Origin of the sequence: Streptomyces sp. AK08-02 (assembly GCF_033795085.1) — a bacterium.
In the GTDB taxonomy this organism is placed as follows: Bacteria; Actinomycetota; Actinomycetes; order Streptomycetales; family Streptomycetaceae; genus Streptomyces; species Streptomyces echiniscabiei.
In genome coordinates this window covers 111,922-166,804 of sequence record NZ_JARAZV010000015.1, presented here as the reverse complement: position 1 = coordinate 166,804, position 54,883 = coordinate 111,922, and the positions used below count along the sequence as shown (strand labels likewise).

Annotated in this window: 55 protein-coding genes, 1 tRNA gene, 2 pseudogenes and 1 riboswitch (2 of these 59 running past the window's edge); of the genes and pseudogenes, 23 read left to right on the top strand and 35 right to left on the bottom strand. The window is 69.4% G+C overall.

The window, feature by feature from the left end; genetic code table 11:
- The 6 genes from PV734_RS30300 to thrC form a co-directional block, all read right to left on the bottom strand.
- Positions 1-879, bottom strand: partial view of a DUF4157 domain-containing protein gene (locus PV734_RS30300; protein WP_319292833.1) — the 5' portion only. Its footprint begins 300 nt before the window's first position; the window shows 879 of its 1,179 coding nt (coding positions 1-879); the start codon lies at positions 877-879; its stop codon lies beyond the left edge, outside the window.
- A 353-nt stretch (positions 880-1,232) separates the two neighbouring features.
- Positions 1,233-2,357 (bottom strand): NADH:flavin oxidoreductase, encoded by a 1,125-nt coding sequence (locus tag PV734_RS30295; RefSeq protein WP_319292831.1) that lies wholly within the window; start codon positions 2,355-2,357, stop codon positions 1,233-1,235.
- Between the two features lie 266 nt (positions 2,358-2,623).
- The gene (gene groL, locus PV734_RS30290) at positions 2,624-4,252 is read right to left on the bottom strand and encodes a chaperonin GroEL (protein ID WP_319097211.1); all 1,629 of its coding nucleotides are present in this window, start codon (positions 4,250-4,252) and stop codon (positions 2,624-2,626) included.
- A gap of 391 nt (positions 4,253-4,643) precedes the next feature.
- A complete protein-coding gene (locus PV734_RS30285) occupies positions 4,644-4,850 on the bottom strand; it encodes a cold-shock protein (RefSeq protein ID WP_319292829.1) in 207 nt (68 codons plus the stop codon).
- Positions 4,851-5,292: 442 nt separating this feature from the next.
- Positions 5,293-5,568, bottom strand: a complete 276-nt coding sequence (locus PV734_RS30280) for a MoaD/ThiS family protein (protein ID WP_319097210.1) — start codon at positions 5,566-5,568, stop codon at positions 5,293-5,295.
- Between the two features lie 116 nt (positions 5,569-5,684).
- Complete coding sequence (gene thrC / locus PV734_RS30275; RefSeq protein WP_319097208.1) at positions 5,685-6,998, bottom strand: threonine synthase; 1,314 nt, start codon at positions 6,996-6,998, stop codon at positions 5,685-5,687.
- Between the two features lie 15 nt (positions 6,999-7,013).
- Positions 7,014-7,161: riboswitch (SAM riboswitch) on the bottom strand.
- Between the two features lie 161 nt (positions 7,162-7,322).
- Here thrC and PV734_RS30270 point away from each other — a divergent pair.
- Together PV734_RS30270 and PV734_RS30265 are read left to right on the top strand one after the other, a co-directional pair.
- On the top strand, positions 7,323-8,267 hold the full coding sequence (locus PV734_RS30270; RefSeq protein ID WP_319097207.1) for a glucosyl-3-phosphoglycerate synthase: 945 nt from the start codon (positions 7,323-7,325) through the stop codon (positions 8,265-8,267).
- A gap of 109 nt (positions 8,268-8,376) precedes the next feature.
- Complete coding sequence (locus PV734_RS30265) at positions 8,377-9,798, top strand: trehalose-6-phosphate synthase (protein ID WP_319292827.1); 1,422 nt, start codon at positions 8,377-8,379, stop codon at positions 9,796-9,798.
- A gap of 3 nt (positions 9,799-9,801) precedes the next feature.
- On the opposite strand, the gene otsB is transcribed toward PV734_RS30265, so the two are convergent.
- The 3 genes from otsB to PV734_RS30250 form a co-directional block, all read right to left on the bottom strand.
- Positions 9,802-10,659, bottom strand: a complete 858-nt coding sequence (gene otsB, locus PV734_RS30260; protein WP_319292826.1) for a trehalose-phosphatase — start codon at positions 10,657-10,659, stop codon at positions 9,802-9,804.
- A 150-nt stretch (positions 10,660-10,809) separates the two neighbouring features.
- Positions 10,810-11,049: a DUF3263 domain-containing protein gene (locus PV734_RS30255; RefSeq protein WP_319097204.1), complete on the bottom strand. Its 240-nt coding sequence runs from the start codon at positions 11,047-11,049 to the stop codon at positions 10,810-10,812.
- A 90-nt stretch (positions 11,050-11,139) separates the two neighbouring features.
- Complete coding sequence (locus PV734_RS30250) at positions 11,140-12,393, bottom strand: extracellular solute-binding protein (RefSeq protein ID WP_319292825.1); 1,254 nt, start codon at positions 12,391-12,393, stop codon at positions 11,140-11,142.
- Positions 12,394-12,537: 144 nt separating this feature from the next.
- Here PV734_RS30250 and PV734_RS30245 point away from each other — a divergent pair, with 144 nt between their 5' ends.
- From PV734_RS30245 to PV734_RS30235, 3 genes are all read left to right on the top strand, one after another.
- A complete protein-coding gene (locus PV734_RS30245; RefSeq protein ID WP_319292823.1) occupies positions 12,538-13,485 on the top strand; it encodes an ROK family protein in 948 nt (315 codons plus the stop codon).
- A 71-nt stretch (positions 13,486-13,556) separates the two neighbouring features.
- The gene (gene nagA / locus PV734_RS30240) at positions 13,557-14,687 is read left to right on the top strand and encodes an N-acetylglucosamine-6-phosphate deacetylase (RefSeq protein ID WP_319292821.1); all 1,131 of its coding nucleotides are present in this window, start codon (positions 13,557-13,559) and stop codon (positions 14,685-14,687) included.
- 39 nt (positions 14,688-14,726) lie between these two features.
- Positions 14,727-15,698 (top strand): 1-phosphofructokinase family hexose kinase, encoded by a 972-nt coding sequence (locus PV734_RS30235; RefSeq protein ID WP_319292819.1) that lies wholly within the window; start codon positions 14,727-14,729, stop codon positions 15,696-15,698.
- A gap of 103 nt (positions 15,699-15,801) precedes the next feature.
- Here PV734_RS30235 and PV734_RS30230 read toward each other — a convergent pair whose 3' ends face one another.
- The 3 genes from PV734_RS30230 to PV734_RS30220 form a co-directional block, all read right to left on the bottom strand.
- Positions 15,802-16,221, bottom strand: a complete 420-nt coding sequence (locus tag PV734_RS30230) for an arsenate reductase ArsC (protein ID WP_319292817.1) — start codon at positions 16,219-16,221, stop codon at positions 15,802-15,804.
- 150 nt (positions 16,222-16,371) lie between these two features.
- Positions 16,372-17,130, bottom strand: a complete 759-nt coding sequence (locus PV734_RS30225) for an MIP/aquaporin family protein (RefSeq protein ID WP_319292815.1) — start codon at positions 17,128-17,130, stop codon at positions 16,372-16,374.
- On the bottom strand, positions 17,127-17,543 hold the full coding sequence (locus tag PV734_RS30220; RefSeq protein WP_319097196.1) for a metalloregulator ArsR/SmtB family transcription factor: 417 nt from the start codon (positions 17,541-17,543) through the stop codon (positions 17,127-17,129). Before PV734_RS30220 ends, PV734_RS30225 begins: the two co-directional genes overlap by 4 nt.
- A gap of 89 nt (positions 17,544-17,632) precedes the next feature.
- Between PV734_RS30220 and PV734_RS30215 the strand changes: the two genes are divergently transcribed.
- The gene (locus tag PV734_RS30215) at positions 17,633-18,109 is read left to right on the top strand and encodes an ArsI/CadI family heavy metal resistance metalloenzyme (protein ID WP_319292812.1); all 477 of its coding nucleotides are present in this window, start codon (positions 17,633-17,635) and stop codon (positions 18,107-18,109) included.
- A gap of 107 nt (positions 18,110-18,216) precedes the next feature.
- Here PV734_RS30215 and PV734_RS30210 read toward each other — a convergent pair whose 3' ends face one another.
- Complete coding sequence (locus PV734_RS30210) at positions 18,217-19,209, bottom strand: CBM35 domain-containing protein (RefSeq protein ID WP_319292810.1); 993 nt, start codon at positions 19,207-19,209, stop codon at positions 18,217-18,219.
- A 168-nt stretch (positions 19,210-19,377) separates the two neighbouring features.
- Positions 19,378-21,126: a diguanylate cyclase CdgB gene (cdgB, locus tag PV734_RS30205; protein WP_319292808.1), complete on the bottom strand. Its 1,749-nt coding sequence runs from the start codon at positions 21,124-21,126 to the stop codon at positions 19,378-19,380.
- Positions 21,127-21,565: 439 nt separating this feature from the next.
- Here cdgB and PV734_RS30200 point away from each other — a divergent pair, with 439 nt between their 5' ends.
- Together PV734_RS30200 and PV734_RS30195 are read left to right on the top strand one after the other, a co-directional pair.
- The gene (locus PV734_RS30200) at positions 21,566-22,084 is read left to right on the top strand and encodes a flavin reductase family protein (protein ID WP_319097192.1); all 519 of its coding nucleotides are present in this window, start codon (positions 21,566-21,568) and stop codon (positions 22,082-22,084) included.
- A 48-nt stretch (positions 22,085-22,132) separates the two neighbouring features.
- Complete coding sequence (locus PV734_RS30195) at positions 22,133-22,600, top strand: GNAT family N-acetyltransferase (protein ID WP_319097191.1); 468 nt, start codon at positions 22,133-22,135, stop codon at positions 22,598-22,600.
- Positions 22,601-22,980: 380 nt separating this feature from the next.
- On the opposite strand, the gene arfB is transcribed toward PV734_RS30195, so the two are convergent.
- Complete coding sequence (gene arfB, locus PV734_RS30190) at positions 22,981-23,409, bottom strand: alternative ribosome rescue aminoacyl-tRNA hydrolase ArfB (RefSeq protein WP_319292806.1); 429 nt, start codon at positions 23,407-23,409, stop codon at positions 22,981-22,983.
- A gap of 197 nt (positions 23,410-23,606) precedes the next feature.
- Between arfB and PV734_RS30185 the strand changes: the two genes are divergently transcribed.
- The gene (locus tag PV734_RS30185; RefSeq protein WP_006382336.1) at positions 23,607-24,182 is read left to right on the top strand and encodes a TerD family protein; all 576 of its coding nucleotides are present in this window, start codon (positions 23,607-23,609) and stop codon (positions 24,180-24,182) included.
- A 145-nt stretch (positions 24,183-24,327) separates the two neighbouring features.
- Positions 24,328-24,828 (top strand): hypothetical protein, encoded by a 501-nt coding sequence (locus PV734_RS30180; RefSeq protein WP_319097189.1) that lies wholly within the window; start codon positions 24,328-24,330, stop codon positions 24,826-24,828.
- Between the two features lie 53 nt (positions 24,829-24,881).
- Here the strand turns inward: PV734_RS30180 and PV734_RS30175 are convergent, their stop codons facing one another.
- The gene (locus PV734_RS30175) at positions 24,882-25,589 is read right to left on the bottom strand and encodes a pentapeptide repeat-containing protein (RefSeq protein WP_319292804.1); all 708 of its coding nucleotides are present in this window, start codon (positions 25,587-25,589) and stop codon (positions 24,882-24,884) included.
- A gap of 143 nt (positions 25,590-25,732) precedes the next feature.
- Between PV734_RS30175 and PV734_RS30170 the strand changes: the two genes are divergently transcribed.
- Positions 25,733-26,953, top strand: a complete 1,221-nt coding sequence (locus PV734_RS30170) for an NAD(P)-binding protein (RefSeq protein WP_319292802.1) — start codon at positions 25,733-25,735, stop codon at positions 26,951-26,953.
- Positions 26,954-26,995: 42 nt separating this feature from the next.
- Here the strand turns inward: PV734_RS30170 and PV734_RS30165 are convergent, their stop codons facing one another.
- Together PV734_RS30165 and PV734_RS30160 are read right to left on the bottom strand one after the other, a co-directional pair.
- Positions 26,996-28,417, bottom strand: a complete 1,422-nt coding sequence (locus tag PV734_RS30165) for an FAD-dependent oxidoreductase (protein WP_319292800.1) — start codon at positions 28,415-28,417, stop codon at positions 26,996-26,998.
- 11 nt (positions 28,418-28,428) lie between these two features.
- The gene (locus PV734_RS30160; protein ID WP_319292798.1) at positions 28,429-29,118 is read right to left on the bottom strand and encodes a rhomboid-like protein; all 690 of its coding nucleotides are present in this window, start codon (positions 29,116-29,118) and stop codon (positions 28,429-28,431) included.
- Positions 29,119-29,151: 33 nt separating this feature from the next.
- Here PV734_RS30160 and PV734_RS30155 point away from each other — a divergent pair, with 33 nt between their 5' ends.
- Positions 29,152-30,039 carry an aminoglycoside phosphotransferase family protein gene (locus PV734_RS30155; protein ID WP_319292796.1) on the top strand — a complete coding sequence of 296 codons (888 nt, stop codon included), beginning with the start codon at positions 29,152-29,154 and terminating at the stop codon, positions 30,037-30,039.
- A 100-nt stretch (positions 30,040-30,139) separates the two neighbouring features.
- Here PV734_RS30155 and PV734_RS30150 read toward each other — a convergent pair.
- The 4 genes and pseudogenes from PV734_RS30150 to PV734_RS30135 form a co-directional block, all read right to left on the bottom strand.
- Positions 30,140-30,943: pseudogene (locus PV734_RS30150) on the bottom strand (catalase); the annotation flags it as partial.
- Positions 30,944-31,065: 122 nt separating this feature from the next.
- On the bottom strand, positions 31,066-32,262 hold the full coding sequence (locus PV734_RS30145; protein WP_319097183.1) for a PLP-dependent aminotransferase family protein: 1,197 nt from the start codon (positions 32,260-32,262) through the stop codon (positions 31,066-31,068).
- Positions 32,263-32,300: 38 nt separating this feature from the next.
- Positions 32,301-32,636, bottom strand: a complete 336-nt coding sequence (locus PV734_RS30140) for a branched-chain amino acid transporter permease (protein ID WP_319292794.1) — start codon at positions 32,634-32,636, stop codon at positions 32,301-32,303.
- Positions 32,629-33,294 carry an AzlC family ABC transporter permease gene (locus tag PV734_RS30135; RefSeq protein ID WP_319292792.1) on the bottom strand — a complete coding sequence of 222 codons (666 nt, stop codon included), beginning with the start codon at positions 33,292-33,294 and terminating at the stop codon, positions 32,629-32,631. The genes PV734_RS30140 and PV734_RS30135 overlap by 8 nt, the downstream gene beginning before the upstream one ends.
- A 14-nt stretch (positions 33,295-33,308) precedes the next feature.
- On the opposite strand from PV734_RS30135, the pseudogene PV734_RS30130 reads away from it, so the two are divergent.
- Positions 33,309-33,479, top strand: a pseudogene (locus tag PV734_RS30130) (Lrp/AsnC ligand binding domain-containing protein); the annotation flags it as partial.
- A gap of 95 nt (positions 33,480-33,574) precedes the next feature.
- On the opposite strand, the gene PV734_RS30125 reads toward PV734_RS30130, so the two are convergent.
- Positions 33,575-33,650: transfer RNA gene (locus PV734_RS30125), tRNA-Thr, on the bottom strand.
- Positions 33,651-33,826: 176 nt separating this feature from the next.
- Between PV734_RS30125 and PV734_RS30120 the strand changes: the two genes are divergently transcribed.
- The 4 genes from PV734_RS30120 (at position 33,827) to PV734_RS30105 (ending at position 38,288) form a co-directional block, all read left to right on the top strand.
- A complete protein-coding gene (locus PV734_RS30120; protein ID WP_319097178.1) occupies positions 33,827-35,242 on the top strand; it encodes an RNA-guided endonuclease TnpB family protein in 1,416 nt (471 codons plus the stop codon).
- A gap of 326 nt (positions 35,243-35,568) precedes the next feature.
- Positions 35,569-36,705 carry a sn-glycerol-3-phosphate ABC transporter ATP-binding protein UgpC gene (locus PV734_RS30115; protein ID WP_319097177.1) on the top strand — a complete coding sequence of 379 codons (1,137 nt, stop codon included), beginning with the start codon at positions 35,569-35,571 and terminating at the stop codon, positions 36,703-36,705.
- 225 nt (positions 36,706-36,930) lie between these two features.
- On the top strand, positions 36,931-37,380 hold the full coding sequence (locus tag PV734_RS30110; RefSeq protein WP_319097176.1) for a hypothetical protein: 450 nt from the start codon (positions 36,931-36,933) through the stop codon (positions 37,378-37,380).
- Positions 37,381-37,556: 176 nt separating this feature from the next.
- Positions 37,557-38,288: a nucleotidyltransferase family protein gene (locus PV734_RS30105; RefSeq protein WP_319097175.1), complete on the top strand. Its 732-nt coding sequence runs from the start codon at positions 37,557-37,559 to the stop codon at positions 38,286-38,288.
- A gap of 145 nt (positions 38,289-38,433) precedes the next feature.
- Here the strand turns inward: PV734_RS30105 and PV734_RS30100 are convergent, their stop codons facing one another.
- The 6 genes from PV734_RS30100 to PV734_RS30075 all read right to left on the bottom strand — a co-directional run bounded on the left by PV734_RS30100 (position 38,434) and on the right by PV734_RS30075 (position 45,034).
- On the bottom strand, positions 38,434-40,161 hold the full coding sequence (locus tag PV734_RS30100) for a DoxX family membrane protein (protein WP_415924288.1): 1,728 nt from the start codon (positions 40,159-40,161) through the stop codon (positions 38,434-38,436).
- Between the two features lie 118 nt (positions 40,162-40,279).
- Positions 40,280-41,221: a 23S rRNA (guanosine(2251)-2'-O)-methyltransferase RlmB gene (gene rlmB, locus PV734_RS30095; RefSeq protein WP_319097173.1), complete on the bottom strand. Its 942-nt coding sequence runs from the start codon at positions 41,219-41,221 to the stop codon at positions 40,280-40,282.
- 131 nt (positions 41,222-41,352) lie between these two features.
- Positions 41,353-42,756, bottom strand: a complete 1,404-nt coding sequence (gene cysS, locus PV734_RS30090) for a cysteine--tRNA ligase (protein ID WP_319292790.1) — start codon at positions 42,754-42,756, stop codon at positions 41,353-41,355.
- 100 nt (positions 42,757-42,856) lie between these two features.
- Positions 42,857-43,375 carry a 2-C-methyl-D-erythritol 2,4-cyclodiphosphate synthase gene (gene ispF / locus PV734_RS30085; RefSeq protein WP_319097171.1) on the bottom strand — a complete coding sequence of 173 codons (519 nt, stop codon included), beginning with the start codon at positions 43,373-43,375 and terminating at the stop codon, positions 42,857-42,859.
- The gene (gene ispD, locus PV734_RS30080) at positions 43,365-44,117 is read right to left on the bottom strand and encodes a 2-C-methyl-D-erythritol 4-phosphate cytidylyltransferase (RefSeq protein ID WP_319097170.1); all 753 of its coding nucleotides are present in this window, start codon (positions 44,115-44,117) and stop codon (positions 43,365-43,367) included. The genes ispF and ispD overlap by 11 nt, the downstream gene beginning before the upstream one ends.
- A gap of 434 nt (positions 44,118-44,551) precedes the next feature.
- Positions 44,552-45,034, bottom strand: a complete 483-nt coding sequence (locus PV734_RS30075) for a CarD family transcriptional regulator (RefSeq protein ID WP_003953493.1) — start codon at positions 45,032-45,034, stop codon at positions 44,552-44,554.
- A gap of 647 nt (positions 45,035-45,681) precedes the next feature.
- Here PV734_RS30075 and PV734_RS30070 point away from each other — a divergent pair.
- Positions 45,682-46,338, top strand: a complete 657-nt coding sequence (locus PV734_RS30070; protein WP_319097169.1) for a DUF461 domain-containing protein — start codon at positions 45,682-45,684, stop codon at positions 46,336-46,338.
- A gap of 83 nt (positions 46,339-46,421) precedes the next feature.
- On the opposite strand, the gene PV734_RS30065 is transcribed toward PV734_RS30070, so the two are convergent.
- Positions 46,422-47,102: a response regulator transcription factor gene (locus tag PV734_RS30065; RefSeq protein ID WP_006377546.1), complete on the bottom strand. Its 681-nt coding sequence runs from the start codon at positions 47,100-47,102 to the stop codon at positions 46,422-46,424.
- Positions 47,099-48,424, bottom strand: coding sequence for a sensor histidine kinase (locus PV734_RS30060; RefSeq protein ID WP_319097168.1), 1,326 nt, complete (start codon positions 48,422-48,424; stop codon positions 47,099-47,101). The genes PV734_RS30065 and PV734_RS30060 overlap by 4 nt, the downstream gene beginning before the upstream one ends.
- Positions 48,425-48,627: 203 nt before the next feature.
- Here PV734_RS30060 and phoU point away from each other — a divergent pair, with 203 nt between their 5' ends.
- From phoU to PV734_RS30040, 4 genes are all read left to right on the top strand, one after another.
- On the top strand, positions 48,628-49,317 hold the full coding sequence (phoU, locus tag PV734_RS30055; RefSeq protein WP_319097166.1) for a phosphate signaling complex protein PhoU: 690 nt from the start codon (positions 48,628-48,630) through the stop codon (positions 49,315-49,317).
- Positions 49,318-49,453: 136 nt separating this feature from the next.
- Positions 49,454-49,606: a hypothetical protein gene (locus tag PV734_RS30050; RefSeq protein ID WP_319097165.1), complete on the top strand. Its 153-nt coding sequence runs from the start codon at positions 49,454-49,456 to the stop codon at positions 49,604-49,606.
- Between the two features lie 309 nt (positions 49,607-49,915).
- The gene (locus PV734_RS30045) at positions 49,916-51,052 is read left to right on the top strand and encodes a sugar ABC transporter substrate-binding protein (RefSeq protein WP_319097164.1); all 1,137 of its coding nucleotides are present in this window, start codon (positions 49,916-49,918) and stop codon (positions 51,050-51,052) included.
- A gap of 98 nt (positions 51,053-51,150) precedes the next feature.
- Positions 51,151-51,399, top strand: a complete 249-nt coding sequence (locus PV734_RS30040) for an SCO4226 family nickel-binding protein (protein ID WP_319097163.1) — start codon at positions 51,151-51,153, stop codon at positions 51,397-51,399.
- Positions 51,400-51,421: 22 nt separating this feature from the next.
- On the opposite strand, the gene PV734_RS30035 is transcribed toward PV734_RS30040, so the two are convergent.
- The 4 genes from PV734_RS30035 to PV734_RS30020 all read right to left on the bottom strand — a co-directional run bounded on the left by PV734_RS30035 (position 51,422) and on the right by PV734_RS30020 (position 54,346).
- Positions 51,422-51,922: a hypothetical protein gene (locus tag PV734_RS30035; RefSeq protein WP_319097162.1), complete on the bottom strand. Its 501-nt coding sequence runs from the start codon at positions 51,920-51,922 to the stop codon at positions 51,422-51,424.
- Positions 51,923-52,109: 187 nt separating this feature from the next.
- Positions 52,110-52,907 carry a hypothetical protein gene (locus PV734_RS30030; RefSeq protein ID WP_319097161.1) on the bottom strand — a complete coding sequence of 266 codons (798 nt, stop codon included), beginning with the start codon at positions 52,905-52,907 and terminating at the stop codon, positions 52,110-52,112.
- 126 nt (positions 52,908-53,033) lie between these two features.
- Entirely contained in the window at positions 53,034-53,441 is a 408-nt protein-coding gene (locus PV734_RS30025) for an NUDIX domain-containing protein (RefSeq protein ID WP_319097160.1), read from the bottom strand.
- A gap of 143 nt (positions 53,442-53,584) precedes the next feature.
- Positions 53,585-54,346: a phosphoglyceromutase gene (locus tag PV734_RS30020; protein ID WP_006377543.1), complete on the bottom strand. Its 762-nt coding sequence runs from the start codon at positions 54,344-54,346 to the stop codon at positions 53,585-53,587.
- A gap of 183 nt (positions 54,347-54,529) precedes the next feature.
- Between PV734_RS30020 and PV734_RS30015 the strand changes: the two genes are divergently transcribed.
- On the top strand, positions 54,530-54,883 hold the beginning of the coding sequence (locus PV734_RS30015) for an MFS transporter (protein ID WP_319292788.1). The gene runs 1,095 nt beyond the window's last position; 354 of the gene's 1,449 nt are visible here — the first part of the coding sequence; the start codon lies at positions 54,530-54,532; its stop codon lies beyond the right edge, outside the window.

Sequence of the window (54,883 nt, the reverse complement as noted above, 5' to 3'; positions counted from 1 at the left end):
CAGTGACGGTGCCCCGTACGTCTTGCGGTCCGCGCGAAGTGCCACGGAGTACAGCATCGTCGAGAGATCCAGGGTGAGCTTGTAACGGCCGCCACTGCGCTCCTGGACCGTCATGTCGTTGGCGAACGCGACCGTCCCCTGCATAGGCACGGGAAGCGATACCTCCAGCTGGTTCTCCAGCTTGGCGGCCATGTCGTCCTTGCCCTGCGACCGCAGCAGCCGGGCGGTCCGTGTCAGGGCCGAAGCCGACCGGGCCGCCTCCACGTCCTCCGGGGTCACCCGCCGGGTGCGCTGGACCGCGACACCACCGGTCGCGACACCACCGGTCGCGACCCGCTGCACGTCATGCCCGCAGGCATGCCCGTGCTGGTGCTGCTCGCCATCGTTCGTCCTGGCGCCGCCATCGTTCGTCCGGCCGTCGGAGGCGATCCGCTGGACGGGCGCGGGCCCCTGCATGACCCGTTCCGCCGTGTCGACAGCGTGACGCTCGCCGCTGTCCGCCTCCTCCGAGATGCTCAGACCGGCGCCGTTGTCCACGCCCGGGACGGGCCCCTTCTGCTGGTCGAGCGTGTGTGCCAGCTCGTGCGCCCAGTCCTTCTGGCTCATCCCGCCACCGTCGACGATGTCCTGACCCGTGGTGAACGCCCTGGCCTCGACGGCCGCCGCCGCCTCCCGCGCGGCGGCTCCGTCGTGCACCCTGACCCCGCTGAAGTCGGCGCCGTCGAAACGTGCCTGCATCTCGTTCTTAAGGCCGGGCTCCAGCGGGCGCCACGGCGACTGCAGGGCGTTGTCCACGGCGACGCGCTGCACCTGGGCGTGGTCCGCGACCTCTTCCTCACGGTCGCCGCGTCCACTCCCGTTGGCCGCGACACGCTGCAAGTGGGTCAGCCAGGCGCTCGACAGTCCCGCGCGAGGCGTGCCGACACGCGACGCGGTCGAGGGCTGTCCGCTCCTGCGAGCGTGTCCATGTCCTAGGTGATGCACGCGAGTCCTCTTCCGAAGCGAGGGAGTTTGCTTCCCGTTCTACGACAGCGCAGAGGTCGCGGCAAGATCCGCACGGGCAGACCTGCTGCCCTTCTGGTGCGCGTTCACGACGACAGCGGGCCGGGGACCGGCACGGAAGCCGATGCTCCGTTTCCAGTCCCCGGCCCTACTCCCTACTCCCTGCTCCCTGCTCCCTGCTCCCTGCTCCCTGCTCCCTGCTCCCTGCTCAGCCCGGCTTGGCCGCAGGCTCAGCTCAACGACTCCAGCGCGGACGCGTCGTACGCCGTCAGCTCGCCCGTCCTGCCCTCCAGGACCTTCGCCGCCCACTCCGGGTCCTGGAGCAGCGCGCGGCCGACCGCGACGAGGTCGAACTCCTCGTTCTCCAGGCGGTCCAGGAGGTCGTCGATGCTCTTGACCGGGGAGCCCTCGCCCGCGAACCCGCGGATGAAGTCGCCGTCGAGGCCGACCGAGCCGACGGTGATCGTCGGCTTGCCGGTGAGCTTCTTCGTCCAGCCGGCCAGGTTGAGGTCCGAGCCGTCGAACTCCGGGAGCCAGTAGCGGCGCGTGGAGGCGTGGAAGGCGTCGACGCCGGCCGCCGCGAGCGGGGTCAGGATCGACTCCAGCTCCTCTGGGGTCTCGCCGAGGCGCGCGTCGAAGGCGCCCGACTTCCACTGCGAGTACCGGAAGATGATCGGGAAGGACGCGGACACGGCCTCGCGTACGGCGGCCACGATCTCCGTCGCGAACTTCGTACGGGCGACCAGGTCACCTCCGTACGCGTCCGTGCGGCGGTTGGTGGTGGACCACAGGAACTGGTCGATCAGGTAGCCGTGGGCGCCGTGCAGCTCGACCCCGTCGAAGCCGATGCGCTCGGCGGCCACCGCGGCGGCGACGAACGCGTCGATGACGTCGTCCAGGTCCTCCTGCGTCATCTCCTTGCCGGCGCCGGCGGTGCCGTCCAGCCGCAGACCCGACGGGCCGACCGGCGGGGCGTCGACGAACGGGGGCTGCCCGGCCGCCCTGTCCATGCCGATGTGCCACAGCTGCGGCACGATCTTCCCGCCGGCCGCGTGCACGGCGTCGGCGACCTTCGCCCAGCCCGCGAGCTGCTCCTCGCCGTGGAACCGGGGTACGCGGTCGCTGTCACCGGCGGAGTCGTGTCCGACGTACGTCCCCTCGGTGACGATCAGACCGACCCCGGCGCCCGCGCGGCGCGAGTAGTACGAGACCACGTCCTCACCGGGGACACCACCGGGCGAGAACTTGCGCGTCATCGGCGCCATCACGATCCGGTTCGGCACGGTCAGGCCGTTGAGCGTGACGGGCCGCGACAGGATCTGGGCCGCGCGGGAGGTCTGGGCGGGGGCTGTCACGTGGGGGCTCCTGGAAACGGGACGGGTGGAAAGGGAACGGGAAACGAGCGGGAGATGCGGTTACGCACAACTGCTTGCATGTGCATCAACTACAGCCCTCCGGCCCTCCATTCCTCCCGCCCGGGACGCCTGCTGTGATCCCGGCCACTACGGGCGACACCTCGGGGGCTGACTCAGGGCCCCGCAAACGCCCGAGGGCGGCACCCTCCCCGCGTGGGGAAGGGTGCCGCCCTCGGTACGAAGGACGGTGATCAACCAGAGGTCGATCAGAAGTCCATGTCACCGCCCGGCATGCCGCCACCGGCACCGGCGCCGGCGCCCGCCTTCTCCGGCTTGTCGGCGATGACGGCCTCGGTGGTGAGGAACAGCGCGGCGATCGACGCGGCGTTCTGCAGCGCGGAGCGCGTCACCTTCGCCGGGTCGATGATGCCCTCGGCGATCATGTCGACGTACTCACCGGTCGCGGCGTTGAGGCCGTGGCCGACGGGAAGGTTGCGCACCTTCTCGACGATGACGCCGCCCTCAAGGCCACCGTTGACGGCGATCTGCTTGAGCGGGGCCTCCAGGGCGAGACGTACGGCGTTCGCGCCGGTCGCCTCGTCACCCGTCAGCTCCAGCTTCTCGAAGACCGAGGAGGCCTGCAGCAGGGCCACGCCACCACCGGCGACGATGCCCTCCTCGACGGCCGCCTTCGCGTTGCGAACGGCGTCCTCGATGCGGTGCTTGCGCTCCTTGAGCTCGACCTCGGTCGCGGCACCGGCCTTGATGACCGCAACACCGCCGGCGAGCTTCGCCAGGCGCTCCTGCAGCTTCTCGCGGTCGTAGTCGCTGTCCGAGTTCTCGATCTCGGCGCGGATCTGGTTGACCCGGCCGGCGACCTGGTCGGCGGAGCCGCCGCCGTCGACGATCGTGGTCTCGTCCTTGGTGATGACGACCTTGCGCGCACGGCCCAGGAGGTCCAGGGAGGTGTTCTCGAGCTTGAGACCGACCTCCTCGGAGATGACCTCGCCACCCGTGAGGATCGCGATGTCGTTCAGCATCGCCTTGCGGCGGTCACCGAAGCCTGGGGCCTTGACCGCGACGGACTTGAAGGTCCCGCGGATCTTGTTGACGACCAGGGTCGAGAGGGCCTCGCCCTCCACGTCCTCGGCGATGATCAGCAGCGGCTTGCCCGACTGCATGACCTTCTCCAGGAGCGGGAGCAGGTCCTTGACCGAGGAGATCTTGGAGTTGGCGATGAGGATGTAGGGGTCCTCGAGCGACGCCTCCATGCGCTCCATGTCGGTCGCGAAGTACGCCGAGATGTAGCCCTTGTCGAAGCGCATGCCCTCGGTGAGTTCCAGCTCCAGACCGAAGGTCTGGGACTCCTCGACGGTGATGACGCCTTCCTTGCCGACCTTGTCCATCGCCTCGGCGATGAGCTCGCCGATCTGCGTGTCGGCGGCGGAGATGGAGGCGGTCGAAGCGATCTGCTCCTTCGTCTCGACCTCCTTCGCCTGGTCGAGCAGCGCACCGGAGACGGCCTCGACGGCCTTCTCGATACCGCGCTTCAGGGCCATCGGGTTCGCACCCGCGGCCACGTTGCGCAGGCCTTCGCGGACCAGCGCCTGGGCCAGGACGGTCGCGGTCGTCGTGCCGTCACCGGCTACGTCGTCCGTCTTCTTCGCGACTTCCTTGACCAGCTCGGCGCCGATCTTCTCGTAAGGGTCCTCGAGCTCGATCTCCTTGGCGATGGAAACACCATCGTTGGTGATCGTGGGGGCGCCCCACTTCTTCTCGAGGACGACGTTGCGGCCCTTGGGGCCGAGGGTGACCTTGACGGCGTCGGCGAGCTGGTTCATCCCGCGCTCGAGACCGCGCCGTGCCTCCTCGTCGAACGCGATGATCTTGGCCATGTGAAGTGGTCCTCCCGGACTGGGGTGGATTGCTCCGGACCGCGCTGGCGCCCGCGACGGACGGCCTGCCTGCCCTGGTGATTCCTTGCACCACCTGGCCTGCGGGCCTCACCCACCCGGTCCTTCGTTATCACTCTCACCTTCAGAGTGCTAACGCCAATGATTAGCACTCGCCCCTGCCGAGTGCAAGCGGCTCTCGAAGATCCGCAGGTGAACAGGGGGGTGGCTACGGCCCGGTAGCAACACCGAAGCGGCATCGGACATCACCTGCGGACATCACCTGCGGACATGCCGATGGGCCCGCACCCCGTGAGGTCCCACGAGGTACGAGCCCATCGAAATCCTTCGATGAAGGAAGAAGAACGTCGCTGCGCGTGCTCCGGCGCGTGCTTCAGGTGATCGCCAGACGGACCATGTCCGCCTGCGGCCCCTTCTGGCCCTGCGAGATCTCGAAATCGACCCGCTGACCTTCCTCGAGGGTGCGGTAGCCGTCCATCTGAATCGCGCTGTAGTGGACGAAAACATCCGCACCACCGTCGACCGCGATGAAGCCGTACCCCTTCTCCGCGTTGAACCACTTGACGGTGCCCTGAGCCATGCCTAACTCCCCTATTACTGGCCCTTGCACGGATCCGCACTTCGCGGATCCGGGTCAGACCTCACCCCCCCAACCGGTGGAGGTGTGCGCCGGAACGCGTCGACCGCGGCCGAATGTATCTGTCCAACTGCCCTCTGCAACAGGTCAATTGGACGAGAAATCCGGGCACGCCAGGTCAGGAAATATGCGGAGAATTCACGCGGATTCAGGGCAAGCCGGGCCCCACAAAGAGAACAAAGAACGCAAAATGCCTGCACACTTTGGCTACTTCTCGTTGGGTGCGCGGCAGGAATCAATACGCGTGCGGCGAGCGAGATGGTGCGGCTTCCCCAACTGTACCGCGCTCAACCATACAGAATTGCCCCCTCCGCTTCTCTCACGGAGGGGGCAATTCGATGAACTCTCGGTAATCGATGTTACCGACGGTTACTACTCGCGGGTATCAGCCGCCGGCGACCGCGGGAATGATCGACACCCCGGCACCGTCCGGCGTCGCCGTCTCCAGCCCCTGCTCGAAGCGGACGTCGTCGTCGTTGACGTACACGTTGACGAAGCGACGCAGCTTGCCCTGGTCGTCGAGCACCCGGGCGGCGATCCCGGTGTGGTTCTTCTCCAGATCGGCGATGACCTCGGCCAGGTTCCCCCCTTCGGCGGTCACCTCGGCCTGTCCACCGGTGTAGGTGCGGAGGATGGTAGGGATGCGGACAGAAACGCTCACGGTGAAAACCTCCGGTCAGGTGACATACCTAGGGGCGCGGGGCTGCGCTGGATCTGCGGCTACCGCCGCGTGGGCGCGACCAGCCCCCACGAGCCCGCAGACGAACGAAACACCTCTTACGCGAGTCCGGCCGCGTGGAACGACTCAAGGCTGGGCCGAATGGTCGCGGTCAGGCCGACGTCCGCCACCGCGTCCAACGTCTTCAGACCGTCCCCGGTGTTCAGCACAACAGTGGTGAGGGTCGGGTCCAGCAACCCGTTCTCGATCAGCTTCTTCGTGACACCCACGGTCACCCCACCGGCGGTCTCCGCGAAGATCCCCTCCGTACGCGCGAGCAGCCGAATCGCGTCAACGACCTGCTCATCGTTGACGTCCTCAACCGCTCCCCCCGTCCGCCGCGCGATGTCCAGCACGTACGGCCCGTCCGCCGGGTTGCCGATCGCCAGCGACTTGGCGATGGTGTTGGGCTTCTGCGGCCGTACGACGTCCTGCCCGGCCTTGTAGGCCACGGACACCGGCGAGCAGCCCTCCGCCTGGGCGCCGAAGATCTTGTACGGCTTGTCCTCGACGAGCCCGAGCTTGATCAGCTCCTGCAGCCCCTTGTCGATCTTCGTGAGCTGCGACCCGGAGGCGATGGGCACGACGAGCTGGTCCGGCAGCCGCCAGCCGAGCTGCTCGCAGATCTCGTACGCCAGGGTCTTGCTGCCCTCCGCGTAGTACGGGCGCAGGTTGACGTTGACGAAGCCCCAGCCCTCGCCGGCCGGGTCGCCGATCAGCTCGGAGCAGAAGCGGTTCACGTCGTCGTAGTTGCCCTCGATGCCGACGAGCTCGCCGCCGTACACCGCGGCCATGACGACCTTGCCCTGCTCCAGGTCGTGCGGGATGAACACGCAGGAGCGCAGGCCCGCCCGGGCGGCGGCGGCGCCGACGGCACCGGCCAGGTTGCCCGTGGAGGAGCAGGAGAGGGTGGTGAAGCCGAAGGCGCGGGCGGCCTCCAGGGCCTGGGCGACGACCCGGTCCTTGAAGGAGTGCGTCGGGTTGCCTGAGTCGTCCTTCACGAAGAGCTTGCCGGCGTCGACACCCAGCTCGCGGGCGAGGTTGTCGGCCTGGACGAGCTTGGTCCAGCCGGGGTTGATGTTCGGCTTCTCGGCGACGTTCGCGGGAACTGGCAGCAGGGGCGCGTAACGCCAGATGTTCGCGGGTCCCGCTTCGATGCGCTTGCGGAGTTCCTCGGTGTCGGCCGCCGAGTGGACGGCGAAGTCGTAGGCGATCTCCAGCGGGCCGAAACACTCCTCGCAGGCGAACACCGGACCGAGGGGGACCCGGTGACCGCATTCACGACAGGAGAGTGCGGCGGCGGGGCCGAGATCAACAGGGGTGACGGAGCCGGAAGTGGTGCTCTCGGTGCTCTCGACAGTTTGCGCAGCCATGGAGGCGAAGCCCTTTCCTCATCTTCCTCACGACGCGTTTCGCCATGAGACGGATTTGGCACCTTCCCGAGCCGGGAGCCTCGCCACATGAGATGCGACAGGATCGGCTGGAGGGTTGCCGGGGCTTCATCGGGCCGTATCCCTCTGCCCCTCTGGATGAGCGGTATGAAGTTGTGAGGTTGTGAACAGAGGTGACCTCGGACATGCGATGGTCACCCGCGTTGTTCAAGACTGTAACCGAAGGCTTGGATGGTGGTGGGAGCCGTCCGAACCGCGAGATACAAGATCGCGCTTCCCCCCATGCAACGTAAGGGAGAGCCGCACGTGCTGGAAGACGTCGAACGCTGGCTGAGCACGCGCTCCTGGTCCGCCCGCGACCGCCCGCTGAAGAAGCTGATCGCCGCGAAGCGTTCCTCGAACGCCACGGTGAGTGTCGTACTGCCCGCGCTCAACGAGGAGGAGACCGTCGGTGAGATCGTCGCCGTCATCCGCCGTGACCTGATGCTGAAGGTCCCGCTCGTCGACGAGATCGTGGTCATCGACTCGGGATCGACCGACCGTACCTCCGAGGTGGCCGCCGCGGCGGGCGCCCGGGTCGTCCACCGCGACGACATCCTGCCGCGCATCCCGGCCGTACCGGGCAAGGGCGAGGTCCTGTGGCGCTCGCTCCTGGTCACCAGCGGCGACATCGTCTGCTTCGTCGACGCGGACCTCAAGGAGTTCTCGTCGGACTTCGTCTCGGGGATCGTGGGCCCCCTGCTCACGGACCCCGGTGTGGACCTCGTCAAGGCGATGTACGACCGCCCGCTCGGTCAGGCGGCCGGCCAGGGCGGCCGGGTGACGGAACTCATGGCCCGCCCCCTCCTCAACATGCACTGGCCGCAGCTGGCCGGCTTCGTCCAGCCGCTCGGCGGCGAGTACGCGGCCCGCCGCTCACTCCTCGAACAGCTCCCGTTCCCCGTCGGCTACGGCGTCGAGCTGGGCATGCTGATCGACGCCCTGCACCTGGTGGGCCTGGACGCGCTGGCGCAGGTCGACGTGGGTGTGCGCAAGCACCGCCACCAGGACGGCCAGGCCCTCGGCCGGATGTCCGCCGCGATCTACCGCACCGCGCAGCTCCGGCTGGCCCGGGGCCATCTGATCCGCCCCTCGCTCACCCAGTTCGAGCGCGGAGAGGACGGTTTCGAGCCCCGGACGTACTCGGTGGACACGGAGGAACGCCCGCCGATGGCGGAGATCGCGGAGTACGCGAGGCGAAAGGCCGCCTAGCCCGCGCCTGGCCCCGCCCGGGCCGGTGCACCGGCCCGGGCGGCTTGTATACGGCTGAGGCGTACGTGTGTACGTTTGAGTGTTTCCGGGCCGGGCTAGGTTGTGGCGTATGGCTTCCACGGCTTCCATGCAGGTACTGGTCGCGTCCAACCGCGGCCCGGTCTCGTACGAGGTGCAGGAGGACGGCTCGCTGGCCGCCAGGCGCGGTGGCGGCGGGCTGGTCTCCGGCCTGTCCGCGATCGGCACCGACACAGGCTCCCTGTGGGTGTGCTCGGCGCTGTCCGACGGCGACCGTGAGGCGGTGCGACGCTCTCACGGCGGCCGGCGGCTGTCCGTGGACGCGACCGGCGGGCAGCACGTACGGATGCTGGACATCGACGAGACGGTGCACTCCGACGCCTACAACGGCATCGCCAACTCGGTGCTGTGGTTCGTGAACCACATGCTGTACCAGACCCCGCTGGAGCCGGTCTTCGACGCGGAGTTCCGGCGTCAGTGGGCGTCGTACGAGGCCTACAACCGGGCGTTCGCCGAGGCACTGGCGGCGGAGGCGGCCGAGGGCGCGTCGGTGGTGGTCCAGGACTACCACCTGTGCCTGGTCCCGGGCATGCTGCGCTCGCTCCGCCCGGATCTGCGCATCGGCCACTTCTCACACACACCGTGGGCACCGGCGGACTACTTCCGGATGCTGCCGTACGACATCTCCGAGCAGCTCCTTCGCGGCATGCTCGGCGCGGACCGCCTCGGCTTCCTCACCCGGCGGTGGGCGGACGCGTTCACCGCCTGCTGTACGGACCTGGTCGGCGGCATCGGCGACACACGGATCGGCGTGCACGGTCTGGGCGCGGACGCGGACTTCCTGCGCAGGCGCGCGCACGAGCCGGACGTCGAGGAGCGGATGACCGCCCTGCGCGAGGAGATCGGCGGCGACGGTGACCGAAGGACAATCGTGCGGGTGGACCGTACGGAGCTGTCGAAGAACATCGTGCGGGGCCTGCTGGCGTACCGGCAGCTACTGGAAGACCACCCGGAGTGGCGCGAGCGGGTCGTGCACGTGGCTTTCGCGTACCCCTCCCGCCAGGACCTGGCGGTCTACCGTGACTACACGGCCGAGGTGCAGCGGGTGGCGGACGACATCAACTCGACCTACGGAACACCGACTTGGACTCCGGTGGTCCTCCACGTCAAGGACGACTTCGCCCGCTCACTGGCCGCCTACCGCCTCGCCGACGTGGCCCTCGTCAACCCCATCCGCGACGGCATGAACCTCGTCGCCAAGGAGATCCCGGTGGTCTCCGACGAGGGGTGCGCGCTGGTGCTGTCGCGGGAGGCGGGAGCGTACGAGGAGCTGGGCGAGGACGCGATCGTGGTGAACCCGTACGACGTCGTCCAGACGGCACGGGCACTGGAGGAGGCCCTGACGATGGGCGCAGCCGAACGCGCGGAACGCACGAAACGACTGGCCGCAGCGGCGACCGCGCTGCCGCCGGCCCAGTGGTTCCTGGACCAGTTGAACGCGCTCAGCGACTAACGACTAACGACCGACGACGGCCTGTCCGAGGGTGGTCAGCAGCCGTACGACACCCTCGGGACCGTCGACAACCAGGTCGGCGCGTTCCGCCAGCTCCGTCACGGCCTCGGTGCTGTTGCCGCTGCAGACGAGCAGACCGGGGATGCCGCCGGGCAGGCCGTTCTGGCGGAGCTTCTCCACCGCCGCGAACGCCGGGAGGTCGCCGAGGTCGTCGCCGGCGTAGAGGACCGAGGTGGCGCCGGTCTCGCGGACGTACTCCTCCAGGGCGACGCCCTTGTCCATGCCGGGTGGGCGCAGCTCCAGGACGAGGCGGCCGGGTTCGACGATCAGTCCGTGGCGGGTCGCCAGGTCGGCGAGGGGTTCGCGCAGGGCCTCGAACGCGGCCTGCGGATCGGCCGCGCGCCGCGTGTGCACGGCGACGGCCCGGCCCTTCTCCTCGATCCAGGTGCCCTGCCAGGCACCGAGCTCTTCCAGGAACCCGGGCAGTTCGGCACGGACGGCGGCGACGCCGGGGTGCGGGGCGGGGGCGGTGACGGTGCCGGTCACGGCGTCCCAGCGTTCGGTGCCGTAGTGACCGAGGACGACGAGATGTTCGAGCCCCGGCACACCCGCGAACCCACCGTGCCGAACCGCGACCCCGGCGGGACGCCCGGTGAGAACGGCCACGGAGGCGACCCTGGGGGCGAGCGTGGACAGGGCGGGGAGGACACCGGGGTGAGCACGGGCCTGCTCGGGATCGGCCACGATCGGAGCGAGCGTGCCATCGAAATCGAGGGCGACAACGGCACCACCGGGCTCGGCAAGAATGGCGTCCAGCCCGTCACGGCCGGCCTGCGTCAGGGGCGTGGGAAGCGAGTCCATGGGTCCAGCATCCCAGCCCCGCCCGGGCCCTTCAGCCCGTCCGGCGTTTGAGGACGAGCGCTTTCGGCGCGAAGGGGGGTCCGGGGGCGCAGCCCCCGGGAACGGGATGGGACGGGTAGGGGCGGCGGGGGCGAGAAAACCCGGCCTCACCTACCGCTCACCCCGCCGGGCCTCCCGCACCCTCCGCAACCTGTTCACCGTCACCGGATCACACTCCAACGCCCGCCGATCATCCAGCAGCGCGTTCAGCAGCTGGTAGTACCGCACCGGCACCAACCCCAGCTCCTCACGAATCGCCCGCTCCTTCGCCCCCGGCCCCGCGAACCCCCGGCGCTCCAGCGCGAGAATGTCCTGCTCCCGTCGCCCCAACTGCTCCCCGTCCACGCCCATGGAAAGCACCGTAACCCCCGCCACTGACACCCGGCCCGGCGCCGACCCGACAACGGCCCGACAACGGCCCGGCGACGGCCCACCGGTGCCCTACTGGGCGTTCTCCTCCTCGGTCTCCGCCGCGTTGGCCCGCGTCTGCAGCTCGGCGAGAACCGTGGCCGGATCGCCGTTCGCCGAGAACGCCGTACCGATCCGCTGCTTGATGTCCGCGTTGACCTGCGCCCACGACGTCTTGCCGACCGGGTAGAGCTGGGCGGTCGGGAGTTCCCTCAGGAAGGGGGCGAGATCCCTGTCCTCGGCGGCGGCGGACATCGTCCTGGAGGCGGAGCTGGTGACCGGGAGGAGGTCGTACTCGCGGGAGAAGGCGAGCACGTTCTTCTTCTCGTAGACGAAGTCGAGGAATCCGCCGATCTCGTTGCGGTGGCCGTTCTTCTTGAAGGCCATCATCCAGTCGGCGACACCCATCGCGGACCGCGTCGAGCGTTCCCGTCCCGGCATCGGCACCATCCCGAACTCGACCCCCTTGGCCGCCGCGATCTTCATCAGCGAGGGGTGGCCGTTGAGCATGCCGACCTCGCCGCGCGCGAAGGCGGCGAAGGCCGCGGCCCGGTTGAGGCTGCCGGGGGCGACGGAGCCGGTGAGGCCCTTGTCGACGAGTTCGTCCTTGAGCCAGGTGAACGTCCTGATGTTCTGCGGGGAGTCGATGCCGTAGGTGCCGACCTCGCTGGTGTAGCCCTCGCCGCCGCTGAGCAGCCACTGCATGGTCTCGGCCTGCGCCTCCTCGGGCCCCAGCGGGAGGGCATACGGGTACTTCACGCCCTTCTCCTTGAGCGTGGCGGCGTCGGCGGCCAGCTCGCTCCAGGTGGTGGGCGGGGTGAGGCCGGCCTCGGTGAAGAGCTTCTTGTTGTAGAAGAGGAGGCGGGTGGAGGCGGCGAAGGGCATGCCGTACTGGGTGCGCCTGATCTCTCCGGCGTCGGCCAACTGGGCGACGAAGTCGGCCTGCGTCGGGATGGAGAGCAGGTCGTCGGCCTGGTACAGCTCGCCCTTGGCCGCGTAGTCGGCGTAGGCGCCGATCTGTGCCAGGTCGGGCGTGTCACCGGCGGCGACCATCTCCTTGACCTTGCGGTCGACGTCGTTCCAGGAGTAGACGCTGACGTCGACCTTCACACCGGGGTGGGCGTCCTCGTACTCGCCGACCAGCTTGTCCCAGTACTTCTGGGAGCTGTTGGCGTCGGAGTCGCCGTAGTCCGCGGCGACCAGCTTCAGTGTGACGTCACCCGAGCCGACGGCTCCGCAACCGCCGAGGGCCGCCGTCATCCCGAGTGCGGACACCGCCGCGATCATGCCTGTCCTGCGCCGTTGCACTGCAAAATCCCCACTGGTCGTTCACATATGTATTCATTGGTACGTTCAATTTCTTGACTCCATAAGGTCTACACCACGTGAGTGGACTAGACCTCTTCCGGGTCTACGGGCCACACTGTCCCCGTGAGACATGTCATCGCCCTCGACGTGGGCGGCACCGCGATGAAAGCCGCCCTCATCGGGCCGGACGGCGCTCTGCTCCACCAGGCGCGCCGGGCGACCGGCCGCGAGCGCGGCCCCGACGCCGTGGTCGAGGCGATCCTCGGCTTCGCCGCCGACCTGCGCGCGCACGGGATCGCCCACCTGGGCGAGAGCGCCGCCGCCGCCGGAGTCTCGGTGCCCGGCATCGTCGACGCCGAGCGCGGCCTCGCCGTCTACGCGGCCAACCTCGGCTGGCGTGACGTACCGCTGCGCGAGCTGCTCGGCGAACGGCTCGGCCTGCCGGTCGCCCTGGGCCACGACGTCCGGACGGGCGGTCTCGCGGAGGGGCGCATCGGGGCAGGTCAGGGAGCCGACCGGTTCTTCTTCATCGCCCTCGGCACCGGCATCGCGGGCGCGATCGGCGTCGACGGCCGGGTGGAGGCGGGCGCGCACGGCTTCGCCGGCGAGGTCGGCCACATCGTCGTGCGGCCCGGCGGCACCCTGTGCCCGTGCGGCCAGCGCGGCTGTCTGGAACGGTACGCGTCGGCGTCGGCGGTGAGCGAGGCGTGGGCCGAGGCAACCGGAACCCCGGGCGCGGACGCGGCGGACTGCGCCAGAGCCGTCGACTCCGGCGACCCGCGCGCCCGCGAGATCTGGCAGCAAGCTGTTGACGCCCTCGCCGACGGCCTGGTCACCGCCCTCACCCTCCTCGACCCCCGCACCCTGATCATCGGCGGCGGCCTGGCGGAGGCGGGCGACACGTTGTTCACACCGCTGCGCACAGCCGTACAGGAACGGATCACCTTCCAGAAGCTCCCGGCCATCGCTCCCGCGGCCCTGGGAGACAGGGCAGGCTGCCTGGGAGCGGGCCTCCTCGCCTGGGACCTCCTGACCATCACCGACCCCGACCTCACGGAGGCAACGCCCTGATGGCAACCCACCCAGGGGCGCGGGGAACTGCGCGACCAGCCCCAACGGACCCGCGCCCACCTCACGGCCTCGTGCTCACCGGCGCCCGAGTAGTACTCCCCACAGGAATCACCGACGGCGGTCAACTGACCGTCGAGGGCACCAAACTCGCCGCACACCCCCACGAGAACGCCCAGCGGATCGACGTCCGCGACCACTGGGTGGTCCCCGGCTTCGTCGACCTCCACAACCACGGCGGCGGCGGAGCCTCCTTCACCTCGGGCACCGCCGAAGACGTGCTCAAGGGCGTCCACACCCACCGGACCCACGGCACCACCACCCTCGTCGCCAGCACCGTCACCGGCGACATGGACACCCTCGCCGCCCGGGCCGGCCTCCTCTCCGAGCTCGCCGAGCAGGGCGACATCGCCGGCGTCCACTTCGAGGGCCCCTTCATCTCCCCGTGCCGCAAGGGCGCCCACTCCGAGGCGCTGCTGCGCGACCCGGACCCGGCCGACGTACGGAAGCTGATCGACGCGGCGCGCGGCCGGGCCGTGATGCTCACCCTCGCCACCGAACTGCCGGGCGGCCTCGACTCCGTACGGCTGCTCGTCGAGCACGGCGTCCTCGCGGCGATCGGGCACACGGACGCGACGTACGAGCAGACGGTGGAGGCCATCGACGCGGGCGCCACCGTCGCCACGCACCTCTTCAACGCGATGCCGCCCCTCGGGCACCGCGATCCCGGCCCGATCACCGCCCTCCTCGAAGACGACCGGGTGACGGTCGAACTCATCAACGACGGCACGCACCTGCACCCGGCGGCCCTCCAACTCGCGTTCCACCACGCGGGCGCGGACCGCGTGGCGTTCATCACCGACGCGATGGACGCCGCCGGCTTCGGCGACGGCCGCTATCTGCTCGGCCCACTGGAGGTCGAGGTCAGCGAGGGTGTGGCGCGGCTGGTCGAGGGCGGTTCGATCGCCGGCTCGACGCTCACCCTGGACCGCGCCTTCAAGCGGGCGGTCACCGTCGACCGGCTCCCGGTCACGGACACGGTCGCCGCGCTGTCCGCCAACCCGGCCCGGCTGCTGGGGATGTACGACCAGGTGGGCTCCCTGGAACCGGGCAAGGACGCGGACCTCGTCCTGCTGGACGCGGACTTCACAATCAAGGGAGTGATGCGCAAGGGGAGTTGGGTAGTAAAGCCCCAACTGCCTTGACCTGCCCGGGGGAAAGAGGGAAAGGAGGAGGTCGGCGGGATGATCCTCACGGTGACGCTCAACACCGCGCTCGACATCACGTACCGCGTAGGGGAGTTACGCCCGCACGCCTCCCACCGGGTCACCTCGGTGACCGAACGCCCGGGCGGCAAGGGCCTGAACGTGGCCCGCGTCCTGGCCGCCCTCGGCCACGAGGTGACGGTCACCGGCTTCACGGGCGGCTCGACCGGGCGGACCGTACAGGACCAACTCGCCGCCACACCAGGCGTGTTGGACGTGCTGATGCCGGTGTCGGGTGCGACTCGCCGCACGATAGCGGTGATCGACGACTCGGCGGCCGGTGTACCGGCGGACGCGACCCAACTCAACGAACCCGGCCCGCAGATCACCCCGGCCGAGTGGTCCGCGTTCCAGGACGTGTACGAGGGGCTGCTGCCGTCCGTCTCCGCGGTGGCCCTCTGCGGGAGCCTGCCGCCGGGGGTGCCGGTGGGCGCGTACGCCGACCTGGTCCGCGCCGCACGCACAGCCGGCGTGCCCGTACTCCTCGACACCAGCGGGGAGCCCCTGCGGCGCGGGGTCGCGGCCCGCCCCGACCTGGTCAAGCCGAACGCCGGTGAACTCGCCGAACTCACCGGCTCCCACGAGCCATTGCAGGCGACCCGGGACGCCCGCAGGCGCGGCGCACGGGCGGTGGTGGCCTCGCTCGGCCCGGACGGACTGCTCGCGGTGACCCCGGAGGGCCTCTGGCGGGCGATCCCGCCGACCCGCGTCCGAGGCAATCCGACGGGTGCCGGTGACTCCCTGGTCGCGGGCCTGCTGTCGGGCCTGGTCGACCAACTCCCCTGGCCCGAACGTCTGACCAGAGCGGTGGCCCTGTCGGCGGCGACCGTACTGGCCCCGGTGGCGGGCGAGTTCGACCGCGCGACGTACGAGAAACTGCTGCACCGGGTGACGGTGACGGGCGGGGCGACGGCGGCCTGGAGCGATCTCACCAACAATTCGCCGCGCTGACCAGCGGCAAGGGTTGGTCTCCCTCGGGTGGGCCGTTACTCCGAGCGCACCCGAGCCCCGGGACAATGCCGCATCAGGCGGTGCCCAGGGCCGTAACCGCCGGTCATGCCCGCACGGTGGGAGCGATCTCGCTGATCAGGGCGCGGACGCGGGTCTCGATCTCGTCGCGGATCGGGCGGACGGCGTCGACGCCCTGCCCGGCGGGGTCGGCCAGGGTCCAGTCGAGGTACTTCTTGCCGGGGAAGACCGGGCAGGTGTCCCCGCAGCCCATCGTGATCACGACGTCAGACGCCCGCACCGCTTCGGTGGTGAGGATCTTGGGGGTTTCGGCGGAGATGTCGATGCCGGATTCCGTCATGGCCTCGACGACGGCGGGGTTGACCTGGTCGGCGGGCACGGAGCCGGCCGAGCGGACCTCGACCCGGTCACCCGCGAGGTGGGTGAGGAACGCGGCGGCCATCTGGGACCGGCCGGCGTTGTGGACACAGACGAACAGCACGGACGGACGGGCGGGAGTGCTCACGGGGATCTTCCTTGGGTGCGGACCGGGCCCGGGGGCCACGGTGGATCAGTTGTCGGCGCGGGTCAGGAGCGCGGGGACGTCCAGCAGACCGTCGCCCACGGGTGGCTGGTCGCTGTCATGGCCTCAAATCCCTTTCAGGACAGGGGTGGTTCAGTGACCTGGAGCGGCGGCGAGTTCGGGCTCACCGGCAGGGGCGGGCGCCGGGACAGCGGCACCGCCGGCAGGGGCGGGGCGGCCGAAGACCACCGCGACCAGAGCCAGGCCGAGGAGGGCCCCGGCGATCTGGGCGGCGATGAACGCGGGCACGGAGGCCGGGGCGATCCCGGCGAAGGAGTCGGTGAAGGCACGGCCGATCGTCACGGCGGGGTTGGCGAAGGACGTCGAGGAGGTGAACCAGTACGCGGCCCCGATCCAGGAGGCCACCGCCACCGGCGCGAAGTGCGGCCGCCCGGACCGGGCGAGCCCGAAGATCAGCAGAATCAGGCCGGAGGTCGCCACGAGCTCGCCGAGCCACAGGTGTCCGGCCGAGCGGTCGTGCGCCGACCAGGTGACCAGGGGCTGGGCGAACATGGCGTTGGCCAGTACGGCGCCGCCGACCGCCCCTGCGGTCTGGGCGCCCGCATACGCCGCCAGGTCCCGCAGGGCCAGGCCATCACTGGTGCGTCGGCCGGTGAACCAGGCGGCGGCGGAGACGGCGGGGTTGAAGTGGGCGCCGGAGACCGGGCCGAGCAGGGCGATCAGCACGCCGAGGCCGAAGACCGTGGCCAGGGAGTTGGCCAACAACTGCACGCCGACGTCCTGGGACAGTTCGGTGGCCTGGATGCCGGAGCCGACCACGATCGCGACCAGCGCGGCCGTCCCGACGGCCTCGGCCGCCACCCGGCGCCCCAGCGGGACCGCGGCGGTCATGCGCGGCACCCCGATCCGGAAGGCGACCCGGAGACCGGGGTGTGCGCGACGGCGTCGGGGGCGGCCTGGAGGAGGCCGGAGAGCTGATTGAGGGCGGCGGGCTGGATCCAGTAGTAGACCCAGGTCCCGCGTCGCTCCGAGCCGACCAGTCCGGCCTCGCGGAGCACCTTGAGGTGGTGGGAGATTGTCGGCTGGGAGACGTCGAACGGCCCGGTCAGGTCGCAGACGCACGCCTCGCCGCCGGCATGGGAGGCGATCATCGACAGCAGCCGCAGGCGGACCGGATCCGACAGGGCCTTGAACATGCGCGCCAGCGACGCGGCGGCTTCTTCGTCGAGCGGGGCTCGGACCATCGGCGGGCAGCACGCCGCCGGCTTGTCCTGGACGGCCACCGGCAGCACCTGATTAGACATACCTCTATGTTGACAGCCATCTAATCCGGTGGCAAGGTCGGGCTATATCGACAACTGTCGATGCAACATCGGATCCCGGGGAGACCGCCATGTCCCGTGCTCAGCTCGCTCTGCGCGTCGCCGACCTGGAGGCGTCGATCGTCTTCTATTCCAAGCTGTTCGGCACCGAACCGGCCAAGCGCCGCGAGGGCTACGCGAACTTCGCCATCGCCACCCCGCCCCTCAAGCTCGTCCTGATCGAGGGCGCCCCCGGCGAGGAGACCCGCCTGGACCACCTCGGCGTCGAGGTCGAGTCCACCGAGGAGGTCACCGCCGCCACCGACCGGCTCAAGGACGCCGGCCTGGCGACGTTCGAGGAGAACGACACGTCCTGTTGTTACGCCCTCCAGGACAAGGTCTGGGTCCACGGCCCCGGCAAGGAGCCCTGGGAGGTCTACGTCGTCAAGGCCGACGCCGACCAGCTCGGCAAGAGCGCCGTCGGCGGCGCGGACGCCTGCTGCGGCACCGGCGAGCAGACCGCCGACGCCGAGCCGGTCACGGCCGCCGGCTGCGCCTGCGGCACCTGACCCGGAGGCCTCTCCTGCGCCACCCGGAGCTGAGCCGAACAGACAGAAGGCCCCTGAACCGCGCGGACCCCGCCGCCCCTCGGGGTGGCGGGGTCGCGGTCAGTCGGTCAGCTGTCGACCCATCCGTTCACCAGCCACAGCTGGTCGATCAGGGCGTCGCACTGGTTGCCCTGCTCGCACGAGATCTTGATGGTGTTGGTGCCCTTGTTGAGCTGGACGTAGTTGTAGGTCCGCGTCCAGCCCTTCTCGTAGTCGCCCTCGGCGACCTTGCCGTAGTTGTCCATGCCGACCGGCGTGTCGGACGCCGTGCCGTTGACCGTGAGGGTGGCGGTGGCGTCCTTGCCGGGGACGCTGTAGCCCGTGTACAGCGTGTACTTGCCGGACTTGGCGATGCCGCTGACGTTCCAGGTGACGGACGCGCCCACGTTGTTGAAGTTGCCCACATAGACGCCGCCGGCCGCCTTCGCGCCGTCGACGTCCGACGTGGTGGCCGCGCCGCCGCCCAGCAACAGGGCCTTCGCGTCGACGGCCGGCAGCTCGCCCTCGGTGGCCTTCGAGGCGCTGGCCGACGGGGACGGCTCGGCGCTCTGCCCGGTCGTCGGGGTCGGGTCGGCCTCGGTGCCCTTGTCGCCGTCGCCGCCCATCATCGCCACGGCGATACCGATGACGACCGCGGCGACCACCGCGATGGCGCCGATCAGAAGACCCTTGGTGTTGGGGCCGGAGCCCCGCCCGCCTCTGCCGTTGCCGCTGCCCCCGCTGTACGACTGCTGCTGCGGAGCCGCGGGGCCGCCACCGAAGGCCTCGGGCGCCTGGTAGTGAGCGTTCGGAGCGCCGTACGCCCCCTGCTGCTGCGGGATCGTCTGGCCGTACTGGGCGGTCTGGGCGGTCGGCACGCTCTGGCCGTACGTCGACTGCTGCTGGCCCTGCGGCGGGCCGCTGTACTGACGCTCGCCGACCGGCCGGGTGCGGCCGACCGAGTTCGGGTAGCCGTAGCCGCTGCTCGGCGGCTGAGCGCCGTTCGCCCGCCCGTCCTCGTACAGGTAGCCGAACGGGTCATCGTCCTCGGGCGTGCTCGCGCCGCTGTTGCCGGGCGTCATCCCTAGGTCTCCTCAACAGGTGCGGGGTGGGACTACTGCGGGTGGGACCACGAGATACTGCGAGGTCCTGCCAAACATGCAATGCGAATAGCGAGCCTACCCGCTCCCACTGACCCAAACGGGTGAGTCCGGCCGCACGGGACCGGCGTCACACCACTGACCTGGAGATCATCCCGCCCTGCGGTGCTGTTTGGGACGAGATCGTTTCTCGATGTACATCCGCTCGTCGGCGGACTTCAGGACCTCGTCCGCCGTCATCCCGCACTGTGCCCACCCGATACCGAAACTCGCGCCGACCCGCATCACGCGGCCGTCGACCCGGACGGGCTGGATGATCTCGTTGCGCAGGCGTACGGCGAGGTCCTGGGCGTCGGCCCGGCCCAGGCCGTCGGCGAGAACCACGAACTCGTCCCCGCCGAGCCGGGCCACCGTGTCACCGTCGCGCACGGCCCCACCCAGCCGCCGGGCCACCTCGATCAGTACCGCGTCACCCGCGTTGTGCCCGAAACGGTCGTTGATCGACTTGAAACCGTCGAGGTCGCAGAAGAGCACCGCGAGCCCCTTCGTCCCGTCGTCGTGTTCACCCTCGGGGGCGACGGCGTGGACATGGTGGACGTGGTGGTCGTACGCGCCGTACACCTCGGGGGCGGCGCCACGGAAGTCGAACCCGTGGCCGTTCGCGTCGTACGGCTGGATTCCGCCGTCCGTCACGGGCACCGGCGCCGGGGCCGTCGTGTACTGGTCGTGCGTGCCGTAGGGGTCCGGCTGGCCGTGGCCGTAGGCGGCGTCGACCGACTCGACGAGGCCGGGCGCAGCCGTCTGCGGGCGCTGGCAGAGACGGGAGCTGAGCCGGGCACGCAGCTCGGCGGAGTTGGGCAGACCGGTCAGGGAGTCGTGGGAGGCGCGGTGGGCGAGCTGGAGCTCGCGGCGCTTGCGCTCCTCTATGTCCTCGACGTGGGTGAGCAGGAAACGCGGGCCGTCGGTGGTGTCCGCGACGACGGAGTTGCGCAGCGACACCCACAGGTAGGTGCCGTCCCGGCGGGCGAGCCGGAGTTCGGTGCGTCCGCCCTCGGCGGAGGTGCGCAGCAGGGTGCCTATGTCCTCGGGGTGCACGAGGTCGGAGAAGGAGTAGCGGCGCATCGCGGAGGCGGGGCGGCCGAGCAGCCGGCACAGCGCGTCGTTGGTGCGGAGTATTCGCCCGTGCTGGTCGCCGCCCATCTCGGCGATGGCCATGCCTGAGGGGGCGTACTCGAAGGCCTGCCGGAAGCTTTCCTCACTGGCTCGCAGCGCCTGCTGCTCGCGTTCGAGTCTGACCAGTGCCCGCTGCATATTCGCGCGTAGACGTGCGTTACTGATCGCGATGGCCGCCTGGAACGCGTACATCTGGAGCGCTTCCTTGCCCCACGCGCCCGGACGGCGGCCGTTGCGCGGCCGGTCCACGGACAGCACGCCGATCAGTTCGCCGCAGGTGCCGCCGGGCACGCCCGGGGTGAACATCGGGGCGAAGAGCCGGTCCGAGGGGTGCCACTCGTCCTCGAAGCGCGGGGCGGGGCCGTCTGTGTACCACTGCGGGACGTCGTCGTCGTCGAGGACCCAGCCCTCGGTGTGCGGTATGAACACCAGGTCGCCCCAGGCCTCGCCCATGGCGAGCCGGCGTTCCCAGGAGTCGCGCGAGCCGACCCGGCCGGTGATGAGGGCCTCGGCGGCGGAGTTTCCGGCGAAGGCGGCGACGACGAGATCGCCGTCGGGGCGGACGAGGTTGACGCAGGCCAGCTCGTAACCGAGGCCGTTGACGACGCCGTCGGCGACGGTCTGGAGGGTGTCCGCCAGACTGCGCGCGGTGTTCATGTCCGCCATGACCTGGTGCAGTTGCCGCAAGGTCGCGAGACGGACGTACGGCTCCTGGTCGGTCTCCATTCGCCCTCCTTCCGCCTATCCCACCTTCTCCGCCACTGAATCACAGCGCGCTGCCCACTCGGTACACAGGGTCAACAAAAAAGGTCACCTGTGACTCAAGTCACAGCGAAAGATGAGCAATTGAGTGGAGTTTCTGAGTTCTCCCTGTGCATTTACTGAACGCAAACTTTGTATCCGTGCGGATACTACGAGCGAGGATACGGGCGAGAGGAAGTCGGCGGGGCCGTTCCCGATCTTTGGGGTCGGTCGGGAGTCCTAGGTCCCGGTTCGGGCGCTGGTCCGATGCGGTGACACAGGGACCACGAATAGTTTTTTCCATGTGCTGACTCCCTCTGCCGTACCCAGCCGTGCCGTACCCAGCCACGCCGAACCCGCCCCTCCCGCCACTCCGGTCCCTCCCACCCCTCCTGCCCTCCCTCGCGCCGGGCATCCTGGGGGAGTGAGCAACGACGACTTCCGCGCCGCCATGTCCCGTCTGGCCTCGGGCGTGGTCCTGGTGACCGCACAGGAGCCGCCGCTCGACGCGGACGATCCGCACGCGCCGGGCGGCGAGGACGTCGGCATGACGGCGACCGCCTTCCTCTCGGTCTCCCTCGACCCGCCCCTCGTCATGGTCAGCGTGCGAGAGGGCTCCCGGATGGACGACCTGCTCGACGAACAGCCCCTGTGGGCGGTCTCCGTCCTCTCCGAGAACCAGCGGCACATCGCGGGCCGGTTCGCGATGAAGGGCCGCATCAGCGACCGCCTCCTCTTCGCGGAACTCCCCCACGTCCGGGGTGAGGCGTCCGGCGCCCCCCTGGTGGAGGGCGCCCTGGCGACCCTGGAGTGCCGTACGGAACAGCGGGTGACGGCCGGCGACCACACCCTGGTGATCGGCCGCGTCCTCACGGCGACCGCGCCGCACGCGGACGGGGGCCCACTGGCGTACTTCCGCGGCCGTTACCGCCGGCTCGACTGACGGGAAACCCGCTGGTCAAGCCCCTGCCGGACGGCCTAGGTTCGCCGTATGACGAACGACACGCTCCGGCTGGAGCGGATCAGCTCCGACAACTTCGACGCCGCCGTCGCCGTACGGGTCCGCCCGGACCAGGAACACGCGGTCTCGCCGGTCATGAAGTCCCTGGCCGAGGCGTACGTCCATCCACGCACCGCCTGGCCCCGGCTGATCCTCGACGGCGAGCGTCCGGTCGGCTTCCTCATGGGCTTCTTCGACATCGCCTGGGGCGGCACCGGCACCGACCTGCGCTCCGGTCTCTGGCGCCTGAACATCGCGGCCGACGAACAGGGCAAGGGCTACGGCCGCTTCGCCGTCGAGTCCGTCGCCGCCGAGATCCGCCACCGCGGGGGCACCGACCTCTACGTCACCTGGCACCCCGGCCCGACCGGCCCCGAGTCCTTCTACCTGGCCCTGGGCTTCAGCCCCACCGGCGAGACCAGCGGGGGCCAGACGGTCGGCGTACTGAAACCGACCTGACACCGGCCCCAGTGCCGTGCCGGATCCGTCACGACGTCGATCATGGCGACCTTTGCGTGTACGAACGTAAATGTCAGGACTCGCTCGCCACCACTGTGACGGCCGGAGAGGCCGGGCCGACAGTGGTCACCCCGGAGATGACTTCGGGAAGATTCGAATCGCACGACGAGAAATTCATTCCCGGGGCCGTTCCACGGTGCTTTCTCCCGGCCGTTCGGAAATTCACGATCGTTCATCCGCCGGCGTACCACCACGCCACCACGCCTCCGGTCAGCCGGTAACCAGAGACCGATTACTCGTAACCGGCGACTCGATACGGGGACTCGTTACAGGCGACTCGTAACAGGGCGACTGGTTACCGGTTAGCGACTGACCCACGACTAACCCCAGTCCCGTCCCGTACGACCCCGCTTCACGTCCGCGCGTGCCTTCTTCTGCCGCAACCGGCGTTCGTTGATTCCGCGCGGGATACGGGTGGGGGTACGGGGCTTCGGCGGTGGCGCGGTGGCCTCGGCGAGGAGAGCGGCCAGCCGTACGGCCGCAGCCTCGCGGTTGCGCCACTGCGAGCGGTGCTCGGAGGAGCGGACGGTGACGACTCCGTCGACGAGCCGTCCGGCGAGATGCTCCAGCGCGCGCCGCTTCCAGACCTCGGGGAGCGCCTCGGTGCTCCCGAGGTCGAGGCTCAACTCGACCCGCGTGTCACTGGTGTTGACGTGCTGCCCGCCCGGCCCGCCGGACCGCGAGAAACGCCACATGAGCTCGGCCTCGGGGAGCGAGACGGAGCCACGGATGAGGTAGGGACCGGACATGCCCCTATGGTCGCGCGGCTGTCCGGTCCACGTCACCCCGTTTTCACTCCGACAAGGTAGGTAAAGAAAGTAAAGCCGCGCGGAACCTTCGGGACCCCCGTCGGCGTTCATAGGGGTGACGGTAGCTTCGTCCCGTACGGGGCTCCGCACCGCACGCACGTACCGCACGTATGTCAACGAGGGAAGGACTCCCAACAATGGCTGTAAGCCTGTCCAAGGGTGGCAACGTCTCGCTCACCAAGGAGGCTCCGGGCCTGACCGCCGTCACCGTGGGCCTCGGCTGGGACGTCCGCAGCACCACCGGCACGGACTTCGACCTCGACGCCTCCGCGATCGCGGTCAACACACAGGGCAAGGTCTTCTCCGACGCCCACTTCGTCTTCTTCAACAACAAGGAGACCCCGGACAAGACCATCGTCCACACCGGCGACAACCGCACGGGCGAGGGCGCGGGCGACGACGAGGCGATCAAGGTCAACCTCGCCGGCCTCCCCGCCGACATCGACAAGATCGTCTTCCCGGTCTCGATCTACGACGCGGAGAACCGCTCGCAGAACTTCGGCCAGGTCCGCAACGCGTACATCCGCATCCTGAACGAGGCCGGCGGCGCCGAGATCGCCCGCTACGACCTCTCCGAGGACGCGGCGACGGAGACGGCGATGGTCTTCGGCGAGCTGTACCGCAACGGCGCGGAGTGGAAGTTCCGCGCGGTCGGCCAGGGCTACGCCTCGGGCCTCGTGGGCATCGCCCAGGACTTCGGCGTCAACGTCTGAGCCGAGGTCGGAGCCGCACCACGCGGCTGAAAAGCCCCCGGCCGAACGCCAGTCGGCGTTGGGACGGGGGCTTTCGCGTGCCCCCACACCGGCCGCACCGGCCGTGGAGGGCCAAGGCCGGGCCCCTCGTGACACCATCACCCCCGTGCTCGATATCGGCTACGCCCTCTCCAACCGGTTCCCGGACCCCCCGCAGACCGACTACCGCCGCGCGGACGTCCACGCACTGCGCCACGACCTGTTCTGCGGAGACGTCTACCTCGCCGACACCAAGGCGGACCGGGAACTGTCCACAGCCTGGGGATGGGTGCCGGTGCTCGACTTCGCGTGGGCCCTGTGCGACATCGTGGAGCAGCTGGACCAGGACCCCGCGGGCTCACGCGCCTCCCGCCCCCAGTACGCGGAACTGGACTTCACCGAGTCCACCGACCGCATGCTCTTCGAACGCCGCTTCGGGTGGGTGGACATCGAGTCCGACTGGATGCCCGCCGAGGAGCCCCCGCTCACCTTCTCCCACGCGGAACTCCGCAAGGAGGCGCGGGACTTCCTGCACGACGTACTGGCCGACCTGATCGACCTGCACGACGCCCTCGGCGAGAACCCGGCGATCTGGACACTGCAGGCCCGCTTCCCGAGGGTGCGCTGAACGGGGACGCCCACCCCCAGGGGCGGAGCCGGATGTCCCGGCGAGTGGGCGGCCTACTCCACCCGTACACCCAGCTCCGCCGCGAACACCCCCGCCAGATCAAGCAACTGCACAGGACTGATCACCGCCCCCGCCAGCCGGTCCACCCCCCGCGCGAACCCCAGCTCCGCGGCCCGCCGAAAGTCCACGTCCCGCAGCCGCGCCTCGCTGAAGTCCGCCCCCTTCAGCACACAGCCCACGAACTCCACCCGCTCCAGCACCGCACCCCCGAAGTCCGGCTCCACCAGCACGCAACCCTCGAAGACGACATCCTTCAGCTTCGACTTGCGAAGGTTCAGATAGTCGATCTTCCCGCCCCGCACCACCACCCGCTCCAGCACAGCCCCGTGCAGCTGCATCCCGCCCAGCCGGGCGTCGACCAGCTCCACATCACGCAGGGTCGACTCGGCGAGGTTCGTGCCGACCCCCCGGATGCCCGTGAGGACCGAGTCGAGCAGCCGGGCGTGGTGCAGCCGTGTCTCGTCCAGCGTGCACCCCGTCAACGCGCAGTCCATGAACCGGGCACCCCCGCCGTCCTGCCCGGCGAAATCGGCCTCCCGGAACTCCAGCCCGTCGTAGTCCCCGTCCGGCTCCAGCTCACCACCCCCGAACGGCTCCAACACCGGCAACCGCACCTCGGGCCGCCGAGCCTCCTTCACCCCGGAACCGGAACCCCCCGTACCCCCGGCACTCCCCGCGCCACCCACCACTCGCCTCGCCATGCCCCCATCCTGCACCCCACCACTGACAATCCGCCTGAGCTGCGAAAACCCCAACCCGTCCACCCCCATGTCACATTCCGACCCCCGCCATCCGTCGTACCGCCGGAAAGCAGAGAGGCGCCCACCACAGGGAGACCCCAGACATGCACCCGGCCCGCACCAGCAACCGCACGCACAACCGCTCCCACACCCACGCCCGCACCCCCCTCACCGTCATCGGCGGCGGCTTCGCCGGCCTGACCGCCGCCATCGCCGCCGCGGAGGCGGGCGCCAAGGTCACCGTGCACGAGGCCCACCACACCCTCGGCGGCCGGGCCCGCACCACCGAGGAGCCCTACCGTACGAACGAGGGCCCGCACGCCCTCTACAGCGGCGGCCCGCACTGGACCTGGCTCACCCGGCGCGACCTCATCGGCCCCCTCGCCCCACTGCCCCCACTCGAAGCCGCCCGCTTCCACTTCCGCCACCAGGGCGCCCTGCGCCGCACCCCACCCCTCGCCATGCTCAAACTGCTCCGCCACAGCGCCCAACACGCGCCCATGGACGTCGACTTCATGACCTGGGCCACCGAACGGGCAGGCGAGAAAGGCGCCCGGGCCGCCGCGCACTACTCCGCCGTCGCCCTCTTCCACCACGACCCCGGCACCCTCTCCGCGGCCTTCGTCCAGGAACGGCTGCGCCGCGCCGCCGCCCTTCCGCCCGAGGCCAACTACCCGCGCGGCGGCTGGGCCGGCGTCATCGACCGTATGGCCGCCCGCGCCTGGAACCTGGGCGTACGGGTGGAGACCCTGTCCCGCGTCGACACGCTCCCCACGGACACACCCGTCATCGTCGCCACCTCCCTCGACGCCGCCCGGCGCCTCCTGAACGACGACACCCTCACCTGGACCGGCGCCCGTACGGTCCTCCTCGACCTCGCCGTACGCACCCGGCGCGGCGACCCCTTCGTCGTCTCCGACCTCGACGCACCCGGCTGGCTGGAACGCTTCACCGCACAGGACCGCACCCTCGCACCGGCCGGCGAACAACTCCTCCAGGGCCAGTTCCCGATCGGCCCGGACGCCTCCCGCACCGAAGGCGTCGCCCGTGCAGAGGAAATCCTCGACCTGGCCTTCGACGGCTGGCGCGACCGCGTCACCTGGCGCCGCGAGGCCACCGCCAACGGCCGTACCGGCGCGGTCGACCTCCCCGGGACGAGCTGGCGCGACCGACCCGCCATCGAACGCGGCAACGGTGTCTATCTCGCGGGCGACCAGGTGGCAGCCCCCGGCGTCCTCGCCGAGGTCTCCTTCAACAGCGCGCTGAACGCCGTGTCACTGGCACTGGGCAACCGCCGAAACCGCCTCGACCTCAAACAAGCCTGAGGTCGAGAAGCGGCCCGCACACAAGGTCGCCCACCAACCCACCTACCGGCCGGCCACCCGGTCCGCCACCCGAGCCAACCGCGACGACCGCTCCCCACCCCCGGCCGACTCCCGCCGATCCGCCGCCCGATACGTGGCGTACATCCCCCGCACCCCCACCCACCGCAACGGCTCCGGCTCCCACTTCCGCACCCGATGCCCCACCCACGGCAGATCGATCAGCTCCGTACGCCCGCCCTGCCCCGAATCCAGCAGCACCAGATCCCGCAACGTCCGCGCCGCGAGATTCGCCGTGGCAACCCCCGAACCGACATAACCCCCCGCCCAGCCGAGCCCCGACGACCGGTCCAACGTCACCGTCGCACACCAGTCCCGCGGCACCCCCAACACCCCCGACCAGGCATGCGCCACCCGCACACCACCCAGCGAAGGAAAGAAACGCACAAGGATCTCCCGCAGCGCCTCCACCGTCGCCGGCTGCGTACGCCCGTCGTTGTCCGTCCGCGACCCGAACCGGTACGGCACCCCGCGCCCACCCAACGCGATCCGCCCGTCCTCCGTCCGCTGCGCGTACATGTACGCGTGCGCCATGTCGCCCAACGCCTCCCGGCCCGCCCAACCGACCGACTCCCACTGCGCGTCCGTCAACGGCTCCGTCGCGATCATCGACGAGTTCATGGGCAACCACGTCCGCCGCTGCCCCTTCAACGAAGCAGTGAAACCCTCCGTACAGCGCAGGACATACGGCGCGCGAACCGTCCCGTACGGCGTGACCGCTTGGCCCGCCCGGATCTCCGTCACCGGCGTCCGCTCCCGGACGACGACACCCAGCGCCTCGACAGCCGCCGCGAGCCCCCTGACCAGCTTCACCGGATGCAACCGCGCCCCATGAGGCGTCCACGACGACCCGAGGGCACCCGCCACCCGTACCCGCTCCGCGGTCGCCTCGGCGCCGTACGACTCACGGTCGTCCTCCCCGTACGACAGCTCCACCTCGTGAAAGTCCCTCAACCGCGCCAACTGAGCGGGCGTACAAGCGACTTCGAGCACACCCCCGCGCCGGATGCCGGCATCGAAACCCTCCTCCCCCGCGACCCTCACAACCTCCCCGACGGTGTCGTTCATCGCCCGCTGAAGCCGCACCGCGGCCGCATGACCATGCACGCGCGCGTACCGGTCCCGCCCCGCGATCCCGTTGTACAGCCAGCCTCCGTTCCGGCCGGAAGCCCCGTACCCGCAGAACTCCTTCTCCAGGACCACGATCCGCAGAGAAGGCGCCGCCTTCTTCAGGTAGTACGCCGTCCACAGCCCCGTGTACCCACCCCCGACGACCACCACATCCGCCGTCGCGTCCCCGCCGAGAGGCTCACGGGGAACGGGCAACCCGTCCTGCGCGTACCAGAACGAAACCCGACCGTTCACCGGCCCACCGACCACACCCGAACCGCCATCCGCGCTGCTCATAGCGCCGGACGCTAACCCCTCACCACCCCCGGTGTCTCCCTTGCCCCCTTCCCCTTCACCCTGGTCTTCCCCTTCGCCTTCCACACCCGCCTATCCCGCCCGCGCGTCAACGGCCAACAGGCGAACCCCACCACCGCCGCGGTGAAATGCCCAAGATCGGTGAACGTCCGCGACACGACCAGCGGCACCCCGTACACAAAAAGAACACCCACCACATACACGCACCGCCACCACGGCCGAGCAATCCGGTACGCCAGCACGGCCACGACCCCCGCCAGCCCGTAGCTCACCCCGAAATCCATCGTGTCCGCCTCCGACGCAGGCGCCGAACCGTTCCGGATCGCCCGCCACACCGCACCCTGGCTGACCAACGTCGCCAGCACATGCGCGCTCGCACAGACGGTGAACCACCGCAGGGTCCCCAGCCACCGCTCGACCCGCGCGTGAAACACCGAATACAGCACGAGATACGGGGTCCACCACCCGTCGATCCACATCGCACTGGAGATCAGCACACGCACCGGATGATCCGACAGCTCGTTGATGTTCGTCGACCGCTGCCGCAGAAACTCCTCCTGGAACTCCGCCGACATGTGATGCACAGCCACCGTCGTGAAGAACAGGACGAGCAGCCACACATACGTGCCCGGAGCACTACGGACGTACGCCCACACCCCGCGCGGGCTCACCGGAAATCGCATGCGCCAATTTACGCACGCACATACAGTCGCCCGGTGAACCGCATCCACGTCCCCGACGAACTGGCCGCCACCCAGCTCAAGTACAACGGGGAGGCGGGACACGCCTTCATCACCGCGCTCCCCGGCCGCGCCGCCGACTTCCTCGACCGCTGGAACCTACGCCTCGACGGCCCCTCCGTGCACGGCGTGACCGCCCTCGTCCTGCCCGTCCTCCAACCAGACGACACCCCCGCCGTCCTCAAACTCCAGCTCCTGGACGACGAGAGCGAGGGCGAACCCACCGCCCTGCGCCACTGGAACGGCAACCACGCCGTACGCCTCCTCGATCACGACACCGACACCGGAACCATGCTCCTGGAACGCCTCGACCAGACCCGCATGCTGTCCCACCACCCCGACGCCCACGAAGCCACCCTGATCATCGCCGGCCTCCTCACCCACCTCACCGCCGAACCGGCCCCACCCGGCATCCGCCGCCTCGACGACATCGCCCGGCACATGCTCGACCAAGCCCCACAAGCCCTCACCCGGACCCCGTACGGCCCCGGCAGGACCCTCGTCGCCGACTGCGCCGCCGCCCTCCGCGAAGTCGCCCCCGAGCCCGGCGACCGCCTCCTCCACTGGGACCTCCACGACGAGAACGTCCTCGCCGCCGACCGGGCCCCCTGGCTCGCCATCGACCCGAAACCCCTCGCCGGGGACCCCGGCTTCGACCTCTGGCCCGCCATCAACAACCGCTTCGACCCTGACGACGTCCTCTGGCGCTTCGACGCCCTGACGGACACCCTGTCCCTCGACCGGGAACAGTCACGCGCCTGGACCCTCGCCCGCGTACTCCAGAACGCCCTCTGGGCCATCGAGGACGGCGACCCCCTCGACGAACAGGACCTGGAGATCGCCCGCCGACTGCGCCACACCTGACCCGGCACACCCCGCGCCCGGCCACCGCCACCGCTCACAGAGCCGGCGTGAAACGCCCCCAGGCACGGTGTCCGCCGAGGAGCCGGGTCACCGCTCCCAGCACCAGCGTGCCGACACCCTCGGCGTTGACCAACCGGAAGGTGTGGACGCCGAAGCCCTCCATCATCCGGTAGGACCGCGGGATGCCACGGCCGGACATGTTCCACACCGTGTGGTGGGCGGCCTCCGTATGGAGGGTGACGAAGTCCCAGAACGTGTCGTGGGCGCTCTGGGCCTGCGGGATCTCCCGATCCGGACGCGGCTTGGCCGCATGGACGACGTCGGGGAACTTGAGCGCGTCCTGGATGAAGAACACCGGGATGTTGTTGCCGACCAGGTCGAAGACACCCTCGTCCGTGTAGAACTTCGTCGCGAACCCCCGGGTGTCGCGCACCATGTCGGCCGATCCACGCGACCCGAGCACAATGGAGAAGCGCACGAACACCGGCGTCTCGACGCCTTCGGCGAGAAAGGCCGCCCTGGTGATCCCCGCGGCGGCACCATATCCCCGGAACACGCCGTGCGCGGCGGCACCACGGGCATGCACCACCCGCTCCGGAATGCGCTCGTGGTCGAAGTCGGTGATCTTCTCCCGCAGGTGGTGGTCCTGGAGCAGTACCGGACCACGAGGTCCGGCCTTCAGCGAATGATCGCTGTCGTACAGACGGACTCCCTACGCGGTGGTGAGGCGCTCCCCACCCTGCGCGACCTTCCTCCGCGGGATCCCGGTCTCCTGACCGGTGGGGCCGTAGGTGTCCGGCCCACGCTGGTCGGACTTGGGCGGCAACGACCCGACAGGCCCCGTCGACTCCTCAACTGCTGTTCGTTGTAGGCGCCGACACCCACGAAGGACTGGGCCGTTCAGGACAGGACGAGAAGAGTGCAGGGTTCCCAGCCCCAGGCCGCTGCGAGTACCCGTTGCCGAACGGCAAAGCCCTGGTGCGACAGGATTTCCGGCCGACCCCTCGTCCATGAACTGCCGGAGGGTCAGTCAAAAGATTTGGCCAGGCGGTTCAGGCCGTCCGCGATCTCAGCGGGGGTGTGGGTGGTGAACGACAGGCGCAGCGTCGCCGGGTCCGGGTGGCCGGCGTAGAAGGGGGCGCCGGGGACGTAGGCCACGTTGTGGGCGACCGCTTGCGGGAGCAGGGCGGTCGCGTCGTAGCCCGAGGGAAGGCGGACCCAGAGAAACATGCCGCCGTCCGGACGGTTCCAGCTGCTGCCGGCGGGCAGCGCTTCCGGGAGACCAGCGAGCAGGGCATCGCGGCGCTCACGGTAGGCGTCGCGGACGGTGGCGAGATGGGTGTCCAGATCGCGGTCGGCGAGATAGCGAGCCGCGGCAGCCTGGTCGACCGTCGAGGTATGCAGATCGGCAGCCTGCTTGGCGATCACGCAGGCGCGCCGGAGAGCGGCCGGGCCACGCAGCCAGCCGAGCCGCAGCCCGGGGGCCAGCACCTTGGAGAAGCTGCTCAGCAGCACCGTGCGATCCTCCGCGCCGGCACAGCCCGCGACCCACGGCACCGGCTCGCCGCTGAAACGCAGCTCACCGTACGGGTCGTCCTCGACGATCCAGAGCCCGCGCCGCGCTGCGACCTCCGCGACCGCCCTGCGGCGGGCGAGCGGCAGCGTCCGGCCCGTCGGGTTCTGGAAATTGGGCACCAGATACAACAGCTTGGGCCGTTCCCCCGCGACGAGCGCGTCCAGCGCGTCCGGCATGATGCCGTCGGCATCGGTGGGGACCGGGATGATCCGAGCGCCTGCGAGTCCGAAGCACTGCAGCGCGGCGAGATAGGTCGGGTCCTCGACCAAGATCGTGTCGCCGGGTTCCAGCAGGGCCGAGGCCAGCAGCGACAGTCCCTGCTGCGAGCCGCCGGTCACCAGCAGATCTTCGGGGTCGGTCGGTAGGCCGCGGGTGCTGAGCCGGGCCGCGACGGCCCCGCGCAGCGACGGGTCACCCTCAGTGGTCGAATACTGCAGCACCTGCCGCGGCGACTCGCGCAACACCGCGTCGTAGGCCGCGCGGATGCCCTCCGCGTCGAAGAGCTCGGGGGCAGGCAGGCCGCCCGCGAACGAGATGACGTCGGGGCGGGCGGTCAGCGCCAGGATCTCCCGGACGGGCGACCCGCCCACGGCGGCAGTGCGGGCGGCAAGAGCAGGGACGGCGGCGGCGCTCTCGGCAGTGGTCATCACATGGGGCCTTTCGGGGTGCGCGGATGGAGCCCGGACTAGGAGAAGAGAGGCAGCGTGGAGGCGACCGCGACGTGCACAGCGGTTCCGCCGACGACACTGCGGCCAGCGTTCCCGCGCCAGATGCGCAGTGCCGTAGTGGTCACCAGAGCGGCCACGGCCGCACCAGTCTGCGGCGCGATGTCGACCGGCGTGTGACGCAGGGTGCAGAAGACCAGAATCGTCAGCACGCCGACGGGCATGCTCTCGTTCAGATACGGCAGCAACGCGCTGTGACGGATCGGTGCGAGGAAGGCGAACGGCGCGGCCCGCAGCGCCCAGGTGACGGCCGAGGAGACGAGTACGGCCGTGATGATGTACGTCGACTCAGGCACGCGCGCTCCTGCACTTGATGCGGGCAAGGGCGTACTGGATGAGCAGGATCGCGACGAAGGCGGTCATGGCGGCCACGAGCATTCCGTCCCCGAAGAGCAGGTACGAACCCAGGGCGCACAGCAGCGCGATGACGGGCGGAGGAACACTGCGCCGGACGCGGAACGCGTCGATGGTCAGAACGAGGAAGAACGCCGTCACCGCGAAGTCCAGCCCCACGACGTCGTCCGGGATCAAGGTCCCCGCCAGGGCACCGACAGTGACAGCAGAGACCCACATGACCTGAAGCACCGCCTGAATCGTCAGGATGCGCCGCCTGCCCCAACACTGCGCCTGCGGACCGGTGGTCAGTGCCCACGCCTCATCTGTGAGCGTGAACGTGGAGTACACCTTCACCCCGCGCCCGTGCACTCGATGCAACGGGAACGACAACGCGTAGAACACATGGCGGAAGTTCACCAGGAACGCCGTTGCCGCGATCTGCGCCAGCGGCGCCACGGCCACCACCATCCCCAGGACCAGGAACTCCAGCGAACCCGCGAAGATCACCGTCGCGAACACCGGGCCCCACCACCACGCCAAGGGCGACTGGGACACCACGACGCCGAAGGCCAAACCCATCGGCAGGGCGGCCAGCGCCGCAGGCGTGACGATGCGCACGTGCCGCGTTCGACGAGGTTACAGAGGTCCGTCGAGTGTTCGGTGTGCCCGACTACATCATCCGCGTCGACGTCGCCGACGGAAACGCGTACGAGCGGTTCCAGACCGAGAAGATGACGCAGCTCCCCGGCGTGCACCGCATCGTGTCGCACCAGACGATGAAGCTCATCAAAAGCTTTGAGTGAGCCTCACTTACTACCGGATCGGCCGACCACGAGTGAGCGCCCGCCCTCCTGACTGCGAGAAGCCCAGGTCAGCTTGGGGCTGACCTGGGCTGTTGAGCCCCCTATCGGATTCGAACCGATGACCTGCTGTTTACAAGACAGCCGCTCTGGGCCGGACTGAGCTAAGGAGGCATCGCGCACCACAACGCCGTACGCGAAGGCGGCTCCACTGTACACAGAGAGCGATCCCCTCAGCCACGGAGTTGGGGGCTGACCTCGGTCTCGAAAACCAAACGTAACCATCCGCGCACCCGTTCGTTGATCGCTCTGACGTGCGTTCCGAAGATCGGATCGTCGGGGAGGGATTCATGGGGGAGTCGGGGAAGTCGGTGGAGAAGCCGACGCTGGAAGCGGTGACGGGCGAGAAGGCCGACCGGATCAAGCGCGAGTCCCTCGGGATCGGCGACCGCCGCAAGCACCACAAGCGCGCGGCGACTCCGTTGAAGGGGCACGTCAAGGAGTCGGACAAGCAGCACCGTCTGTACCGCTTCCGCTTCTATCCGACGGCCGAGCAGGCGGAGCAGTTGGCCAAGACGTTCGGTGCCTGCCGGTGGGTCTACAACGAGGGGCTGGCGTTGCGGACCGGGGCCTGGGAGCGGCATCGGGTGAATGTGGGGTTCGCGGAGTCGTGTCGGGCGTTGACGGGCTGGAAGCGGGTGGAGGGGACGGCGTGGCTCGGGGAGGTGTCGTCGACGGTGCTTCAGCAGTCGTTGCGCCATCTTGATCAGGCGTTCGGGCGGTTTTTCAAAGGTTCGGGGAGGCATCCGCAGCGGAAGCGGAAGGGGCGTTCGCAGGATTCGGCGACGTATGTGCGGACCGGTTTTCGGTGGGTGGAGGATGCGGAGCGGCCGGGTACGGGGCTGATCACTCTGGCGAAGCAGTCGGCTCCGTTGGATGTTCGTTGGTCTCGGGCGTTGCCTGTGGGGGTCGTGCCGGTGCGTTTGTCGGTGACGCGGGACAGGGCGGGGCGCTACTTCGTGTCGACGCTCGTGGAGGAGCGGATTGTGCCTCTGCCCGCTGTTTTCGTACCGGGTTCGCGTGCGCCGAAGGCGGTGGGGCTGGATCTGGGGCTGGCGTCGCTGGTCGCGCTGGACGACGGGACGAAGGTCGGTCATCCGCGTCTGTTGCGGCGGTACGCGGAGAAGTTGGCGCGGTTGCAGCGTGAGTTGCACAAGAAGGTGAGGGGTTCGGCGAACCGGGACAAGGTGAGGCGGAAGATCGCGCGTCTCTACGCGCTCATCAGTGACGTACGCAAGGACATGTTGGACCAGTTCACGACCCGCCTGGTGCGCGAGAACCAAGTGCTCGTGGTGGAGGATCTGGCCATCGGGAACCTGATGCGTCCGGCGCGTGGGACGGGCCGTCGGCGGAAGGCGAAGCTGAACGAGGCGATCATCGATGCCGGGTGGGGTGAGTTGCTACGGCAGCTGCGGTACAAGTGCGCGTGGTACGGCCGGACGCTGGTGGTCGTCGACCGTTTCTTCCCCTCGACCAGGCGTTGCTCCGCCTGCCACACCAAGGGTCCGAAGCTGGATGTCTCGGTCCGGGAGTGGACGTGTGCCGGGTGCGGGGTCGTCCATGACCGGGATGTGAATGCGGCCGTGAACCTTCGGGACGAGGGTCTCCGGCTGTACTGGCTGGTGGCGGCCGGGCTGCCGCCCGCAAAGGGAGTGCCGACGCTGATCAGGGCGTCGGAGTTGGAGGATTGTCTGCGGGCTGCTTAGCGGCGGCTGGATGGTACGGACCGACGGGCCGTCGGCCGGAACGCCTGTGGAGCGCTTGTAAGACCGTGCGGGCGCAGTTCATGAGGACTGTGTGCGTCGGCGGTGCGTGGTGAAGCAGGAAGCCTCGCGGCAAGGTCAAAAGTGATTTGCTCTGCCTTCTCGAAACTGTTCGTCTCGAAAATTTCCGCGAAGTTCACAGTCCTCCACCTACTGACAGACGGCGAAACGCCGGGTACCGTCCAGATTCAGTCCACGTCTGTGGACTACACCACCTTCCACTACGGATCGTCCGGCACGTTCCTGCCGGTGAAGGGGGCCTAGTACCCATGGCCACTGTTTCGTTCGACAAGGCGACCCGCATCTACCCGGGCACCGAGAAGCCCGCCGTCGATGGTCTGGAGATCGAGGTCGGGGACGGCGAGTTCCTCGTGCTCGTCGGTCCGTCCGGTTGCGGCAAGTCCACCTCGCTCCGCATGCTCGCGGGGCTCGAGGACGTGAACGCCGGCGCCATCCGCATCGGTGACCGCGACGTCACGCACCTGCCGCCGAAGGACCGGGACATCGCGATGGTGTTCCAGAACTACGCGCTGTACCCGCACATGACGGTCGCCGACAACATGGGCTTCGCGCTCAAGATCGCCGGCGTCAACAAGGCCGAGATCCGCCAGAAGGTCGAGGACGCGGCGAAGATCCTCGACCTCACGGACTACCTCAGCCGTAAGCCGAAGGCCCTCTCGGGTGGTCAGCGTCAGCGTGTCGCCATGGGTCGTGCCATCGTGCGTGAGCCGCAGGTGTTCCTCATGGACGAGCCGCTGTCGAACCTCGACGCCAAGCTCCGTGTGTCGACGCGTACGCAGATCGCGTCGCTGCAGCGCCGTCTCGGCATCACCACGGTGTACGTCACCCACGACCAGGTCGAGGCCATGACCATGGGTGACCGGGTGGCCGTGCTGAAGGACGGTCTGCTCCAGCAGGTCGACTCCCCGCGCAACATGTACGACCGCCCGAAGAACCTGTTCGTGGCCGGCTTCATCGGTTCCCCGGCGATGAACCTGATCGAGGTTCCGATCACCGACGGCGGCGTGAAGTTCGGCAACTCGGTCGTCCCGGTCAACCGTGAGGCTCTCAAGGCCGCCGCCGACAAGGGTGACACCACGGTCACGGTCGGTGTCCGTCCGGAGCACTTCGACGTCGTCGAGCACGACGGTGCCGTTGCCAGCGCGCTGACCAAGGACACCGCGGACGCCCCGGCCGGTCTCGCCGTCACGGTGAACGTGGTCGAGGAGCTGGGCGCCGACGGTTACGTCTACGGCAGCGCCAAGGTCGGCGACGACACCAAGGACCTGGTCGTCCGTGTCAGCGGCCGTGCCGTCCCGGACAAGGGCGCCACGCTGCACGTCGTGCCCCGTCCGGGTGAGATCCACGTGTTCTCGACCTCCACGGGCGAGCGCCTCACCGACTGAGACGCGATCTGAACACCGAGGGGCCCCGCGGCTTGCCGCGGGGCCCCTCGCGTGTGCCCTCCGCGCGGCACTTCGCATGTTTGCCTGCCGGAGGCCCGATACCCCGGCGGACCGGTCGTTTCGAATCGTGTGCGTCAACGCCCTACCCAGAAAACGGCACCAATCCATCCCCCGATAGGGTGACTGAATGTCGCCAAATCAGTACCGAGCGCTACCCTCACTCGCGTGAAGCACTCCACTAACCAACTGACGCGAAGTGGCCGTGGCCCCGCCCGCCGGATCGGCCGTAGCCTCGCCCTTGTCCTGCCCGTCGTCCTGGTGCTGTCCGGGACCCTCGCGGTCACCCGAGTCAACTGGTCGGGGAGCCCCTCGGACTCGGTGCTCACCGCCTCCTCCGAGGATCTGGCCGCCCGGGCCGCCGCTGCCCCGTCACCGCAGGACGTCCTGCGTGACCAGCTTCTCCTGGAGCTCCAGGAGAAGGACCCCGGCATCGCCCTCACCCACCTCCAGCAGGCGGTGAACGGCCGCCCGACGCTTGCGAAGCACTGCACGTCGATCGCCCGTGCCCTGGGCCGCGCCGCGGTCCGTGCGTACGGCCCGTCGCGCGCCCAGTCGTTCTCCCGTCCGGTCTGCGACACCTCCTTCGCGACCGGAGTGGCAGCAGCGCACAGCTGAGCGTCTGACGCCCCTGTAGGCGCCCCGTAGGGGCACGCCTACAGGGGCGCGGGGAACTGCGCGACCAGCCCCCACCGGGCCCGCAGAACCCCACCCGATCCCAGCCGACTCCCGCCCACAGACCCGCACTGAATCCCACCCCGCAAAACCCGCGGAGCGCCCCGTACAGTTCGAATATGACCGATCCGAACGCCACGTCGCGCCCTACCCAGGCCGTGGTCCTCGCCGGCGGCCAGGGCTCCCGGCTTCGCCCGTACACCGATGACCGGCCCAAGCCGATGGTCGAGATCCCCGGCACGGGGACACCGATCATCGGCCATCAGCTCGTCTGGCTCGCCGAGGAGGGCGTGACGGACGTGGTGGTCAGCTGTGGCCATCTCGCCGAGGTGCTGCAGAAGTGGTTGGAGACGGCCGATCTGCCGTTGAACGTCACCACGGTTGTCGAGACCGAGCCCCTGGGCCGTGGCGGCGGCCTCAAGTACGCCGCCGCGCATCTCCCCGCCCCTGACGAGCCCTGGTACGCCACCAACGGTGACATCTGGACCCGTTTCTCGCTGCGCGAGATGGCCGACTTCCACACCGAGCGCGACGCCGTCGCGACGCTCGCGCTGGCCCGTCCCCGGCTGCCGTGGGGCGCGGTCCAGACGGACGGGTTCGGTCACATCACGGACTTCATCGAGTCACCTCCGTCGACCTTCGAGATCAACGCGGGCGTGTACGTGTTCTCGTCCGAGTTCGCTGCCCTGCTCCCGGAGCGCGGCGACCACGAACGTACGACGTTCCCTCACCTGGCCCGTGAACTGCGCCTGGCCGGTTTCACGATCCCGCACGGCGCCTACTGGCGTGCCATCGACACCGCGAAGGACCTCACGGAGGCCGCGAAGGAGCTGGCGACGCTGGGCCGTTGAGCCCGGATGTTCGCCACCTGGATGTCCACCAAAGGCCGTTGCAGTTGAGTGAGTTGATATCTGAATGTTGATACGTGAATGGGGTCCCGCGCTGTCGCAGCGCGGGACCCCGTTCATGTGACCGCCGTACCGAGGCGGGTTGTTGCTAGCCCAGGAGGCCGCCCACCAGGCCCGGCTGGCCCGTGGAGGAGCCGCCGGTGCTGCCGTCGCCGGTGCCTGAGGTGCTGCCGCCCGTGGAGCCGCCGTTGGTGCCGCCCGGGGTGCCCGTGCCGCCCGACGAGGACGGTCCGGCGGTGGTGCTGGGCGCCTGCTGGGCGGGGGTGGTCTGCTGCGGCGGGGCCTGGCCGGCGCTGCCCTGGGTCTGGCTGGGCCGGCTTCCGGTGACGCTGCCGCTCTCGCGGGCCTCCTCGGGGGTGGTCGCGGCGCCGCCGGTCGTGGGGCTGGCCGAAGTGGCGTTCTGGGTCGGGGACTTGGTGGCCGCCGAGGGGCTCTTCGAGGCGTGGCGTTCGCCGCCGGACTGCTCGGGGAGCGGGGAGCCGGGGAGTTGGTTGCGCGGGGCCTCGCCGGGGCCGGGGACGACCACGCGGTCGGCGTCGCGGACGGCGCCGCCGAGGAGCGAGCCGATGAGGAGGGTGAGTCCGATGACGACGGCCGTGACGAGGGCGCCGCGGCGCAGGACGTAGGCGCGCAGCTCCCAGATGTCCGTACGGGGGCCGAGTCGGCGCCAGGCGCTGCCGGCGAGGCGGCCGTCGATGGAGTAGACGGGGGCGCCGGCGATGATCAGCGGCGACCATGCGGCCAGGTAGATGATGTCGGGGGCGTCGTAGACGGGGACGCTCTTCCAGCTGACGGTGAGGAGCAGTGCGGCGGAGAGCAGGGCGCCGCCGACCGCGGCGACCCGCTGCCAGAGGCCCAGGACCGTGAGGACGCCCACGATGACCTGGAGGAAGGCGATGACGAGCCCGGAGCCGACGGGGTGCTGGAGGGCGAACTGGCGTAGGGGTTCGGCGACTTCCCAGGGGTGAAGGGTGTTGAGCCACTTCATCATGGAGCCGCGTTTGCCGCCGTCGAAGTAGACGGGGTCGCAGAGCTTGCCCATGCCGGCGTAGATGGAGATGAAGCCGAGGAAGATGCGGAGCGGGAGCAGGACGACGCCGAGGTTCATCCGGCGGCCGGGGTAATAGGCGTGCCGTACGGGGTCGTTGGGGTTGCGTCTGACGCCGGTCCGGTGTCCGTCGGCGTCCCGCTCGTAGGCTTCGTCGCCTTCGTAGCCGAACTCGCCGTCGTCGTAGCCGGATCGGCCGTATCCGGAGTCGCCGTACCCGGCCTCTTCGTAGGCGCTGCCGGTGGTGCGCATGTTGGGGAGCAGGCGACCGGTGTCGGAGCCGTGGGTGCGCTGGCTTCCGACGATCGGTGTCTCGACGGTCTGGTCGAGGGTGCTGCCTGCGTAGTCGAGTTCGTCGTCGATACGGGGGATGACCTGGGTCGCTCCGGCGTCGCCGGCCGGCGGCTGTTCGCCGTGGCGCACGCTGGAGCCCCGGACGGCCTGGAGCAGGCGGTGTGCGCCGGTGTCGTCGGGTGCCGACTTCCCGCTCCAGACGACGGGTGCCCGGCGTCGGACGGCCGTGGCGCCGCCGGCGCCTGCGACGGGGATGCGCGTCGTGTCCTCGGAGGCGCCGAGGTGCCGGGCGACGCGGGACGACGGTGCCGCCCGCCGAGTCGAGGCCCCCAACTGCACGCGGAAACTCGCATGGTTGACGATGACCTGCGCCGGATCGCTCGGCACCTTCACCATGCTCAGCGCGGGAGCGTCGTCGTATCCCGACGAGCGGTCCCCCGTGGGTGTGCGGGGTGTTCTGGTGTCCACACTCATCTAACCGAGTGACGTGAGGTTAGGACACTGCTTTGACTTGGCGGATGTGTCCGGACCGCGTCAAGGTCACGTCACCCGCCCGGATTCCCCCGTACGGGTGACGGTCGCGCACGTGTGTTCAGGCGCGTCGGCGGGCCGCTTCGTAGAGCACGATGCCGGCCGCGACACCGGCGTTGAGGGACTCGGTGCCGCCGGGCATCGGGATCCGTACGAGGTGGTCGCAGGTCTCCCCGACGAGCCGGGACAGTCCCTTGCCCTCGCTGCCGACGACGATGACGACGGGTCCGCCGAGGGCGGGCAGGTCGCCGAGTTCGGCGTTGCCGTCGGCGGCGAGGCCGACGACGACGATGCCGGCCTTCTGGTACGCCTCCAGGGTGCGCGTCAGGTTGGTGGCCCGGGCGACGGGTGTACGGGCGGCGGCGCCGGCGGAGGTCTTCCAGGCGCCGGCGGTCATGCCGGCGGCGCGCCGCTCGGGCACGACGACCCCGTGGCCGCCGAAGGCGGAGACGGAGCGGACGACGGCGCCGAGGTTGCGAGGGTCGGTGACACCGTCGAGGACGACGATGAGGGGGTCCACGCCGTTGTCGTAGGCGGCGTTGGCGAGGTCCTCGGGGTGGGCGTACGCGTACGGCGGGACCTGGAGCACGAGGCCCTGGTGGTTGAGGCCGTTGGTCATGCGGTCGAGCTCGGGGCGGGGGGCTTCCATCAGGTGGATGCCGCCGCGGTCGGCGGCCAGCTGGAGCGCTTCGCGCACGCGTTCGTCGTTGTCGATGAACTGCTGGACGTACAGCATGGTGGCCGGGACGCCCTCGCGGAGCGCCTCGACGACCGAGTTGCGTCCGACGACGAGTTCGGAGGACGCCTTCCCGCCGCGTCCCTTGGGTGCGGGCCGCCGCTGGATCTGCTTGGCCTTGGCATTGGCAATACGGTTCTTCTTGTGCTTCTTGCGCGCCTCGGCGGGCGGCGTCGGGCCCTTGCCCTCGAGCCCCCGGCGCCGCTGGCCGCCACTGCCGACCTGCGCGCCCTTCTTGCCGGACATGCGGCGGTTGTTAGCGGCCATGACCTACCTGTCTGTGTGAAGACGTGCGTGTGTACGTCTATGAGTGTGCCGCCCGGAAACCCGGGCGGCACAATCGATCAAGGAAATGAGCAGCGATATGGGGTGATCCGGGGCGATCTGGGCCGAAATCGTCAGCGCGGGCCGAGGGTCCAGCGCGGTCCCTGCGGGCCGTCCTCGATGACGAGGCCGGACTGGTTGAGCTGATCGCGGATGGCGTCCGCGGTCCCCCAGTCCTTGCGCCCGCGGGCGGCCTCGCGCTGGTCGAGGACGAGTCGTACGAGGCTGTCGACGACGCCGTGCAGATCCTCACCGCGGTCGCCGGCGTCGCCGACCCAGTGCGGGTCGAGCGGGTCGAGTCCGAGGACCCCGAGCATGGCGCGCACCTCGGCGAGGCGGGCCACGGCGGCTTCCTTGTCGTCGGCGGCGAGGGCGGAGTTGCCCTGCCTGACGGTGGTGTGGACGACGGCTAGGGCCTGCGGCACGCCCAGGTCGTCGTCCATGGCCTCGGCGAAGGCGGGCGGCACCTCGGCGGAGGGCTCGACGACCCCGCCGGCCTTCTCGACGACGCGCTGCACGAAGCCCTCGATCCGGGCGAACGCCGACTCGGCCTCGCGCAGGGCGTCCTCGCTGTACTCGATCATCGAGCGGTAGTGCGGGGTGCCGAGGTAGTAGCGCAGGACGATGGGCCGCCAGGCCTTGACCATCTCGCTGACGAGGACGGAGTTGCCGAGGGACTTCGACATCTTCTCGCCGCTCATGGTGACCCAGGCGTTGTGCACCCAGTACGTGGCGAAGTCGTCGCCGAAGGCCTTGGCCTGGGCGATCTCGTTCTCGTGGTGCGGGAAGATCAGGTCGAGTCCGCCGCCGTGGATGTCGAAGGCGGTCCCCAGGTACTTGTGCGCCATGGCGGAGCACTCCAGGTGCCAGCCGGGCCGTCCCCTTCCCCAGGGTGTCTCCCACGTCGGCTCGCCGGGCTTGGCGGTCTTCCACATGGCGAAGTCACGGGGGTCGCGCTTGCCGGTCTCGCCGTCGCCGGAGGGCTGGAGCAGGTTGTCGAGTTCCTGGTTGGACAGCTCCAGGTAGCCGGGGAAGGAGCGCACGTCGAAGTAGACGTTCCCGTCGGCCTCGTAGGCGTGGCCGCGTTCGATGAGCCCGCGCATCATCTCGACCATCTCGGTCACGTGCCCGGTGGCACGCGGCTCGTAGGTCGGGGGGAGGCAGCCGAGCGCGCTGTAACCGTCGTTGAAGGCCCGCTCGTTCTCGAAACCGATGGACCACCAGGGGCGGCCCTGTTCGGCGGCCTTCCTGATGATCTTGTCGTCGATGTCGGTGACGTTGCGGATGAACGTGACGTCGTACCCGCGGTAGGTGAACCAGCGGCGCAGGATGTCGAAGTTGAGCCCCGACCGGATGTGCCCGATGTGGGGAGCGGCCTGCACGGTGGCGCCACAGAGGTAGATCGAGACACAGCCCGGTGTGAGCGGGGCGAAGTCACGGATCTGCCGGGCGTTGGTGTCGTACAGGCGAATGGTCACGGGTCCAGGGTAGTGGCCCCACACCAGTGCCTTGCGACCCTTGTGCACAAAAATCCGGCCCCTGTGGCGTTCCGGGGGCGTGGGGCGAATTTCTCGGGGTTCAGCCGGTACGGACCACCAGTGCCGTGGCCACCGCCATCAGGCCCTCTTCGCGTCCCGGGAAGCCGAGGCCGTCCGTCGTCGCGCCGGACACGGAGACCGGCGCACCGGCCGCCTCCGACAGCACCTTCTGCGCTTCGTCGCGGCGCTTCCCGATCTTCGGCCGTACCCCGATGACCTGCACGGCCACGTTGCCGATGGTGAATCCCGCCGCCCGTACGATCCGGGCCGCCTCCGTCAGCAGTACCACTCCGGACGCGCCGGACCACTCGGGGCGTCCGGTGCCGAAGTGCTGTCCCAGGTCGCCGAGTCCGGCCGCCGAGAACAGCGCGTTGCACGCGGCGTGGGCGACGACGTCCGCGTCGGAGTGGCCCGCGAGTCCCGTCCCCTCGCCCTCCCACTTCAGGCCGGCGCACCACAGTTCCCGGCCCTCCTCGAAAGCGTGAATGTCGGTACCGATGCCGACCTGGGGCAGCACCGGCCCCGCCGTGGGAGACGCGGACGTGTGTTCAGAAGCCATCGTTGAGCCTCCTGCGGGCCAGTACCGCTTCCGCGAGCACCAGATCCAGCGGCCTGGTCACCTTGAACGCCTCCTCGTGGCCGGGCACGACCACGACCCGCAGGCCCAGCTGTTCGACCATGCTCGCGTCGTCGGTGACGTTCTCGGTCACCGTCTCGTGGGCTCGTACGAGCGTGTCGATCGCGAAGCCCTGCGGTGTCTGGACCGCGCGCAGTCGCGCCCGTTCGGGTGTGGCTAGCACCGGCTCGGGTTCGCCGGGGGTCGTGGCCGGTTCGACCTCTTTGACGGTGTCCGCGAGGGGCAGCGCGGGGACCACGGCCTGGGCGCCGTCCCGGACCGCCTCGATGACCGCGTCGACGGTGTCCACCGGTACCAGCGGGCGGGCGGCGTCGTGTACGAGGACGATGTCGATGCCGGGCGGCAGCGCGTCCAGGCCGAGTTTCACCGAATCCTGTCTGGACTCGCCTCCGGGCACGACCAGGAAGTCGGTGCGGTCGGGCAGCGCGTGGGCGTCGAGGAGGGTCTTCACCTCGGCGGCGCCGTCCGGTGGGGCCACGACGACGACCAGGGAGACCGCCCGGGACGCGGCCATCGCGCGCACCGCGTGGATGAGCATGGGCGTGCCGTTCAGCGCGCGGAGCGCTTTGGGGGCTCCCGGGCCGAGGCGTACGCCCCGGCCGGCGGCCGGAATCACGGCGGCGGTACGTGCCCCGGGCGGTGTGGGGCGCGATTCGTCAGACATCGGTTCCTGTCAGGTTTGTGTGCCGAGCCCTCGTGGGTATGGCCTGGAGGAGTGCCGGGCGCGAGCCTCGATCGGACCCTTCCGTGACTTCCGGTCGAGTCTGCTCCGGGCCCGGCACAGCAGGTATCAGTACTCAAGTATCAGTAGTTCAGTGCTGCTGGCAGACCGCGGGGAGCCCCTGACCGCGGAGAATCCACTGCCGGTAGGAAATCCGCTGACGGCGCCTGTTCACGTCGCGCGTGAGGTCTCGGATTCGAGGCCTGGATGCTTCGAGGCTCGGACGGTTCGAGGTTCGGGTGCGCGGCGGGAAATCCGGGCACGAACATGCCGCAGCGCCCGGCGACATTGGATACGTCATCGGGCACCGCGGCATTTCAGTGTGCTGCTTGAGCTGAGTGAGCGGGCTTTTCAGGGCCTGCGCGTTCAGGTCAGAGTCAGGACGCGAGCACCTCGTCGAGCAGTGCCTCGGCCTTGTCCTCGTTCGTGTTCTCCGCGAGCGCGAGCTCGCTCACCAGGATCTGGCGAGCCTTGGCGAGCATGCGCTTCTCACCGGCGGACAGTCCGCGCTCACGCTCACGACGCCACAGGTCACGTACGACTTCCGCGACCTTGATGACATCACCGGAGGCGAGCTTCTCCAGATTTGCCTTGTAACGACGTGACCAGTTCGTGGGCTCCTCGGCATACGGAGCACGCAGCACCTCGAAGACCCGGTCCAGCCCGTCCTGACCAACCACATCCCGTACGCCGACGAACTCCGCATTGTCCGCCGGCACACGTACAGTGAGGTCACCCTGGGCGACCTTCAGCACCAAGTAGGTCTTGTCCACGCCTTTGATCTGGCGAGTTTCGATGGCCTCGATCAGCGCGGCCCCGTGATGGGGATAGACCACGGTGTCGCCAACCTTGAACGTCATGTGACAGGTACCCCTTCCGTGGCTATCCAGGGTAACACGGAAACGGCAGCTTCTGAATGGCGTTTTCGCAGGTCAGGGCATATCTCGGGGCTTGACAAGTGCAACAGGAACGTGCTTCGGAAGGGCCCCGGAAGCGAGAACGGCGGGGGTATTCGCAGGTCGGAGCGGCTCTCCGAACGAAGCGAAACCCGGACGTTACACTCCCCCGGAGACCCCGACAGGCGACCAAACATCCACTTATGTCCGCTTCCAAGTGTGCGACTTACGCTACTCCGTTCGGTGAGCGGAGTCGGGTGCGCGGCGAATCCGGAATTGATCACGCCAGTTGATGTCCCCCCGGACGATCAAGCAGATGATCTACAGGTGATCAAATTTCGGGTGCCGTCCATTCCTTCACCGGAAATCCGCAAGCCGGTAACTCTGTTTGCCGACGGCGGTTATGTGAATGCCGGACTGTCATGCCCCAAGGAAGGGTCAAAAGTGGCTCCCGAGGCATCCGGGCTCTCCCGAGCCGGCGTCCCCGGTGACCGCTAGAGGCGGGTCGGGTGCGGTGGCACGGGAACGGCTCGGTAACCTAAGGCCGCTGACAGTCACTTAGGGCGGCTTTATAAGGAGCTGCCCGTGCGTTCCAAGGAGTTGCCGCCGCCGTGAGCAGCAGCCTTCGACGCGGCGCCCTCGCCGCATCCGCCCTCGCGTTCTCGGTCGCCACGCTCGCTGGGTGCGCGGCCGGTAACGACGCCCAGACGCTGGAGGTCAAGCCGGACAACGCGGCCATGACCGTCGGCGACATCAAGCTGCAGAACGTCGTCGTCATCACCCCGTCGGAGCTGGAGTCGACCGGCCCGGCCGCCGTCTCCGCGACGGTGTTCAACAACGGCTCCACCGCCCAGACGCTGGAGTCGATCACCGTCCCCGGCACCGGCAAGACCGCCGAACTGAAGCCCGCCGAGGGCGGCAGCCTGAGCATCCCGGCTCACAGCTCGCTCGTCATCGGTGGCGAGAACAACGCCTCCGCGGTGCTGCCGAACAGCCGTGAGGCCGTTCAGGACGGCAACGCGCAGAAGGTCACCTTCACGTTCAGCAAGACCGGTGACGTGAGCCTGCGCGCGTTCGTCGTCCCGGCGGCGGGCTACTACTCGTCATGGGGCCCGACCGCGGCTCCGGAGACACCGGCCGAGACCGCCTCGCCGTCCGCGTCCGCCTCCGGCGAGCCGACCGCGTCCGGTTCCCCGAGCCCGTCCGGGGAGGCCGGGTCGCCTGCCGCCGGGGCTTCCCCGAGCACCTCGGAGTCGGCCGCCCAGTAAGGGCCTTGGGCCAGGCGTGTGTACGGCGAAGGGCGGGACCTCCTGACAGAGGTCCCGCCCTTCGCCGTACACACACTGTCGGTTTACGGCTCGAACTTGTAGCCGAGGCCGCGGACCGTGACCAGGTATCTGGGGGCACCCGGGTCCGGCTCGATCTTGGCGCGCAGGCGCTTGACGTGGACGTCGAGGGTCTTGGTGTCGCCCACGTAGTCGGCGCCCCAGACCCGGTCGATGAGCTGCATACGGGTCAGCACGCGGCCGGCGTTGCGCAGCAGCATCTCCAGCAGGTCGAACTCCTTGAGCGGGAGGTCGACCTTGCCGCCGGAGACGGTGACCACGTGGCGGTCGACGTCCATGCGGACGGGGCCGGCCTCCAGGGCGGCCGGGGTGACCTCCTCGGGCTCGCCCCGGCGGCGCAGGACGGCGCGGATACGGGCGACGAGTTCGCGGGAGGAGAAGGGCTTGGTGACGTAGTCGTCGGCCCCTATCTCCAGACCGACGACCTTGTCGATCTCGCTGTCCTTGGCGGTGACCATGATCACCGGGACGTTGGACTTGACGCGCAGCTGGCGGCAGACCTCCGTGCCGGGCAGGCCGGGCAGCATCAGGTCGAGCAGGACGAGGTCGGCGCCGTTGCGCTCGAACTCGTCGAGTCCGTCGGGCCCGGTGGCCGCGATGGCGACCTCGAAACCCTCCTTGCGGAGCATGTACGAAAGGGCGTCGGAGAAGGATTCCTCATCCTCGACGACGAGCACTCGGGTCACGGATGGACCTCCGGGGCGTGAAGCGGATCGTAAGGGGATGTACCGGTGGTCCGGTCGGCCACTTCGCCGGGGTCGGACGGTCCGTCCCCGGTGTCGGGGTCGGAGTCTGGGAGTGACTCGGGGTGGGAGTCATGGTCGTACAGGTGCGGCCGGTTCGCGCGGGCACGGCGGCCGGAGACGGCCTCCGGCAGGCGCAGGGTGAACGTGGAGCCCTGGCCCTCGGAGCTCCACACCGTGACCTCTCCGCCGTGCGAGGCGGCCACGTGCTTGACGATCGCCAGGCCGAGCCCCGTACCGCCGGTGGCGCGGGAGCGGGCGGGGTCGACGCGGTAGAAGCGCTCGAAGATGCGCTCCTTGTCCTTGTCGGAGATGCCTATGCCCTGGTCGGTCACGGCGACCTCGATCAGGTCGCCGCCCGGCGCGTTCACCCGGCGGGCCGCTATGCCGACGCGGGTCGCGGAGGGCGAGTAGTTCACGGCGTTCTCGACGAGGTTGCCGAGGGCGGCGGCGAGCTGGCCGCGGTTGCCCCAGACGCGCAGGTCGGCGGTGCCTCCGGCGGCCATGGTGATGTGTTTGGTGCCGGCCTGGTGGCGGCAGCGGTCGACGGCCTCGGCGACGAGTTCGTCGACGCGGACGGGCTCGGCGTCCTCCAGCGGGTCGTCGTTCTGCACCCGGGAGAGGTCGATGAGTTCCTGGACGAGGCTGGTGAGGCGGGTCGCCTCGATCTGCATCCGGCCGGCGAAGCGCTCGACGGCCTCGGGGTCGTCGGAGGCGCCCATGACGGCCTCGGAGAGGAGGGACAGGGCGCCGGTGGGGGTCTTGAGCTCGTGGCTGACGTTGGCGACGAAGTCGCGCCGTACGGCCTCGATGCGGCGGGCCTCGGTGAGGTCCTCGACGAGGAGGAGGACCAGGCGGGAGCCGAGGGGGGCGACGCGGGCGGAGACGGCGAGGGCCTCGCCGCGTCCGGTGCCGCGTCTGGGAAGGTCCAGCTCGACCTGGCGTATCTCGCCGTCGCGCCGGGTGTCCCGGGCCATCTGGAGCATCGGCTCCACCGACAGCTTTCCGCCACGGACCAGACCGAGGGCGTACGCCGCCGAGCTGGCCTTCACCACGCCGTCCGCCTCGTCGAGCACGACGGCCGAGGACCGCAGCACGGACAGCACCGTGTCGACGCCGGGTGGTAGTACCGGGTCGGTGTGCAGGGACGTCCGGGTGGGGCGTTTCTGGTCGCGCTCGCTCCAGCGGAACGCCAGCATGGCGATGACACCGGTGAGTACCCCGGCGATCGCTGCCGCTGCGGCGACCGCCGCGTTCACGTCCATGCATCCAGGTTAGGCATGGGATACGACCTGGCCACAGCCAAGACCGTGCGACCTCGAACACTCGTCGCCCAGAGTTCACCTTGGAGCCAGTATTGGTTCATTTGTCGGGGCGGAAAACGTCGCGTGCGGGGCCGAACGTGGGAGCGTGGGGGTCACGGGGTCCGCTGTTCGCCCCCGAACGGACGTCAAGAGAGGGACACCTGATGCGTGACGCGTACCACGAGGAACTTGACTCGATCGGCGATAGTCTGGTCGAGATGGCCCGACTTGTCGGGTCGGCGATCGGGCGTGCCACGACGGCGATACTGGATTCGGACCTGAAGCTGGCCGAAAGCGTCATCGAGGCCGACGCCAAGGTCGACGAGCTCCAGCACGACCTGGAGGGCCGCGCCATAGCGCTGCTGGCCCGCCAGCAGCCGGTGGCCACCGATCTGCGGATCGTCGTCACGTCGCTGCGGATGAGCGCCGACCTGGAGCGCTCGGGCGACCTCGCCCAGCACGTCGCCAAGCTGGCGCGGCTGCGTTTCCCGCAGCGCGCGGTCCCGAGCGACCTGCATGCCACGATCCTGGAGATGGGCCAGCTCGCGCAGCGTCTGATGGCGAAGGCGGCCGAGGTCATCATCACCAAGGACGTCGATCTGGCGATGCAGCTGGAGACGGACGACGACGAGATGGACCTGCTGCACCGCACGCTCTTCCGGCACCTGATCGACGACCGCTGGAAGCACGGCATCGAGACGGCGGTCGACGTGACGCTGCTGGGCCGCTACTACGAGCGCTTCGCGGACCACGCGGTGTCGGTCGCCAAGCGTGTGGTGTTCCTGGTGACGGGCGAGCACGCGGACGAGTTGCAGCAGGACGTGCAGCCGCCCACCGGGGCCGAGGGGGCGTAAGCCCGCGGGCCGCCGCCGGGGGCCGTACGCCCTTGGGGACGGCCGAGCCTCCGTGCGCCGTTGATGCGCCCGGCGCGGCGGGCATGCAATGGGAAGAAGGCACCAGTCTCCAGGACCAGCTCTCCAGGAGGGCCCGATGGCCGAGACCCCGAGCACGCCCGACCCGACGCAGGAACGCGAGACGCAGCATCCCGCCGACATCAAGAACCTGCCCCTGTTCGGCGCCTGCGGCTGCGGCTCCGGCTGCGGGTGCGGGTGCCAGTCGGGCAACCCCTGCCAGTGCGGCTGATGGCGGGCACGTAGAACGGCGGCTTCACAGGGACCCTGTCTCCCGTTGGGGAGATGGGGTCCTTTTGTGTGAGGTTTGTGTGCGGAGATGGCGTTCACCCCTGTTCAGAGGGGCGGAAGTCGACCTCGATCAGCTGTGAACGGGCATACACTTCACACCAGTTGACGCTCAGGCGCGGTCCATGCACAACAGGCACCCTGTTGCCATCTCGTTAACCAGTACTTCTTGACGTCACGTGCTGCCGACGCGTTGGCTTCCGTATCTGTATCTGGGTTCGTCATGCTGTTCCCCGCCTGGAAGGCACCTGCCGTGAACGCTCGTACCCCCCGTCGGACTGCCCTGCGCCGTACCGCCATCGCGGTGACGGCCGCCGCCTCGGCCTTCTCGCTCGCCGCGTGCGGTGTCATCGACGGCGCGGGCGGCAGCAGCGGCTCCGCGGCGCCCAAGAAGGGCGACGACATCACGGTGGGTCTTCTGCTGCCCGACAAGAAGACGAAGCGCTTCGAGAAGTTCGACTACCCGCTCTTCAAGAAGCAGATCACCACCCTCACCAGCGGCAAGGGCAAGGTCCTCTACGCCAACGCCGAGGCGGACGAGGCCAAGCAGAGCAGGCAGCTGGAGGAGATGATCGCCGAGAAGGTGGACGTCCTCGTGGTCGACGCGATCGACGCGAAGTCCATCGCACCGGCGATAGAGAAGGCCAAGGACGCGAACATACCGGTCATCGCGTACGACCGGCTCGCGGAGGGCCCGATCGACGCGTACGTCTCCCACGACAACGAGCTCGTCGGCGAGGTGCAGGGCCGCTCGATCATCGAGGCCCTCGGTACCAAGGCCGCGTCCAGCAAGATCGTCATGATCAACGGCTCGCTCACGGACCCGAACACGGGGCGGTTCAAGACCGGCGCGATGAACGAGCTGCAGGGCAAGGTCCAGATCGCGGCGTCGTACAACACCAAGGACTGGCTGCCCGAGGTCGCCAAGGCCAACATGGAGACGGCGATCAGGTCCGTCGGGCTGAACAACATCGACGCCGTCTACTCGGCGAACGACGGTATGGCCGGCGCGGTCATCGACGCGATGAAGGAGGCGGGCGCCTCTAAGATCCCGCCGGTGACCGGGCAGGACGCGGACCTCGCGGCGGTACAGCGGATCGTCTCCGGTGAGCAGTACATGAGCGTCTACAAGTCGTTCATCCTGGAGGCCAACAACGCCGCGTCCATGGCGGTCGCCAAGGTCCAGGGCCGCTCGATCGAGTTCGACGCGCTGACCCGCGACCGCGTCGACAGCCCGACGGAGAAGAAGATCCCGTCGATGCTGGTGCCGGTGGTGGCCCTCACGCAGGAGAACATCAAGGACACCGTGATCCAGGACGGTGTCTACACCGTGCAGGACATCTGCACCCCGGAGTACGCGGCGGCGTGCGCGGAGATCGGCCTCAAGTAGGCAGCGCTCGCCGGAGCGGCCGTACGGGCTGAAGATGGTTAGCAGCAGGCCGTACGGAGCAGGCGTGCGACCGGATCAGGGACAGGAGGTGTGACGCCATGCCCCAGTTCATGGACGTCCACCACGGTATGGAAGGCATCACCGCCGAGCAGCTGCACCAGGCCCACCAGGCCGACCTGGACATCGAGAAGGACGAGGGGGTCCACTTCGAGAAGGCCTGGGCGGACCCCGAGTCAGGCACGGTCTACTGCCTCTCGGAGGCTCCCTCGGCGGAGGCGGTCCAGCGCATCCACGAACGCGCGGGTCACAAGGCCGACGAGATCCACGCGGTACCGCTGGCGGTGTGAGGGACCTCCGGGCTCACACCGCTCACATCAGTTTGTGCCCCTGGGTCAGCCTGGACGTGGTGCCGTCCTCGGTGAGGCGGCGGAGTCTGCCGACGCCGTCGTACTTGCGGCTCATGATGATCGCCGCCAGCCCGGTGATGGCGAGGGCCACGCCCCCGAAGAAGGCCGGCATGGCCCAGGAAGCGATCGTGTTGTCCTTCTCGGGGTCGCCCGAGGTGATGCCGGCGCTGAAGGTGAGCCAGATCAGGAACACGCCCAAGGGGACGCCCAGGAGGCCGAGGACCCGGGAGCGGAGGCGCTTGGCTCTGGTGACGGCGGTGCTGTGCAGGACCAGCTGGAACCGGGAGCCGCAGGCCTCGCAGGTGATCCTCTCGGTCCGGCTGCCCCGCTCGGGCCGCAGAGGCAGTCGCTGGACGCGGTTCGTGACGGTCATCACGGCGACGCCCCGCACGCTGAGCACGTGCGCGAACATCGTCGTGGGCTGATCGCTGACGCCGTAGAGCGATATCCCCGCGTACGCCATCTCGGCTGCCTCTCCACGTGGTTGCCCACGCCGAGGCGTGGGTTCAGGCATCGGTTATGCCCAGGAGAGGGGACTTGAAGCGGGCCTCGACGCACCTGACGCACCTGTCGCACCCGTTCCGCGCGGTACGGAAGTCCCCTGCCCGTCGGGGTGGCGGGCAGGGGACGGTCGCTTCAGCGGTTCGGGCTCACTTCACGTCGACGTAGTCGGCCGCGCCGGACCTGGCCGGAGTGAGGGAAGTGCCCGCGAAGTCGTAGCGGTACTGGCCGTCCACCGTGGCCTTCACAGTGGCCTGGGCCCAGCCGTTCCGGTCGGTCTTGACCTTCTTCAGCGTCGTGAACGCACCGGTCGTGCCCTTGCGGAACTGGAGCAACACCTGATGCCCGACCAGGGGCACGTCCTTGTGCTGCTCCCAGTTGGCGACGGTCATCCGGGCCTTGACCGTGACGTCCTTGCCCTTCTTCACCGGTTCCGGGGTCGCGTCGGCCTGGGACAGGCGGGTCTGGCGCTTGATACGCGCCAGTGGCAGGTATTCACCGCGCGTGACGTCGCCGTGGCCGTCGACGGCCACGAAGTTGATGCCCCAGGGACCAGCGACGGAGTTGCTGTAGAGGTTCGTGTACGGGTCGGCGATCATGACGGACTCGCACTTGGACGTGGTCGCGTCGACCTTGACGCAGTGGCCGGACCCGATCTGCGCGATGCGCCCGTCGACATCCCCCGCGTTCGTCCGGTGCTCCAACTCGAACGCCACGCTCCGGATGCCCGAAGGGTCGTCGAACGTCGCGGAGATCAGGAACTTGGTCTGCCGGGCGGCCTCGACGACAACGAGGGAGTCGTGGTTCCGGTTGACCGTGATGTCCATGACCCTTGTGGGCGCGTCGTCCTGGCCGTCCGCGACGGCCGGGGCGGCGAGGGCGGTGACGGCCAGGGCGGCGCTGAGCGCTGCGGCGGTGGTAGCGGCGACAGTGGCACGTATGCGCATGGTGTGGTTTCCCCCACGATTGACGAGTTGAGTGGTGGCTTCACTCGTGTCAGACAGCTGGGGCGGGTGGGAGGTTGTACCCGATCGCCGATCAGCACGCGGAGACGAGGGAGCGGCCGGACGTGTTCAGGAAAGCCGCCCGGCCTTGTGAAGCGCGTCGAAGACCATCGCGTCGACGGCCGAGACCCGGTCCCGGTCCGCGTAGCGGAACCACGCCTTTTCGGCGATCTCGCGCGCCGGGGTCAGCTCGCCGTGGTGATCGGCGGTGTAACAGATCATCCGGAAGGGGCCGTGCTCCGGATGGCCCGCGCCGATCTCGAAGGTACCGAAGCGCACCATGGAACAGGCGTCGATCGTCGCTCGCAGCTCCTCGTCGATCTCCCGCACCAGGGTCTCGTCGTCGGACTCGCCCGGTTCACGATGCCCGCCGGGGAAGTAGAAGAGCTCCCGGCCGTGAGTACGCGTCACCAACACCCGATCGTCCCGAACATGGACCCACGCGACCTTCTCGGGCACACCGTCGCCATTCGCCATGCTCCGGGACGATAGCGGGGGGCGGTGCGGGGCAGCAGTGCGGCGCAGCCGCAGCCCTGTCCGCGTCCTGACCGGAGACACCGAGAGGCCCCCGCCCTCGCGAAGGAATCACGGGGGAGGCGGGGGCTGCCCACGGCTGGGGGCTACTTCTTCTTGCCCTGGTTCTTGACCGCCTCGATCGCCGCCGCCGCCGCGTCCGGGTCGAGGTAGGTGCCGCCCGGGGTCAGCGGCTTGAAGTCGGCGTCCAGTTCGTAGGCGAGCGGGATGCCCGTCGGGATGTTCAGGCCTGAGATCGCCTCGTCGGAGATGCCGTCCAGGTGCTTGACCAGGCCGCGGAGGCTGTTGCCGTGGGCCGCGACCAGGACCGTACGGCCGGTGAGGAGGTCGGGGACAATGCCGTCGTACCAGTACGGGAGCATGCGGTCGACGACGTCCTTGAGGCACTCCGTGCGGGGGCGCAACTCCGGGGGGATCGTCGCGTAGCGCGGGTCGTCCGACTGGGAGAACTCGGTGCCGTCCTCAAGGGGCGGGGGCGGGGTGTCGTAGGAGCGGCGCCAGAGCATGAACTGCTCCTCGCCGAACTCGGCGAGCGTCTGGGCCTTGTCCTTGCCCTGGAGGGCGCCGTAGTGGCGCTCGTTGAGGCGCCAGCTGCGGTGGACGGGGATCCAGTGGCGGTCCGCGGACTCCAGCGCCAGCTGGGCCGTGCGGATCGCGCGCCTCTGGAGGGACGTGTGGAGCACGTCGGGGAGCAGACCGGCGTCCTTGAGCAGCTCACCGCCGCGGACCGCCTCCTTCTCGCCCTTGTCGGTGAGGTTGACGTCCACCCAACCGGTGAACAGGTTCTTCGCGTTCCATTCGCTCTCGCCGTGGCGGAGGAGGATCAGCTTGTACGGTGCGTCGGCCATGCCCTGAGCGTAATAGAACGTTCTGATCCCCTGCTCGGCCGCCCGGCCACCGGACGGTCGGGCGGCGACCGAGCGTCGGTCGGGCGACGGTTGACGGGATCTGCTAATTGAGTGGCTCCCTCTCCCGGCCCGCTCGTAAGTTGTCATCACCGTTCGAGCTGCTTACGTCCGTGGGGGATACCTGTGTCACTGGCCACCCTGAAACGCGCTGCCCGCGAATCCGTCTCCGGGCTGCCCCGCGAGTTCTGGTGGCTGTGGACCAGCACCCTCGTCAACCGGCTCGGGGCGTTCGTCGCCACGTTCATGGCGATCTATCTGACCCTCGACCGCGGCTACTCGGCCTCGTACGCCGGTCTGGTCGTCTCGCTGCACGGGCTCGGCGGGGTCGTCTCGTCGATCGGCGGCGGTGTGATGACCGACCGTCTCGGACGGCGTCCCACGCTCCTCATCGCCCAGTCGTCCACCGCCCTCTCCGTCGCGCTGCTCGGTTTCGTGCACGATCCGGTGACCATCGCCGGTGTCGCCTTCCTGGTGGGG

What these genes read in the sequence shown, in the direction of transcription:
- groL (WP_319097211.1), bottom strand. Translation starts at nt 4,252, where the DNA reads ATGGCCAAGATCATCGCGTTCGACGAGGAGGCACGGCGCGGTCTCGAG.
- PV734_RS30285 (WP_319292829.1), bottom strand. Translation starts at nt 4,850, where the DNA reads ATGGCTCAGGGCACCGTCAAGTGGTTCAACGCGGAGAAGGGGTACGGC.
- thrC (WP_319097208.1), bottom strand. Translation starts at nt 6,998, where the DNA reads ATGGCTGCGCAAACTGTCGAGAGCACCGAGAGCACCACTTCCGGCTCC.
- PV734_RS30265 (WP_319292827.1), top strand. Translation starts at nt 8,377, where the DNA reads ATGGCTTCCACGGCTTCCATGCAGGTACTGGTCGCGTCCAACCGCGGC.
- otsB (WP_319292826.1), bottom strand. Translation starts at nt 10,659, where the DNA reads ATGGACTCGCTTCCCACGCCCCTGACGCAGGCCGGCCGTGACGGGCTG.
- PV734_RS30255 (WP_319097204.1), bottom strand. Translation starts at nt 11,049, where the DNA reads ATGGGCGTGGACGGGGAGCAGTTGGGGCGACGGGAGCAGGACATTCTC.
- PV734_RS30250 (WP_319292825.1), bottom strand. Translation starts at nt 12,393, where the DNA reads ATGATCGCGGCGGTGTCCGCACTCGGGATGACGGCGGCCCTCGGCGGT.
- PV734_RS30235 (WP_319292819.1), top strand. Translation starts at nt 14,727, where the DNA reads ATGATCCTCACGGTGACGCTCAACACCGCGCTCGACATCACGTACCGC.
- PV734_RS30225 (WP_319292815.1), bottom strand. Translation starts at nt 17,130, where the DNA reads ATGACCGCCGCGGTCCCGCTGGGGCGCCGGGTGGCGGCCGAGGCCGTC.
- PV734_RS30220 (WP_319097196.1), bottom strand. Translation starts at nt 17,543, where the DNA reads ATGTCTAATCAGGTGCTGCCGGTGGCCGTCCAGGACAAGCCGGCGGCG.
- PV734_RS30215 (WP_319292812.1), top strand. Translation starts at nt 17,633, where the DNA reads ATGTCCCGTGCTCAGCTCGCTCTGCGCGTCGCCGACCTGGAGGCGTCG.
- PV734_RS30210 (WP_319292810.1), bottom strand. Translation starts at nt 19,209, where the DNA reads ATGACGCCCGGCAACAGCGGCGCGAGCACGCCCGAGGACGATGACCCG.
- cdgB (WP_319292808.1), bottom strand. Translation starts at nt 21,126, where the DNA reads ATGGAGACCGACCAGGAGCCGTACGTCCGTCTCGCGACCTTGCGGCAA.
- PV734_RS30195 (WP_319097191.1), top strand. Translation starts at nt 22,133, where the DNA reads ATGACGAACGACACGCTCCGGCTGGAGCGGATCAGCTCCGACAACTTC.
- arfB (WP_319292806.1), bottom strand. Translation starts at nt 23,409, where the DNA reads ATGTCCGGTCCCTACCTCATCCGTGGCTCCGTCTCGCTCCCCGAGGCC.
- PV734_RS30185 (WP_006382336.1), top strand. Translation starts at nt 23,607, where the DNA reads ATGGCTGTAAGCCTGTCCAAGGGTGGCAACGTCTCGCTCACCAAGGAG.
- PV734_RS30175 (WP_319292804.1), bottom strand. Translation starts at nt 25,589, where the DNA reads ATGGCGAGGCGAGTGGTGGGTGGCGCGGGGAGTGCCGGGGGTACGGGG.
- PV734_RS30170 (WP_319292802.1), top strand. Translation starts at nt 25,733, where the DNA reads ATGCACCCGGCCCGCACCAGCAACCGCACGCACAACCGCTCCCACACC.
- PV734_RS30165 (WP_319292800.1), bottom strand. Translation starts at nt 28,417, where the DNA reads ATGAGCAGCGCGGATGGCGGTTCGGGTGTGGTCGGTGGGCCGGTGAAC.
- PV734_RS30160 (WP_319292798.1), bottom strand. Translation starts at nt 29,118, where the DNA reads ATGCGATTTCCGGTGAGCCCGCGCGGGGTGTGGGCGTACGTCCGTAGT.
- PV734_RS30145 (WP_319097183.1), bottom strand. Translation starts at nt 32,262, where the DNA reads ATGACCACTGCCGAGAGCGCCGCCGCCGTCCCTGCTCTTGCCGCCCGC.
- PV734_RS30120 (WP_319097178.1), top strand. Translation starts at nt 33,827, where the DNA reads ATGGGGGAGTCGGGGAAGTCGGTGGAGAAGCCGACGCTGGAAGCGGTG.
- PV734_RS30115 (WP_319097177.1), top strand. Translation starts at nt 35,569, where the DNA reads ATGGCCACTGTTTCGTTCGACAAGGCGACCCGCATCTACCCGGGCACC.
- PV734_RS30105 (WP_319097175.1), top strand. Translation starts at nt 37,557, where the DNA reads ATGACCGATCCGAACGCCACGTCGCGCCCTACCCAGGCCGTGGTCCTC.
- PV734_RS30100 (WP_415924288.1), bottom strand. Translation starts at nt 40,161, where the DNA reads ATGAGTGTGGACACCAGAACACCCCGCACACCCACGGGGGACCGCTCG.
- rlmB (WP_319097173.1), bottom strand. Translation starts at nt 41,221, where the DNA reads ATGGCCGCTAACAACCGCCGCATGTCCGGCAAGAAGGGCGCGCAGGTC.
- ispF (WP_319097171.1), bottom strand. Translation starts at nt 43,375, where the DNA reads ATGGCTTCTGAACACACGTCCGCGTCTCCCACGGCGGGGCCGGTGCTG.
- ispD (WP_319097170.1), bottom strand. Translation starts at nt 44,117, where the DNA reads ATGTCTGACGAATCGCGCCCCACACCGCCCGGGGCACGTACCGCCGCC.
- PV734_RS30075 (WP_003953493.1), bottom strand. Translation starts at nt 45,034, where the DNA reads ATGACGTTCAAGGTTGGCGACACCGTGGTCTATCCCCATCACGGGGCC.
- PV734_RS30060 (WP_319097168.1), bottom strand. Translation starts at nt 48,424, where the DNA reads ATGGACGTGAACGCGGCGGTCGCCGCAGCGGCAGCGATCGCCGGGGTA.
- phoU (WP_319097166.1), top strand. Translation starts at nt 48,628, where the DNA reads ATGCGTGACGCGTACCACGAGGAACTTGACTCGATCGGCGATAGTCTG.
- PV734_RS30050 (WP_319097165.1), top strand. Translation starts at nt 49,454, where the DNA reads ATGGCCGAGACCCCGAGCACGCCCGACCCGACGCAGGAACGCGAGACG.
- PV734_RS30040 (WP_319097163.1), top strand. Translation starts at nt 51,151, where the DNA reads ATGCCCCAGTTCATGGACGTCCACCACGGTATGGAAGGCATCACCGCC.
- PV734_RS30035 (WP_319097162.1), bottom strand. Translation starts at nt 51,922, where the DNA reads ATGGCGTACGCGGGGATATCGCTCTACGGCGTCAGCGATCAGCCCACG.
- PV734_RS30030 (WP_319097161.1), bottom strand. Translation starts at nt 52,907, where the DNA reads ATGCGCATACGTGCCACTGTCGCCGCTACCACCGCCGCAGCGCTCAGC.
- PV734_RS30025 (WP_319097160.1), bottom strand. Translation starts at nt 53,441, where the DNA reads ATGGCGAATGGCGACGGTGTGCCCGAGAAGGTCGCGTGGGTCCATGTT.
- PV734_RS30020 (WP_006377543.1), bottom strand. Translation starts at nt 54,346, where the DNA reads ATGGCCGACGCACCGTACAAGCTGATCCTCCTCCGCCACGGCGAGAGC.